The 52,035-nt window shown below is 43.6% G+C and carries 42 protein-coding genes, 1 pseudogene and 1 other annotated feature; of the genes and pseudogenes, 25 read left to right on the top strand and 18 right to left on the bottom strand.

Translation table 11 applies throughout. The features are described 5' to 3' along the window. Positions 1-203: 203 nt before the first annotated feature. Complete coding sequence (locus IQ211_RS03795; RefSeq protein ID WP_189758337.1) at positions 204-932, top strand: ATP-binding cassette domain-containing protein; 729 nt, start codon at positions 204-206, stop codon at positions 930-932. A gap of 75 nt (positions 933-1,007) precedes the next feature. Here IQ211_RS03795 and ettA read toward each other — a convergent pair whose 3' ends face one another. Then, the gene (gene ettA, locus IQ211_RS03790) at positions 1,008-2,675 is read right to left on the bottom strand and encodes an energy-dependent translational throttle protein EttA (protein ID WP_189758336.1); all 1,668 of its coding nucleotides are present in this window, start codon (positions 2,673-2,675) and stop codon (positions 1,008-1,010) included. Positions 2,676-2,925: 250 nt separating this feature from the next. Between ettA and IQ211_RS03785 the strand changes: the two genes are divergently transcribed. The 4 genes from IQ211_RS03785 to trpR all read left to right on the top strand — a co-directional run bounded on the left by IQ211_RS03785 (position 2,926) and on the right by trpR (position 6,331). Continuing rightward, positions 2,926-3,171 carry an AbrB/MazE/SpoVT family DNA-binding domain-containing protein gene (locus tag IQ211_RS03785; protein WP_189758335.1) on the top strand — a complete coding sequence of 82 codons (246 nt, stop codon included), beginning with the start codon at positions 2,926-2,928 and terminating at the stop codon, positions 3,169-3,171. Further along, complete coding sequence (locus tag IQ211_RS03780) at positions 3,171-3,521, top strand: type II toxin-antitoxin system PemK/MazF family toxin (RefSeq protein WP_189758334.1); 351 nt, start codon at positions 3,171-3,173, stop codon at positions 3,519-3,521. Before IQ211_RS03785 ends, IQ211_RS03780 begins: the two co-directional genes overlap by 1 nt. Before the next feature lie 512 nt (positions 3,522-4,033). Beyond that, a complete protein-coding gene (gene sltY, locus IQ211_RS03775; protein WP_189758333.1) occupies positions 4,034-5,953 on the top strand; it encodes a murein transglycosylase in 1,920 nt (639 codons plus the stop codon). Positions 5,954-6,007: 54 nt separating this feature from the next. After that, entirely contained in the window at positions 6,008-6,331 is a 324-nt protein-coding gene (gene trpR / locus IQ211_RS03770; protein ID WP_189758332.1) for a trp operon repressor, read from the top strand. 83 nt (positions 6,332-6,414) lie between these two features. On the opposite strand, the gene yjjX is transcribed toward trpR, so the two are convergent. Next, on the bottom strand, positions 6,415-6,942 hold the full coding sequence (yjjX, locus tag IQ211_RS03765) for an inosine/xanthosine triphosphatase (protein WP_189758331.1): 528 nt from the start codon (positions 6,940-6,942) through the stop codon (positions 6,415-6,417). Positions 6,943-6,996: 54 nt separating this feature from the next. On the opposite strand from yjjX, the gene gpmB reads away from it, so the two are divergent. After that, complete coding sequence (gene gpmB, locus IQ211_RS03760; RefSeq protein ID WP_189758330.1) at positions 6,997-7,644, top strand: 2,3-diphosphoglycerate-dependent phosphoglycerate mutase GpmB; 648 nt, start codon at positions 6,997-6,999, stop codon at positions 7,642-7,644. Here the strand turns inward: gpmB and robA are convergent. Next, complete coding sequence (robA, locus tag IQ211_RS03755; protein ID WP_189758329.1) at positions 7,641-8,522, bottom strand: MDR efflux pump AcrAB transcriptional activator RobA; 882 nt, start codon at positions 8,520-8,522, stop codon at positions 7,641-7,643. The genes gpmB and robA overlap by 4 nt on opposite strands. 630 nt (positions 8,523-9,152) lie before the next feature. On the opposite strand from robA, the gene creA reads away from it, so the two are divergent. Continuing rightward, entirely contained in the window at positions 9,153-9,629 is a 477-nt protein-coding gene (gene creA / locus IQ211_RS03750) for a protein CreA (protein WP_189758328.1), read from the top strand. Between the two features lie 174 nt (positions 9,630-9,803). On the opposite strand, the gene arcA is transcribed toward creA, so the two are convergent. Continuing rightward, entirely contained in the window at positions 9,804-10,520 is a 717-nt protein-coding gene (gene arcA / locus IQ211_RS03745; RefSeq protein WP_074022800.1) for a two-component system response regulator ArcA, read from the bottom strand. A 679-nt stretch (positions 10,521-11,199) separates the two neighbouring features. Beyond that, positions 11,200-11,319: a sequence feature (Thr leader region), on the top strand. A gap of 25 nt (positions 11,320-11,344) precedes the next feature. Between arcA and thrA the strand changes: the two genes are divergently transcribed. From thrA to thrC, 3 genes are read left to right on the top strand one after another with little or no spacing between them, the layout of a single operon-like run. Continuing rightward, entirely contained in the window at positions 11,345-13,819 is a 2,475-nt protein-coding gene (thrA, locus tag IQ211_RS03740) for a bifunctional aspartate kinase/homoserine dehydrogenase I (protein ID WP_189758327.1), read from the top strand. Further along, positions 13,801-14,751, top strand: a complete 951-nt coding sequence (thrB, locus tag IQ211_RS03735) for a homoserine kinase (protein WP_189758326.1) — start codon at positions 13,801-13,803, stop codon at positions 14,749-14,751. The genes thrA and thrB overlap by 19 nt, the downstream gene beginning before the upstream one ends. Positions 14,752-14,753: 2 nt before the next feature. Then, the gene (gene thrC, locus IQ211_RS03730; RefSeq protein ID WP_189758325.1) at positions 14,754-16,046 is read left to right on the top strand and encodes a threonine synthase; all 1,293 of its coding nucleotides are present in this window, start codon (positions 14,754-14,756) and stop codon (positions 16,044-16,046) included. A gap of 55 nt (positions 16,047-16,101) precedes the next feature. Here thrC and yaaA read toward each other — a convergent pair whose 3' ends face one another. Then, the gene (gene yaaA, locus IQ211_RS03725; RefSeq protein ID WP_189758324.1) at positions 16,102-16,878 is read right to left on the bottom strand and encodes a peroxide stress protein YaaA; all 777 of its coding nucleotides are present in this window, start codon (positions 16,876-16,878) and stop codon (positions 16,102-16,104) included. A 170-nt stretch (positions 16,879-17,048) separates the two neighbouring features. On the opposite strand from yaaA, the gene tal reads away from it, so the two are divergent. After that, positions 17,049-18,002, top strand: coding sequence for a transaldolase (tal, locus tag IQ211_RS03720; protein ID WP_189758323.1), 954 nt, complete (start codon positions 17,049-17,051; stop codon positions 18,000-18,002). Positions 18,003-18,125: 123 nt separating this feature from the next. Beyond that, positions 18,126-18,701: a molybdopterin adenylyltransferase gene (gene mog, locus IQ211_RS03715; RefSeq protein WP_189758322.1), complete on the top strand. Its 576-nt coding sequence runs from the start codon at positions 18,126-18,128 to the stop codon at positions 18,699-18,701. A gap of 58 nt (positions 18,702-18,759) precedes the next feature. On the opposite strand, the gene IQ211_RS03710 is transcribed toward mog, so the two are convergent. Together IQ211_RS03710 and IQ211_RS03705 are read right to left on the bottom strand one after the other, a co-directional pair. Next, complete coding sequence (locus tag IQ211_RS03710; protein ID WP_189758321.1) at positions 18,760-20,160, bottom strand: glycoside hydrolase family 1 protein; 1,401 nt, start codon at positions 20,158-20,160, stop codon at positions 18,760-18,762. 71 nt (positions 20,161-20,231) lie between these two features. Continuing rightward, positions 20,232-21,617: pseudogene (locus tag IQ211_RS03705) on the bottom strand (PTS transporter subunit EIIC); the annotation flags it as partial. Positions 21,618-21,844: 227 nt separating this feature from the next. Between IQ211_RS03705 and IQ211_RS03700 the strand changes: the two are divergent. Beyond that, the gene (locus IQ211_RS03700; protein WP_189758319.1) at positions 21,845-23,116 is read left to right on the top strand and encodes an MFS transporter; all 1,272 of its coding nucleotides are present in this window, start codon (positions 21,845-21,847) and stop codon (positions 23,114-23,116) included. A gap of 70 nt (positions 23,117-23,186) precedes the next feature. Here the strand turns inward: IQ211_RS03700 and satP are convergent, their stop codons facing one another. Next, the gene (gene satP, locus IQ211_RS03695; RefSeq protein ID WP_189758318.1) at positions 23,187-23,759 is read right to left on the bottom strand and encodes an acetate uptake transporter; all 573 of its coding nucleotides are present in this window, start codon (positions 23,757-23,759) and stop codon (positions 23,187-23,189) included. A 349-nt stretch (positions 23,760-24,108) separates the two neighbouring features. Between satP and dnaK the strand changes: the two genes are divergently transcribed. Further along, positions 24,109-26,019 (top strand): molecular chaperone DnaK, encoded by a 1,911-nt coding sequence (gene dnaK, locus IQ211_RS03690; RefSeq protein ID WP_189758317.1) that lies wholly within the window; start codon positions 24,109-24,111, stop codon positions 26,017-26,019. 104 nt (positions 26,020-26,123) lie between these two features. Further along, positions 26,124-27,257 carry a molecular chaperone DnaJ gene (gene dnaJ, locus IQ211_RS03685; RefSeq protein ID WP_189758316.1) on the top strand — a complete coding sequence of 378 codons (1,134 nt, stop codon included), beginning with the start codon at positions 26,124-26,126 and terminating at the stop codon, positions 27,255-27,257. A 91-nt stretch (positions 27,258-27,348) separates the two neighbouring features. On the opposite strand, the gene IQ211_RS03680 is transcribed toward dnaJ, so the two are convergent. Beyond that, positions 27,349-28,194: a DMT family transporter gene (locus IQ211_RS03680; protein ID WP_189758315.1), complete on the bottom strand. Its 846-nt coding sequence runs from the start codon at positions 28,192-28,194 to the stop codon at positions 27,349-27,351. A 207-nt stretch (positions 28,195-28,401) separates the two neighbouring features. Here IQ211_RS03680 and nhaA point away from each other — a divergent pair, with 207 nt between their 5' ends. Then, the gene (gene nhaA / locus IQ211_RS03675; RefSeq protein ID WP_189758314.1) at positions 28,402-29,571 is read left to right on the top strand and encodes a Na+/H+ antiporter NhaA; all 1,170 of its coding nucleotides are present in this window, start codon (positions 28,402-28,404) and stop codon (positions 29,569-29,571) included. A gap of 227 nt (positions 29,572-29,798) precedes the next feature. Then, positions 29,799-30,725 carry a transcriptional activator NhaR gene (nhaR, locus tag IQ211_RS03670; RefSeq protein WP_189758313.1) on the top strand — a complete coding sequence of 309 codons (927 nt, stop codon included), beginning with the start codon at positions 29,799-29,801 and terminating at the stop codon, positions 30,723-30,725. 61 nt (positions 30,726-30,786) lie between these two features. Here nhaR and rpsT read toward each other — a convergent pair whose 3' ends face one another. Beyond that, positions 30,787-31,047: a 30S ribosomal protein S20 gene (gene rpsT / locus IQ211_RS03665; RefSeq protein ID WP_038240544.1), complete on the bottom strand. Its 261-nt coding sequence runs from the start codon at positions 31,045-31,047 to the stop codon at positions 30,787-30,789. A gap of 349 nt (positions 31,048-31,396) precedes the next feature. Between rpsT and ribF the strand changes: the two genes are divergently transcribed. From ribF to ispH, 5 genes are all read left to right on the top strand, one after another. Then, a complete protein-coding gene (gene ribF / locus IQ211_RS03660) occupies positions 31,397-32,341 on the top strand; it encodes a bifunctional riboflavin kinase/FAD synthetase (RefSeq protein ID WP_189758312.1) in 945 nt (314 codons plus the stop codon). Positions 32,342-32,367: 26 nt separating this feature from the next. After that, positions 32,368-35,181 (top strand): isoleucine--tRNA ligase, encoded by a 2,814-nt coding sequence (gene ileS / locus IQ211_RS03655; protein WP_189758311.1) that lies wholly within the window; start codon positions 32,368-32,370, stop codon positions 35,179-35,181. Continuing rightward, positions 35,181-35,693, top strand: coding sequence for a signal peptidase II (gene lspA / locus IQ211_RS03650; protein ID WP_189758310.1), 513 nt, complete (start codon positions 35,181-35,183; stop codon positions 35,691-35,693). The genes ileS and lspA overlap by 1 nt, the downstream gene beginning before the upstream one ends. Positions 35,694-35,808: 115 nt before the next feature. Next, entirely contained in the window at positions 35,809-36,279 is a 471-nt protein-coding gene (gene fkpB, locus IQ211_RS03645; protein WP_189758309.1) for an FKBP-type peptidyl-prolyl cis-trans isomerase, read from the top strand. After that, a complete protein-coding gene (ispH, locus tag IQ211_RS03640; protein ID WP_189758308.1) occupies positions 36,260-37,213 on the top strand; it encodes a 4-hydroxy-3-methylbut-2-enyl diphosphate reductase in 954 nt (317 codons plus the stop codon). Before fkpB ends, ispH begins: the two co-directional genes overlap by 20 nt. 119 nt (positions 37,214-37,332) lie before the next feature. Here ispH and IQ211_RS03635 read toward each other — a convergent pair whose 3' ends face one another. Together IQ211_RS03635 and IQ211_RS03630 are read right to left on the bottom strand one after the other, a co-directional pair. Further along, on the bottom strand, positions 37,333-37,983 hold the full coding sequence (locus IQ211_RS03635) for a GNAT family N-acetyltransferase (RefSeq protein WP_193836328.1): 651 nt from the start codon (positions 37,981-37,983) through the stop codon (positions 37,333-37,335). Positions 37,984-38,114: 131 nt separating this feature from the next. Next, the gene (locus IQ211_RS03630; protein ID WP_189758306.1) at positions 38,115-38,792 is read right to left on the bottom strand and encodes a GNAT family N-acetyltransferase; all 678 of its coding nucleotides are present in this window, start codon (positions 38,790-38,792) and stop codon (positions 38,115-38,117) included. A 539-nt stretch (positions 38,793-39,331) separates the two neighbouring features. Between IQ211_RS03630 and dapB the strand changes: the two genes are divergently transcribed. From dapB to carB, 3 genes are all read left to right on the top strand, one after another. Then, positions 39,332-40,153: a 4-hydroxy-tetrahydrodipicolinate reductase gene (dapB, locus tag IQ211_RS03625; RefSeq protein ID WP_189758305.1), complete on the top strand. Its 822-nt coding sequence runs from the start codon at positions 39,332-39,334 to the stop codon at positions 40,151-40,153. Positions 40,154-40,591: 438 nt separating this feature from the next. After that, positions 40,592-41,752: a glutamine-hydrolyzing carbamoyl-phosphate synthase small subunit gene (carA, locus tag IQ211_RS03620; RefSeq protein WP_189758304.1), complete on the top strand. Its 1,161-nt coding sequence runs from the start codon at positions 40,592-40,594 to the stop codon at positions 41,750-41,752. 16 nt (positions 41,753-41,768) lie between these two features. Further along, on the top strand, positions 41,769-44,993 hold the full coding sequence (carB, locus tag IQ211_RS03615) for a carbamoyl-phosphate synthase large subunit (protein WP_189758303.1): 3,225 nt from the start codon (positions 41,769-41,771) through the stop codon (positions 44,991-44,993). 80 nt (positions 44,994-45,073) lie between these two features. Here carB and IQ211_RS03610 read toward each other — a convergent pair whose 3' ends face one another. The 6 genes from IQ211_RS03610 to IQ211_RS03585 all read right to left on the bottom strand — a co-directional run bounded on the left by IQ211_RS03610 (position 45,074) and on the right by IQ211_RS03585 (position 51,568). Beyond that, positions 45,074-45,337: a helix-turn-helix domain-containing protein gene (locus IQ211_RS03610; protein WP_317618135.1), complete on the bottom strand. Its 264-nt coding sequence runs from the start codon at positions 45,335-45,337 to the stop codon at positions 45,074-45,076. Positions 45,338-45,367: 30 nt separating this feature from the next. After that, positions 45,368-46,207 (bottom strand): MrpH family fimbial adhesin, encoded by an 840-nt coding sequence (locus IQ211_RS03605; RefSeq protein ID WP_189758302.1) that lies wholly within the window; start codon positions 46,205-46,207, stop codon positions 45,368-45,370. Between the two features lie 64 nt (positions 46,208-46,271). Continuing rightward, positions 46,272-46,835, bottom strand: coding sequence for a fimbrial protein (locus tag IQ211_RS03600; RefSeq protein WP_189758301.1), 564 nt, complete (start codon positions 46,833-46,835; stop codon positions 46,272-46,274). A 221-nt stretch (positions 46,836-47,056) separates the two neighbouring features. Further along, the gene (locus IQ211_RS03595; RefSeq protein WP_189758300.1) at positions 47,057-47,815 is read right to left on the bottom strand and encodes a fimbria/pilus periplasmic chaperone; all 759 of its coding nucleotides are present in this window, start codon (positions 47,813-47,815) and stop codon (positions 47,057-47,059) included. A 130-nt stretch (positions 47,816-47,945) separates the two neighbouring features. Beyond that, positions 47,946-50,606 carry an outer membrane usher protein gene (locus IQ211_RS03590; protein ID WP_223281569.1) on the bottom strand — a complete coding sequence of 887 codons (2,661 nt, stop codon included), beginning with the start codon at positions 50,604-50,606 and terminating at the stop codon, positions 47,946-47,948. 419 nt (positions 50,607-51,025) lie between these two features. Continuing rightward, positions 51,026-51,568 (bottom strand): fimbrial protein, encoded by a 543-nt coding sequence (locus tag IQ211_RS03585; RefSeq protein WP_189758298.1) that lies wholly within the window; start codon positions 51,566-51,568, stop codon positions 51,026-51,028. Between the last annotated feature and the right edge of the window lie 467 nt (positions 51,569-52,035).

Genomic DNA, 52,035 nt, shown 5'->3' with positions numbered 1-52,035 from the left:
GACTAAGAAACATCTCATTTATTAGATAGTCATTGTAAATAATAATTGACATAAGATGAATATATCCTTGATGAAGATGTTTCGCATATAGACTATTTTTATTCACATAATACCATAAGGATATCAGTGTTATTGCGAATGAATTTAGACAGCATATGTTTAAGGAAAAAGCTTTAATCTTTTAACCTAATTGTGTTGAGAATATGAACTTGAATCAATTTAAATCGATTGAGGTTATCAATATTTCATATGGTTTAACTGATGCAACAGTTAATCATGAAATGATTTCAAATATCACATTTTCTATTATACCAGGTGAAATTACTTTGATAACAGGGCCGAAGGCATCGACTAACCGCACGGTATTGTCGATTGCATCGGGTATGTTACAACCAGATCAAGGAGATGTATTAATTAATAATAACAAGTTGAAACTAATGAATGATGTGGAGTTAGGAAAGTTTCATCATGAAAATAGCGGGTTTATTTTCCAAGATTTCAACTTATTTAGTGAACTCACTCTCTTAGATAACTTGTTATTATCAACGTCTTATGGATTGTCACTTGCTCGCGAGCAAGCCGAAAAAATCGCACAAAAATCGCTGGATATTGTGAAATTAGGCGATAAAAGCCGTTATTATCCAGGGGAACTGTCTGAAAACGAGAAACAATTGGCAGCAATGGCGAAAGCCATAGTCAGAAGACCTGAGTATTTATTTGCAGATGACCCAACACGCAATTTAGATGATCAGGCATTTCAGACATTCATGAATATCTTTAAATTTATTGCCCATGAACAGAAAGGTACGGTTGTCATTGCCTCTCAGGACAGACGCCTGATAAAACACGCGGATAGCGTTATCACTTTAGCATATGGAAAGGCAACTAAGACTTATGAATCCATAATGGAACAACGCGTTTTAGTGTCGTAATCGCTCAGTAGTAACAATGGGTTAGTTACATGCAACAAAAAACGGCCTGCGAGCAGGCCGTTTTTTCTGGCAGACTTACTTACTGATCTTTTTATATTTAATGCGGTGAGGCTCCAGCGCTTCCGCCCCCATAGTCCGCTTCTTGTAATCTTCGTATTCGCTGAAGTTTCCTTCAAAGAAGGTGACTTTACCTTCATCCTGATAATCAATGATGTGTGTCGCGATACGGTCAAGGAACCAACGGTCATGGGAAATAACCATCGCACAGCCAGGGAACTCCAACAAGGCGTTTTCCAATGCACGCAAAGTTTCGACGTCTAAATCGTTAGTTGGTTCGTCAAGCAGTAACATGTTGCCGCCAACTTGCAGCAACTTAGCTAAATGCAGACGGCCACGCTCACCACCAGACAATTCACCAACACGCTTACCTTGATCTACGCCTTTGAAGTTAAAGCGCCCCACATAGGCACGGCTCGGAATTTCAAAGTTACCAATGCGCATAATGTCTTGACCGCCAGAAACTTCTTCCCAAACGGTTTTGCTATCATCCATGCTATCGCGGAACTGCTCAACAGAAGCCAATTTAACCGTTTCACCCAGTGTAATTGAGCCAGAATCTGGCTGCTCCTGACCGGACAACATACGGAACAGCGTTGATTTACCTGCACCGTTCGGGCCGATGATCCCAACAATCGCCCCTTTTGGCAAAGAGAAACTCAAGTTGTCGATCAGTACGCGATCACCATAAGACTTGGTTAGATTAGTGACTTCCAACACCTTGTCCCCCAAACGTGGGCCAGGCGGAATAAACAATTCGCTGGTTTCATTACGTTTCTGGTAGTCAACACTATTCAGTTCTTCAAAGCGCGCTAAACGTGCCTTGCCTTTTGCCTGACGTCCTTTCGGATTTTGGCGGATCCACTCAAGTTCTTTCTCAATGGATTTACGACGAGCCGCTTCTGACGCCGCTTCCTGTGCCAGACGTGCATCTTTTTGTTCCAGCCATGAAGAGTAGTTGCCTTCCCACGGAATACCTTCACCACGGTCAAGCTCCAAGATCCAACCAGCGACGTTATCCAGGAAGTAACGGTCGTGGGTGATCGCAACCACTGTGCCTTCATAATCGTGCAGGAAGCGCTCCAGCCATGCGACAGATTCAGCATCAAGGTGGTTAGTGGGTTCGTCAAGCAGCAGCATGTCTGGTTTTTCCAACAACAGCTGGCAAATTGCTACACGACGGCGTTCACCACCAGACAAGTGTTCAATCTTCGCATCCCATGCAGGCAGACGCAAAGCATCAGCCGCTCGCTCAAGCTGATTATCCAGATTGTGGCCGTCATGGGATTGGATAATCGCTTCCAGTTCACCTTGCTCTTTTGCCAGCTTATCGAAATCCGCATCTGGATCAGCATAAGCAGCATAAACTTCATCCAGGCGAGTCAACGCATTTTTAACTTCGCTAACAGCTTCTTCCACAGCTTCACGAACCGTATGTTCAAGATTAAGCTTAGGTTCTTGCGGCAGATAGCCGATTTTAATACCCGGTTGTGGACGTGCTTCTCCCTCAATATCTTTATCAATACCCGCCATGATGCGCAGTAACGTAGATTTACCAGCACCATTGAGGCCGAGAACACCAATTTTTGCTCCAGGGAAAAAACTCAGAGAAATATTTTTCAGAATATGCCTTTTAGGAGGAACAACTTTTCCTACCCGATGCATACTATAAACATATTGGGCCAATGTAGTTTACCTTTTGATTATCTGCTTAATGGATCTGGTATTGTACGACTTCTTTTTAACTTGCCAACTGAGGAAGTTGGATCTTTCTCACTGTAATCGCTGTTCTGCCTTTTTTATCACCTTGTCATTTTTGGCTGGGCGATGTATACCAGTGCCTGAAATTGATGTGTCAAATTTTGAACAAATCACTTTGTCATTCTCACAGATAGAAGTCATATGCTATGTATAAACACTCACTATGGAGGTTTGTATGTCTACTGCCATTAAAAAAGGGAGGAATAGTCAAGGAATTATTATGCCTACCCATATCCTCAATCAGGTTGGTCTGAAAACCGGTGAAGCGCTGGATATGCAGGTTGATTCTGGAAAAATTATTTTAACCCCAAAGAGAAAAAGGAAAATCTTCTCTGAGAGTGCGCTGCTTGCGGATATTAATGAGCATAATTCTCATGCGGATGAATTAGCAATCACGACCAGCACGGAGTTAGGTTCATAATGTCGCCTTACTTACCTAAAAGAAATGACATAATTTTCCTTGATTTTGAACCCGTTAAAGGAAAAGAGAACGGTAAGTACCGACCGGCACTTGTTCTTTCAAGTGAGGAATACAATAAAAAAACTGGGTTAGTCATTATATGTCCAATTAGTACAAGTATCCGTGGCGGAATGACTGAAGTGCCAGTAAATAATCTGGCAAAAACAAGCGTTGTTGCTGCAAGCTTGGTTCAAACATTGTCATGGAAAGACAGAAAATCTCAGTTTGTAACTGAAGCTGAATCTGATGTGATGGACGAGGTTTTGACTCGATTGATTTCATTGATTGGCGCAAATCATTTTTTCGAATAACCCAACCCGCCTCGTACGGATTTCTCTTTTCTAGTGCCGGCTTCATTGCGTCTCAATGTTAATATGCCGCAGTTCCTGCTGGGATTTCGCACACCTGGAGCAAATAAATTTTGTCTTTTGATTAAAAAATCGTTTGTATTTATCGAACCTGGATGGTGTATTTTATCTATCCACTTATAAAATAACACTTTTTTAGCGTTTTCCATTTGGTATGACAATTGTAATAACTCATATCAATAATATGATTATAATTATAAATAGGTTTTCATAATACTGAGCGTATCAGATGTGGGAGTTCCTTACCCCGCGCGGGGTAAGGAATATTCCTATCATTTTGAAACGCTATTTATATACGCATGAAACTTCAAGTTGCGCAATTTACAAGACCATATGAAACCTGATTTCCCCCCGCTTCGCGCGGAGAAATCACACGCATCTTGAAGTTAGATTGGTATAGCATCTTAACAATTCATTTGGACACTGAGAGTCGTTTTCCGAAGGGGTATGTGGCAATGAGTAAGTGGCAGCATTTCATTACGGCTGTGTGTATGGTTTCTGTTGTTACTGGAGTGGCACATGCCGATTCTCTGAATGCACAACGTCAACGATATCAAGCAATAAAGCAGGCATGGGATGACAAAAATAGCGCGGAAGTGGCGCGTCTGATGCCAACGTTGAAAAACTATCCCCTGTATCCCTATCTCGAATATCGTCAATTATCTCAGGATTTGGCAACGTCCACGCCTGAGCAAGTTCAGCACTTTATTAATACTCACCCTACCTTGCCACCAGCACGTTCGCTAACATCTCGATTTATCAATGTACTGGCAAACAATAGTGATTGGCGCGGCATCCTGACATTCAGCCCCAACCCGCCAACTACCGTTGCCGAACGCTGTGATTACTATTTTGCGCAATGGGCCACAGGACACCAACAAGTCGCTTGGCAAGGGGCTAAAGAAATTTGGCTCAGTGGCAACTCATTACCTGATAGTTGCGATAAGTTACTCACTGCCTGGGATCAAGCTGGATACCTGTCTGCAAAATTAATTTTACAGCGTATCGAATTGGCGATGAAAGCCAATAACACCACACTTGTTACCTATCTTGCCAAACGCTTGCCGTTGTCTTATCAAAGCTTGAGTACGAATTTACTGAAGCTGCAACAAGATCCAGCGTTAATTGAACAATTTGCTACAACTGCCACACCAACCGACTTCACCCGCTCGGTTATCATAACGACCTTTTCTCGATTTGCCCGCACAAATGCTGAACTTGCCAGAATAAGCATTCCTACACTTGTCCGCGCCCAAAAGATGCATAACGACGAACGACAGCAATTAAAAGATATCGTCGCATGGCAATTGATGGGAGACATTACACCAGAGCAGGCAAAATGGCGGGATGATACTATTCGCGCTTCACACTCTATCAAATTAATTGAGAGACGTGCTCGTTTAGCATTGAGGGATGGTGATCTTTCTGGGCTTGAAAGATGGATTTCGTTGCTGCCGCAAAAAACGTTGCAACAAGATGAGTGGCAATATTGGCGTGCTATTATTCTGATCAATCAAAGGAAAAACGCAGAAGGCCATGCGATATTATATAAACTGACCGGACATCGTGGTTTTTATCCCATGGTGGCAGCCCAGAAATTAGATATTTCTTATCCATTGACCATCAATAAATCAGAGAAACCCGATCGCTCCATTGCCAATATGCCGGCAATTAAGCGTATCCGAGAGTTGCTGTATTGGAATATGGATAATTTGGCTCGCTCAGAATGGCTCCTCCTGGTTTCTTCGCAAGATCGCGTGACACAAGAACAGTTAGCTCGTTATGCATTCGAGCAGCACTGGCCCGCATTCAGTGTACAAGCTACCATTGCGGGAAAAATGTGGGATCACCTTGAAGAGCGTTTCCCGATGGCATGGCAAAACGAATTTGCAAACTTCACGTCAGATAAAAATATTTCACAAAGTTATGCCATGGCAATTGCCCGTCAGGAAAGTGCCTGGAACCCACTGGCCCGTTCTTCCAAAGGAGCTAGCGGATTAATGCAGATCATGCCAAAAACTGCCGAACATACTGTGAAAAAAGAGAAAATTCAGGGTTATGTCAACAGCAATCAATTAATGGACCCGATTACGAATATTAGAATTGGCACTGCTTATCTGGAATCGGTCTATCAGCGTTTTGAAAATAACCGTATTCTTGCCAGTGCCGCTTATAATGCCGGCCCTGCAAATGTTGAACGTTGGTTAGCTAATACCGCCGGGAATATCGATCCCATCGCCTTTATAGAAAGCATTCCCTTTGCAGAAACGCGCGCTTATGTCAAAAATGTTCTGGCCTACGATATGTTCTACCATAATTTTATGGGGAAAATGTCAAATGTGCTGACAAATGCGGAATGGCAAAGACGTTATTAATTTAAGATAAATATGGTATGCTATTGTACTAGTTGAATAGTATGGTAGTGAATTATGGCACAAAATCATTTGATTGATCCGGCACTTTCCCCGGAAGATAGTGATGACTGGCTCGCTTTTGTTGAGTTGTTAAAAATAGCATTTGAACAAAATTTGCAACATTCTATTTTGCAGCTATTATTGACTCCCGATGAACGTACCGCTTTATCAACACGGGTTCGGATTATTCAGGAATTGATGCGTGGGAAAATGAATCAGCGCGAACTGAAAAATGAGCTGGGCGTTGGTATTGCGACAATTACACGTGGTTCCAATAGCTTAAAAAATGCACCGGCTCATGTTAAGAAATGGCTGGAAAATCAATTAATTACTGATTGACAATAACCACGATAAAATAACAAATTAAATAATGCAGCGGGGGCCGTCTAATCGCGCCCCCAAACAACGACATACCGTTAAGATTAGTTATTCGACTCTTTGTAAATTTCATGATGGATAGGCACAAGAGCCAGTATCAGAGCTTGATGATAAACGCTAGTACGCGTCAGAATACCATGGGTAAAAAAGCCAATCGCACCACCTTTCTGCTTGATATTATCGACGCCAGTAACATCCGCCATTTCATGGCCAAGTTCGCGTCCTTGACGAATGCCTTCCAGGACTTTTTCTGGCAACATCAAACTCGCAGAACGCGATTCTCCCCGAATTTGTTTATGTTCAACGACCATCCAGGCAAACGTCATGTCATCTTCAATTCCTGCTTCAACGCCAACCCAAAAATCAGCTTCTGGCCGAACCTGGCGAGCAGCCATAACCCGATGACGGGCACCTGTACGCGTTTCAGTATTACCAATAGGTTGCTGAGGTACACTACTGTCTACATTAACATCTTCTATGTGGTAGGTGCCTGGGCCAAAAACATCATCGAATGCAAGACTAATCGCTTTTATCTTCGCAGGGTTAGTTGTTGCTGCAATAACGTGGTACATATAAATAAATTATCCTTTGAATTATTTCATGATGCAGTATAACGGAAAATAACTATGTTACAGGTCTATCTTGTTCGTCATGGCGAAACCGAATGGAATGTGGCTCATCGTATTCAGGGGCAGTCTGACAGCCCTTTGACCGAAACTGGCCGGCGCCAAGCTCACTTGGTCGCGCAGAGAGTTAAATCAGAAAACATTACCCATGTTATCACCAGTGACCTTGGTCGGACACGCCAAACAGCAGAAATCATCGCGAGAGCCTGTGGCTGCGATATCATACTGGAACCACGCCTGCGAGAGTTAAATATGGGCGTTCTGGAAAATCGCGAACTAACTTCCCTTACACCAAAAGAAGAATCCTGGCGTAAAAGTCTTGTTGATGGTACACCAAATGGACGGATCCCAGAAGGTGAATCGATGGATGAAGTGTCTACCCGTATGCGGGCCGCACTGGAAAATTGCCTTAACCTGCCTGCGGGTAGTCGTCCACTGTTGGTCAGTCATGGAATAGCTCTCGTCAGTTTGATCTGCTCTATTCTGGGTCTTCCCGCTAACTCAGAACGCCGTCTACGATTGAGAAACTGTTCCATCTCACGGGTGGATTATCAAGATAGCCCGTGGCTGGCTCCAGGTTGGATAGTTGAAACAACGGGCGATATCACTCATCTGGATATGCCCGCCTTGGATGAATTACAAGGTTAACGTTCAATTGGGATGAGATACTCAAATTCCACAATATGATTTTGTGTCTCATCCCCAAGATTTTTCCATTCAAGATTGGTGAGGTAATATCGCTCGACATCGTATCCCTTTCTGCGAGTTATGTTTAGTGTAGGCAAACAGACGCCATAAACTGTAAAGAGAAACTCTTGTAACTGCTCTTTATCACCAAAATAACTGAATGAAATATAATCCCCACTTGGCAAGACGACTGGATGGCTATTTTTGCTATCAAAGGTCGCATATTCTGGTTCTACAGCTGTGGTATAGAATACGGTCTGTTCATCTTCACTCTCCACACAAGGGGTCGTATGGTGTAATCCATAAAGTCTCGGTGGTAATACTTCAACATTCTGTAGATAGTTAACCCAAAAATCATGACGCATATTCTTGCAATCTTCTGACCACTGCTCAAGTGTGTAACTGCAAGTGTGCTCAGTACCGATAAGTGATTTCTCTTCCAACGTGACAAATTTATGCTCTGGCAACGGTTTGTTATCCAGCAAGATAGGAGGATGTATTCCTTTTGCGCACCATTCTTCGCTGCGACGATAGGCTGCTGGCGTTCGGTCAAACTGTTTTTTAAAAGCTCTTGTGAAAGTTTGTTGAGAATCAAAACGATATTGCAAGGCAATGTCCAAGATTGGACGGCTGGTTAAACGTAATGCAACGGCAGCCCTGGATAATCTTCTCGCACGAATATAAGAACCTATTGCCTGGCCTGTTACGTCCTTAAACATGCGCTGCAAGTGCCATTTGGAGTAACCGGCTTTTGCTGCAACGTTATCAAGAGACAATGGACGATCCAGATTATTATCCACCCAATGCAGCAAGTCTCGAATGATGTTGGTTTGATCCATACATCTCCCTCAGTCATTAAGACAAAAAGAAAATCATATAAATGTAAAACAACTTATCAGTTTGAAAACTAAAAGTTTTTCCCTAAAAACAGATCTTATGTAGTTTGATCAATAATCAACACCTATACTTTTCCCAAAATAAACCTAGATTACAATTTCCCTGAGTGTTGTTGCAGTATCCACTATCCTAGTAATTGGTTACTAATATTTATTATAACTATTGGTTAGTTATTCTTTAGGTACAATATGCCAAGCTGGTTCCATTAGGCATATTGATTGTTACATTGATGTTACCAACACACTCTCAATAAATTAAACAAGCTTTTGCTTGGAATAAATTAATAGCAGAATTGGTAATATGTCAAGCATTGTCTTGATAAATAAGCCAGTGTTATGAATTGTAAGAGAAAATTATTTACTACCGAAGTGCTGGATGTTGACCTAACTCCAATGACATAACTTTTTAAAGATCAGGACTTACTCGTCTTGGATGCATATTCAGCTATAATGCCCAAGTTTTCCATCACAGATACATTCACATTAGAAATGATTTAATTAAATTTATTGCGTTACATTATATGTGAATGATAGATATTTTCACTGTATTTATTTAATTCAATTGGACTATATATGGCAACAATGAAGAAAATAGTGATAGCGGCGACCTTACTCTTTTCTCCTGCGGCTTTACATGCTGAAGAGATCGGTTCTGTTGACACCGTGTTCAAACTTTTTGGCCCTGATAACAAGATAGTGATAGAAGCTTTTGATGATCCTGACGTTAAAAATGTCACCTGTTATCTGAGCAGAGCTAAAACTGGCGGACTCAAGGGAGGATTAGGATTGGCAGAAGATACTTCTGATGCAGCCATATCCTGCCAGCAAGTTGGCCCGATTGAATTGGCAGATAAGATAAAAAAATCCCCTAAGAAAGGACAAGTCGTCTTCCAAAAACGCACTTCTTTGGTATTTAAAAAATTGCAGGTTGTACGCTTCTATGATCCAAAGCGTAATTCGCTAATTTATTTAACTTATTCTGACAAAGTGATCGATGGTTCTCCTAAAAATGCAATCAGTGCTGTACCGATTATGCCGTGGAAAGAGTGAATAACTCATCACTGAGACAAGAAAAGCCCTGATGCCATCGGACATACGGGGCTTTTTGACAGATACACTATGTAGAAGATATACCTATATACGCATTAGACTTCAAATTGCAATTTACAACACGCTATGAAATCACACGTATCTTGAAGTTAGATTGGTATAAAAAAGTATCAATTAGTCTTCTAAATCACCACAGAAACGGTAACCTTCACCGTGGATGGTAGCAATGATTTCTGGAGTATCTGGTGTCGATTCGAAGTGCTTACGAATGCGGCGAATAGTCACATCAACAGTACGATCGTGCGGTTTCAGTTCGCGGCCTGTCATTTTTTTCAACAATTCGGCACGGGTTTGGATTTTTCCTGGATTCTCACAGAAATGAAGCATCGCACGGAATTCGCTACGCGGCAATTTGTAATGATCGCCCATCGGACTAACCAAAGAGCGGCTATTAATATCCAGCTCCCATCCATTGAACTTATAACTTTCAACTTGGCGACGCTCTTCTCCTGGATGACTCAGGTTCATTGTCCGCGAAAGCAAATTACGTGCACGGATGGTTAATTCGCGTGGGTTAAATGGCTTAGTTATATAATCATCAGCACCGATTTCGAGACCAAGAATTTTGTCCACTTCATTATCACGGCCGGTTAGGAACATCAATGCAACATTTGCCTGCTCACGTAATTCACGGGCAAGCAGTAAGCCATTTTTACCTGGCAGATTGATATCCATAATGACTAAATTGATATCGTTATCTGACAGAATGTTGTGCATTTCTGAACCATCATTGGCTTCATAAACAACATACCCTTCAGCCTCAAAAATACTCTTAAGGGTATTGCGTGTGACAATTTCGTCTTCAACAATCAAAATGTGCGGGGTTTGCATGGTTGCTACCTAAAATCGCTAAAAAACAGAATCTGTATGGCACAAGCTGTTATTATTAAAAGAAAATATACTGATCTTGTTCTGAATGCCAGAAAACCAGCTTATGCCCGAAATAAACGTTTTGATATGTTTTACGCTAAAAGCTAGCGTCGCTTTCCTAGAGGGTACATACCCGATTTAAACGAGGCTTCTATATTAGTCTATTAACAGCAATATAACAGCTAGTAATGCATTTGCCTTCTAAAAAAACTAACTTTTGTTGATACATATCAAAATCAATTGTAGCACGTTAACATTAATTGTAATTGTTAATTTTAATTTGGGTCATTTGTTATTAACTTGAATAAATTATGTTAATGGATGTTAAAACGCCGTGAATCCTTGAAGAGATTCACTCGGCACTGAAATATCCAGATGACACGTTTTTATCATAAAGACAAAATAATTACAAAATATGTTTTTTGTAAAATTAAATGCTATTAAATAAGCTGACTAACCAAATAATGATTTGTCATTTGGGCTATATTTTGAATAATTTCGATACGGAAAATGACGGTTTTTTCTTCTTTCGCCATAAAAAATATTTGACATTGACCACAATTTAATTTAACCAATAGGGGGTCAACCGAATTAAAAAGACAGACAGGAAACTATGCTCCACATCAGCTCAAAAAAAATGGTTCTTGCAAACACCACTACAACCACGATTACCACCGGAACCATGAGTTGCGGTGCGGGCTGACGCATACACATAAAACAACAATAAGCCCGTATCCTACAAGATACGGGCTTTTTTTTGGACAGAAATCAGGAGAAAAACGTTAATGCGAGTATTGAAATTTGGCGGAACCTCAGTTGCGAATCACCAGCGGGTACTGAGTGTTGCAGATATCGCCGAAAATGAGTTATCCCTAGGGCAAGTTGCCTTAGTGCTTTCTGCACCAGCAAAAATCACAAACCATCTGGTGGCGATGATCGAAAAAACGGTTGCCGGGCAAGATATTGTTTCCAATATGAGTGATGCCAGCCAAATCTTTACTGATTTGCTGTCAGGATTGAAAGAACAACAACCCGGGTTTGATTATGAACGTCTGAAAGGACTAGTAGAACGTGAGTTAGCCAGCCTTAAACAGACTCTGCACGGCATTTCCTTGTTAAAACAATGCCCAGATAGCATTAATGCCTCCCTGATCTGTCGTGGCGAAAAATTGTCGATTGCCATCATGGAATCCGTACTACAGGCTCGTGGTCATAAAGTGACTGTCATTGATCCGGTCAAAAACCTTGTGGCACATGGGCATTGTCTCGAATCCACCGTCGATATCCATGAATCTACCAAACGCATTGCAGCACTCAACATTCCTGCTGACCACATTATCCTGATGGCGGGTTTCACTGCGGGCAATGAAAATGGCGAATTGGTCGTGTTGGGACGCAACGGTTCTGACTATTCAGCCGCAGTATTGGCGGCATGTCTGCGTGCGGATTGTTGTGAAATCTGGACGGATGTAGACGGTGTTTATACTTGTGATCCAAGGGCGGTGAAAGATGCACGCTTGCTGAAAAGCTTGTCATATCAGGAAGCGATGGAATTGTCTTATTTCGGTGCGAAAGTCCTTCATCCTCGCACCATCGCCCCGATTGCTCAGTTTCAAATTCCTTGCCTGATAAAAAATACTGCCAATCCCGATGCGCCAGGTACTTTTATTGGCGATGCACACATTAATGATGGGCAAAAAGAGCAGAATATGCCGATTAAAGGCATTACCAATCTGGATCACATGGCGATGTTCAACGTTTCCGGCCCGGGCATGAAAGGTATGGTCGGGATGGCGGCACGGATCTTTTCCGTCATGTCACGCAAGGGTATTTCCGTTGTATTAATCACGCAATCTTCGTCAGAGTACAGCATCAGCTTCTGTGTGCCACAAAAAGAATTGGCAAAAGCACAAAAGGCTCTGACAGAAGAATTTTATCTGGAGCTGAAAGATGGTGTGCTTGATCCCATCGACGTGATCGACAATCTTGCCATTATTTCTGTCGTTGGCGATGGTATGCGCACTCAGCCAGGAACGTCTGCCCGCTTTTTCTCCGCATTGACACGCGCCAATATCAACATCATTGCCATCGCGCAAGGCTCTTCTGAACGTTCCATTTCTGCCGTTATTGAAAACGATGCCGCGACCACGGCTGTTCGTCTTTGCCACCAAATGCTGTTTAACACCGCTCAGGTCGTCGAGGTTTTCGTTGTCGGTGTGGGGGGGGTAGGCAGTGCATTGATCGAGCAAATACGTCGTCAGCAAACCTGGCTCAAACAGAAACACATCGATCTGCGCGTCTGTGGTATTGCCAATTCCCGCGCTTTATTGACTGATGTGCAAGGCATCTGTCTGGATAACTGGCAGCAGGCACTCTCAGAAGCAACCGAACCTTTTAGCTTGAGTCGTCTGATCCGCCTCGAAAAAGAGTACCATCTCCTGAATCCTGTCATTGTCGACTGCACTTCCAATCAGTCGATTGCGGAACAGTATGCAAGTTTCCTCAGCGATGGCTTTAACGTTGTCACACCCAATAAAAAAGCCAATACCTTATCAATGGCTTATTATCGCCAAATCCGTCAGGCCGCCGAGAAATCGAAACGTAAGTTCTTGTATGACACTAACGTAGGGGCTGGATTACCGGTTATCGAAAACTTACAAAATCTGCTTAATGCCGGTGATGAATTAGTGCAATTCAGTGGCATCCTGTCGGGTTCTTTGTCCTATATTTTCGGTATGCTGGATGAAGGTATGACACTATCACAAGCGACCATGCTGGCCAAAGAAAAAGGCTTTACTGAACCCGATCCACGCGATGATCTCTCCGGCATGGATGTTGCTCGGAAGCTGCTGATTCTGGCACGTGAGGCAGGTTATGAACTGGAACTGGACGATATTCATGTCGACCCCGTTTTGCCTATATCGTTCGACGCCAGTGGCGATGTTGACAGTTTCCTGCAACGTTTACCACAACTGGATCAGGAATTTAGCCAACGTGCAAAACAAGCCGCAGAACAAGGAAAAGTATTACGTTATGTTGGCTTAATTGAGCAAGGCCGTTGTACAGTGAAAATTGTCTCTGTTGATGGCAACGATCCGCTTTATAAAGTCAAAAATGGCGAAAACGCTTTGGCTTTCTACACCCGTTATTATCAACCCATTCCGCTGGTATTACGTGGTTATGGTGCAGGAAATGATGTAACGGCAGCCGGCGTTTTTGCTGATATATTACGCACTCTGTCATGGAAATTGGGGGTTTAATGGTTATCAGGGTTTATGCGCCTGCCTCTATCGGGAACGTTGGCGTCGGATTTGATGTGCTTGGCGCAGCAGTTTCTCCCATTGATGGCTCATTACTTGGAGATTGTGTCTCTGTAAGTGAAGCTGATAGTTTCAGTTTGAATAATAAAGGACGATTTGTTGGCAAATTACCTGCCAATCCCAAACAGAATATCGTCTATCAATGCTGGCAGCTTTTTTGTCAACGACTGGGAAAAGACCTGCCCGTTACCATGACATTAGAGAAAAATATGCCGATCGGTTCGGGATTAGGCTCCAGTGCCTGCTCTGTCGTCGCTGGTTTAGTCGCATTGAATGAATATGCTGGCCGCCCATTTAACCAACACCAGTTGCTGGAGATGATGGGAGAATTAGAAGGACGTATTTCCGGTGGTGTTCATTATGATAATGTCGCTCCCTGCTATTTAGGCGGATTGCAATTGATATTATCTCAGGAAGATACCACCTGCCTGCCTGTTCCCACATTTGCGGATTGGCTATGGGTAATGGCTTATCCCGGCATCAAAGTATCAACAGCAGAAGCCCGTGCAATCCTGCCCAATCACTATCCCCGTGAGGACATCATTGAGCACGGACGTCACTTTGCTGGCTTTATCCATGCCTGCCATACCCAGCAATCAGGGTTAGCTGCCAAATTAATGCAAGACGTTGTGGCAGAACCTTATCGCACACAACTGTTACCCGGCTTTGCTCATGCACGTGATGCAGTCAAAACATTAGGGGCGCTGGCGTGCGGCATTTCCGGCTCCGGCCCGACACTGTTTGCAATTTGCCATGAAATGGCTGTAGCAGAAGAAGTTGCACAGTGGCTGCAACAACATTACGTACAGAATGATGAAGGCTTTGTACATATTTGCCGTCTGGATCTCGCAGGCGCACGACAGGTAAAGTAACCATGAAATTATATAACTTAAAAGATAACAGTGAGCAGGTCAGTTTTTCACAGGCGGTAAAACAAGGGTTAGGTAAACAGCAGGGCCTCTTTTTTCCGCAGGATTTGCCAGAATTCAGCCGTAATGAAATTGACGATTTATTGAAATTGGATTTTGTCAGCCGCAGCCAACGCATTCTCTCTGCTTTTATTGGCGATGAAATTCCCACAGAACAATTGGCAGGCCGCGTAAAAAACGCATTTGCCTTCCCTGCCCCTGTAGCAACTGTCGAAGATGACATCGCTTCACTGGAGCTTTATCACGGCCCGACACTGGCGTTCAAAGACTTTGGTGGCCGTTTTATGGCACAAATTCTTGCCCAAATTGCAGGAGAGCAGCCCGTCACGATTTTAACTGCAACATCCGGTGATACCGGCGCCGCAGTGGCCCATGCTTTCTATGGCTTGCATAACGTACAGGTGGTGATCCTTTATCCCGAAGGCAAGATCAGCCCATTGCAGGAAAAACTCTTTTGTACTCTGGGTGGCAATATTCATACAGTTGCTATCAAGGGGGATTTCGATGCTTGCCAGGCATTGGTCAAACAGGCTTTTGATGACGAAGAACTGAAACAGGCTTTACATCTCAACTCAGCTAATTCAATTAATATCAGCCGCCTACTGGCACAAATCTGTTATTACTTTGAAGCCGTTGCGCAGATCCCCGCAGAAAAACGTGAGCAATTGGTCATTTCCGTCCCAAGTGGTAATTTTGGTAATTTAACCGCCGGGTTGCTGGCAAAATCATTAGGACTACCGGTAAAACGTTTTATCGCGGCAACCAACGTCAATGATACCGTTCCTCGTTATTTAGCAGCAGGTAAGTGGCAGCCACATCAAACCATTCCGACGCTATCCAATGCTATGGATGTCAGCCAGCCCAATAACTGGCCACGTATTGAAGAATTGTTCAAACGCAAAGGCTGGGCACTGAGTGAACTGGCAAACGGGGTTGTAGATGACTCAACCACTCAAAGCACCATGCGCGAACTGGCGGCAAAAGGCTATATTTCCGAACCACATGCTGCCATCGCTTATCGTGTTTTGCGGGATCAATTACAAGACGGGGAATATGGCTTGTTCCTGGGCACTGCTCATCCAGCCAAATTTAAGGAAAGCGTCGAAGCCACTCTCGGCCAACCATTGTCCTTGCCACAAGCGTTATCTGAGCGCGCAGATCTGGACTTGTTATCCCACTTTATGCCCGCTGACTTCTCAACATTGCGTGAATTTTTGATGGAAAAAACATCGAAATAACATGGCAGTTATCACTCCGCCTATTTATAGGTGGAGTGATATCAGGTATTGAAAATTAATGCTGCTCAGAACGCTTAAATACCAACTCATCTCCTTTAGAGAGAGATTCATCAAAAGCGTATCCTTCCAGATCGAACGCCACCAGTTGTGCTGGATTGGTCAGTTGGTTCTGAATAATGAAACGGCTCATCAGGCCACGGGCTTTTTTAGCATAGAAACTAATGACCTTGTATTTGCCATTTTTTTCATCCAGAAAAACAGGCTTGATAACTCTGGCTGCCAGCTTTTTACTATTTACTGATTTAAAATACTCATCTGATGCCAGATTGACCAGAATCTCATCACCTTGCTGTTCCAGAGCCGCATTTAAATTTTCAGTAATGCGGTCGCCCCAAAACTGATACAGATCTTTACCACGTGGATTTTCCAGCTTAATACCCATTTCCAAACGATAAGGCTGCATCAAATCGAGAGGACGCAAAACGCCATACAGACCAGATAGAATTCTTAAATGTGTTTGAGCAAAATCAAAATCGTCAGCAGAAAAAGTTTCAGCCTGCATACCGGTATAAACATCACCTTTAAATGCCAAAATCGCCTGGCGAGCATTGTCTGGCGTGAAATGAGGCTGCCATTCACCAAAACGAGCAGCATTCAATCCTGCCAACTTATCACTAATCCTCATCAAACTGCCGATTTGCGCAGGCGTTAAAGTCCGGCAAATCTCGATCAATTGTTGGGCTTCCACCAATAACAGTGGTTGACTATATTTTTCTGTTGCGAGTGGGCTTGCATAATCAAGTGTTTTTGCCGGTGAAATGGTAATAAGCATTATTTTTTCCTAATAATCCAGACTTCCCTCACTTTAGCAAAAAAGACAAAAAGAGGAGAATCTTAGCGATAGAATTTTCCTACCTTACAGCCGCGCCTGACCATGTTATTATCACCAGATGGCGAGGCAATGTTGCCAAAGATTTTACGTATAACGATGAGATATTAAACATGACCGATAAACTGACTTCCCTGCGTAAACTGACAACAGTAGTAGCAGATACCGGGGATATCGCGGCGATGAAACTGTATCAGCCGCAAGATGCGACCACCAACCCTTCCCTGATTTTGAATGCAGCACAAATTCCAGAATATCGCCAACTGATCGATGAAGCTGTTGAATGGGCGCGTGGTCAAAGCGATTCCCGTGAACAACAACTTATTGATGCCAGCGATAAATTGGCTATCAACATTGGCCTGGAAATTCTGAAACTGATCCCTGGCCGTATCTCCACTGAAGTTGATGCACGCCTGTCTTATGACACCGAAGCAAGCGTAGCGAAAGCAAAACGTTTGATCAAGCTGTACAACGAAGCAGGTATCAGCAACGATCGCATTCTGATCAAACTGGCTTCCACCTGGCAAGGTATCCGTGCTGCGGAACAACTGGAAAAAGAAGGCATCAACTGTAACCTGACGCTGTTGTTCTCCTTTGCCCAGGCACGTGCTTGTGCTGAAGCGGGTGTCTACCTGATTTCTCCATTTGTTGGCCGTATCCTTGACTGGTATAAAGCAAATAGTGGTCAGAAAGAATTCGCACCGCATGAAGATCCAGGCGTGATTTCCGTTACTGAAATTTATCAGTACTACAAAGAACACGGTTACAACACAGTTGTTATGGGTGCAAGTTTCCGTAACGCGGGTGAAATTCTGGAACTGGCAGGCTGTGATCGCCTGACAATCTCTCCAGCACTGCTGAAAGAGCTGTCAGAAACAGCGGGTGAAGTTGAACGTAAATTGGGTTATGAAGGCGAAATCAAAGAGCGCCCAGCACCAATGACTGAAGCTGAGTTCTACTGGAACCACCACCAGGATGCAATGGCAACGGAAAAACTGGCAGAAGGTATCCGTAAGTTTGCAGTAGACCAAGGCAAACTTGAAAGCATGATCGCTGACTTGCTGTAATTTCAAGCGATACGCTATTTTTTCTTGCACAAAGGCGACAAAATAGGTCGCCTTTTGTTTATTTCACGTTACCGCCAATAAATTTTATTATTTTTCCTATTATTATAATTAATTGAGGTTTGTATGAATGTATTGCGCATTGGCCTCGTGTCTGTTTCCGATCGTGCTTCAAACGGCGTTTATCAGGATAAAGGGCTGCCCGCACTGGAAACATGGCTGAAAAAAGCGATTACCACACCTTTTAGCGTAGAAACCCGCCTTATTCCTGATGAGCAAATCCTGATTGAACAAACATTGTGTGAATTGGTCGATGAACTGGGCTGCCATTTGGTGCTCACCACGGGAGGAACAGGGCCTGCGCGTCGTGATGTCACGCCAGATGCAACGTTGGCAATTGCGGATCGTGAAATGCCAGGATTTGGGGAACAGATGCGTCAAATCAGCCTTCAATTTGTGCCAACCGCCATCCTGTCCCGACAAGTCGGCGTGATCCGCAATCAAGCGCTGATTCTCAACCTTCCCGGACAACCGAAAGCCATCGCAGAAACACTGGAAGGATTAAAAGACGAAAATGGCAAGGTGTTGGTAGCGGGAATTTTTGCCAGTGTTCCCTATTGCATCCAATTGCTGGATGGTCCCTATGTGGAAACGGATGAAAACGTTGTTGCCGCGTTCAGGCCGAAAAGTGCACGTCGTTAAAAGTCCATACCATAAAGGTTCTGAACAGGCTCAGAACCTTATGGATAAAAAAATAGAATTACTCACCCAAACTACTACCATTGGTTTCAATCACCCGCTTATACCAATAAAAACTCTTCTTACGACGCCGCTCCAATGAACCGGTTCCCTGTTCATTCTGGTCAACATAGATATAACCGTAGCGTTTGCTTATCTCACCTTTTGAAGCACTGACCAAATCAATAGGCCCCCAACTGGTATATCCCATAATATCCACACCATCTTCAATCGCTTCTCTGACCTGGATAAGATGATCGCTAAGGTATTGAATACGATAATCATCCCGAATACTGCTATCCGCTTCCGGTGTATCTTTCGCACCCAAGCCATTCTCAACGATAAACAAAGGTTTCTGATAGCGATCCCATAACAAATTCAATATCGTGCGTAACCCAAGGGGATCTATCTGCCAACCCCATTCTGAACTGGGTAAATAAGGATTAGCCACCATATGCAGAATATTACCCTGCTGTTTCTGGTATTCCGCTTCATCTGCGGTCATACAGCCGCTCATGTAATAACTAAATGAGATAAAATCGACCGTATTTTTCAGATCATGCTTATCTTGCTCTGTAATTGTCAGTTCAATGCCATTCTCGCGAAAATAACGCAACATATAGCCAGGATAATTCCCACGGCTTTGGACATCGCCAAAAAATAACCACTTTTGATTTTTCTGAAGCGTTGCCAATACATCTTCGGGTTTACAGGTTAATGGATACATCAAACCACCCAGCAACATATTACCAATCTGGGCATCAGGAATGATCTCTCGGCACAATTTCACTGCTCTGGCGCTGGCAACCAATTGATGGTGAATAGCTTGATAGATCTCTGATTGAGTGCTGTTTCTCGATAATCCAACACCTGTCAGCGGTTCATGCAGCGACATATTGATTTCATTAAATGTCAGCCATAACTTCACCTTACTCTGGTAGCGATTAAATACCGTGCGCGCATAGTGTTCAAAAAAGGCGATCAATCTGCGATCTCCCCACCCGCCATATTTTTTGACTAGCGTCCACGGCATTTCATAGTGAGATAATGTGATCAAAGGTTGGATGCCATATTTGGCCATTTCGTCGAACAACTGGTCATAAAATGCCAGGCCCGCTTCATTGGGTTGCTTTTCATCGCCATGAGGAAAAACCCGGCTCCAGGCAATCGAGGTACGTAAGCATTTAAATCCCATTTCTGCAAACAGGGCGATATCTTCGGGGTAACGGTGATAGAAATCGATAGCAATATCTTTGAGATATCGCGTTTCATCCGCAGGATCACGTTCAACAACGGGGCCAGTAATCCCTTGTGGCAAAACATCTGAAGTGGAAAAACCTTTTCCATCCGTCAAATAAGCACCTTCAACTTGATTGGCAGCAATCGCGCCTCCCCATAAAAAATGCGTTGGAAACTGTTTCATGCAAACCCTCCTCTCATGGATATTTAAGGCTTATGTAGGAATTCAGATTGGTTTTTATCGGTGTTGTTTTCTGTAGGTGAACTGGTAACAGCAGGCAGGCCAAATAACCACGTCAAAATGGTCGCGATAATAAACGCTAGCAATGTGCCAATTATTGCGCCCCATACGGTATTATCGATTCCTGATGGCGGGATCATTTGAGTAAAAGTAAAAATATTGCTTAGTCCTATTGAATAAACAGCACTTTGGTAATAACCAACCACAGAGCCACCAATCGCACCAGCAATACAACCAAAGATAAACGGCCGACGGTAAGGCAGGGTAACCCCATAAACCGCAGGCTCAGTGATACCAAAGATACCAGCGGTAACAGCAGAGCCAGACAACATTTTTAATTTAGCATCGCGGGTACGCAAGAAAACGCCCAATGCAGCCCCCGTTTGCCCTATTACGGCCGGTAACAACAAGGGGGTTAACGTATCATGCCCCAAAACCGTTAAGTTGTTGAACATGATTGGTACTAATCCCCAATGCAGCCCAAAAATGACACAAACTTGCCAGATTGCTCCCATAATTGCCCCTGCCAGAGCCGGTGCAAACTCATATACTGCCTGATAACCATAAGCCAATGAATAGCTTAGCGATGTCGCCACTGGCCCAATGACAATAAAGACGAGTGGAACAATCAATATCAGGCAGACAAGGGGAGTAATGAAGGTTTTAATGGTGACGGGCAGGCGTGAATCCAATTTTTTCTCTATTTTACAGCTTATCCAGGAGGCAAAAATAATTGGGATCACAGAAGAGCTATAATTCAAAAATGAGAGTGGGATACCCATAAAGTATTCAGTTGTGCTGCCAGCAACTATAGATGCCTCGAAAGCAGAGATAATCATGGGATGTACCAAGGCTCCGCCAATTCCCATTGTAATAAATGGATTGCCCCCAAACTTTTTACCTGCGGTATAGCCAAGTAATAAAGGGAAAAAATAAAACAGCGAGTCACTGGCAGCATACCAGATACGATAAGTACCGCTGTCAGGTGTTAGCCAATGAAATGCAATGGTAACGGCAAGCAAGCCTTTTAAGATCCCGGAAGCTGCCATTACCCCCAAAAATGGGGTAAAGATACCCGAAATAATATCGATAAAATGGTTAAATAAGTTATCGTGCTTGCCAGTTGGATTTGGCATTGCAGGTGTTTCATCAGAAGGTGCTAACACTTGTTGGATAACCTGATATACCTCTTTGACTTGATTACCAATCACAACCTGAAATTGTCCACCACTTTCGACAACCGTAATGATATCAGGATGGGCTTTTAGTTTATTGATATCGGCGAGTGAGCGATCCCATAGTTTAAAACGCAGCCGAGTCGCACAATGAACGAGACTGACAATATTTGCTTTACCACCAACACCCACAATGATTTCCTGGGCCAGTATCTGGTATTTCATGCCACTTCCCTCATTTTCCGCACTGCCTGTGCTTTAAAAAAGATAGTATGCGTGTGATTTTATTCGACATGGAAGTGACATAACATGTGGGTTGGATTCTTTTTAAAATTTGTAGAATAAATACCTTTTAATATAGCATAAGTTTTATTTTCATCTATTTTGAGTCTGGTCAGAACATTGAAAATAAACACCTCAGAACCCATTTTATAACTATAAATCGGTAACTTATGTCACAACATCACAATCGTCCATTAAATAAACAAGATTATAAAACGCTGTCCTTAGCGGCTTTAGGTGGCGCTCTGGAATTTTACGACTTCATTATCTTTATCTTTTTTGCTGTTGCACTTGGAGAACTCTTTTTCCCCGCTGATATACCTGAATGGCTCAGACAACTACAGACATTCGGTATTTTTGCGGCGGGTTATCTGGTTCGGCCTTTAGGTGGGATCATCATGGCCCATTTTGGTGATCTCATTGGGCGTAAGAAAATGTTTTCACTCAGCATATTGTTGATGGCTTTACCAACACTGGCTATCGGCATGTTACCCACCTATGACGTCATAGGCATGGCTGCCCCTGTCCTGCTGCTACTGATGCGGATTATGCAAGGAGCCGCAATTGGCGGAGAAGTGCCCGGAGCCTGGGTTTTTGTGGCAGAACATGTTCCCCATAAACGCATTGGATTTGCCTGTGGTGTTTTAACGGCAGGATTGAGTTTGGGGATTTTATTTGGTTCTCTCGTCGCAACCATTATTACTTCGATTTATTCCAGACAAGAAGTCCTGGATTGGGCATGGCGTCTGCCATTTTTCTTAGGCGGTATTTTCGGTTTATGCGCTATGTATCTGCGCCGCTGGCTGCATGAAACCCCTGTCTTCAAGGAAATGCAGGAACGCAAAGCGTTAGCAGAAGAGCTGCCACTAAAGACGGTTGTTTTTAATTACAAGCGCGCCACCTCTATTTCCATGCTGCTTACATGGCTCCTTTCTGCTGGCATTGTCGTTGTTATCTTGATGACACCAACCTATATGCAGACAGTATTTAATCTTGAACAATCACTGACTTTGAAAGCAAACAGTCTGGCGATTATCTCATTAGCGATTGGCTGTATCTTTGCCGGATACTTATGTGATAAATGGGGAGCCGGTATCGTGCTGATTATAGGTTGCATTCTATTGGCTGCCACAACATGGTTTTTCTACCACAATATCAGCCATGAACCGCTCAAACTATTTAGTACTTATTCCCTCACTGGTCTGACTGTCGGTGTGATTGGCGCTACTCCTTTTGTTATGGTGAAAAGCTATCCGCCAGAAGTCAGGTTTAGTGGCATTTCATTTGCGTATAATTTGGCTTATGCCATTTTTGGGGGACTGACACCAATCTTCGTCACCTTATTGCTGACATATACCGCGCTGGCACCTGCTTATTACATGATGACCTTATCGGTAGTTGGTCTTTTATTGGGGGTTTACTTGCGGAAAAAATCTAACTGAAAACAGGTGGGAAATTAAAGGATAATCAAATACAGGATGAGCATAACTCACTCATCCTGTCTAAAAACGGTTAAGCGTGTTTCACTTCACCAATTGGCAGAATAGTACGGCCATATTGTTCATTCAGAACTTCAGCCATTGCCAGATAGAAAGCACTCGCACCGCAGATAACACCTTCAAAACCTGCAAAGGTCAAAATGCTGGCATTGCCGGTGATATTGCCAATTGCCAGCAATGCAAACAGCAGCGTCAGGCTGGCAAATACAAATTGCAGGACACGGTTAGCTTTCAACGTACCAAAGAACATAAACAGGGTGAATATTCCCCACAAGGCGAGATAAACGCCAAGGAACTCATGACTGGTTGCTTCAGCCAGCCCCATCTTTGGCAGAAACAGCAAAGCGATCAGGCTCAGCCAGAACAAGCCGTAAGAGGTAAATGCGGTTGCCGCAAACGTATTTCCTTTTTTGTACTCAAAGATACCTGCCAGTACCTGAGCCAAACCACCGTAAAAAATTCCCATGCTCAAAATTGCTGATGCCAATGGGAAAAAACCTGCATTGTGCAGATTCAACAAAATGGTTGTCATGCCAAAACCCATTAAACCCAATGGGCCTGGGTTCGCTAACTGATTAGAATGCATATTTCCCCTAGAAAACACAAATAAAACAAAATATTGAAAAAGTTATCGTGGCACTTTCCTGCACCAAGAAACCATAAAAGGCGGCGAATCATAATGTGATGACATCAACTACACAATGGCCTGCGAAAAATTTTTTTATTAAATCTCAATTTTTTTTCAATTCTCCCCTTGATGATGAGATGAATGACCCCATCTAAGTCTCAACTACAGTTACTACTGAATATTTCGGCATTAGCTGGAAAATAAAATGAGGAATTTCTGGCGAACAGCGCCATTGAAAAGCAAACATTCGTCCTCATATAGCTTAGTAACTTGACCGAATATATGAATTCTTTGTGGAGGCGTTTAGATGGGTAAAATCATTGGTATCGACTTGGGAACTACCAACTCTTGTGTAGCAATTATGGACGGCACAACCACTCGTGTGCTTGAAAACAGCGAGGGTGACCGTACCACACCTTCTATCATCGCATATACTCAGGATGGTGAAACTCTGGTTGGTCAACCAGCTAAACGTCAGGCTGTTACTAACCCGCAAAACACGTTGTTCGCCATTAAGCGTTTGATTGGTCGTCGTTTCCAAGACGAAGAAGTGCAGCGTGACGTCTCTATCATGCCATACAAAATCATGGCAGCGGATAACGGCGATGCATGGCTGGAAGTAAAAGGCCAAAAAATGGCACCACCTCAGGTTTCTGCTGAAGTTCTGAAGAAGATGAAGAAAACAGCGGAAGACTATCTGGGTGAACCAGTAACAGAAGCTGTTATCACTGTTCCTGCATACTTCAACGATGCACAGCGTCAGGCAACTAAAGATGCTGGCCGTATCGCAGGTCTGGAAGTTAAGCGTATCATCAACGAACCAACCGCGGCTGCACTGGCTTACGGCCTGGATAAAGAAATCGGCAACCGCACCATCGCAGTTTATGACTTGGGTGGTGGTACTTTCGATATCTCTATCATCGAAATCGATGAAGTTGATGGCGAAAAAACGTATGAAGTTCTGGCAACCAATGGTGATACCCACTTGGGTGGTGAAGACTTCGACAGCCGCATGATCAACTATCTGGTTGACGAGTTTAAGAAAGAACAAGGCATCGACCTGCGTAATGACCCACTGGCAATGCAGCGTCTGAAAGAAGCGGCAGAAAAAGCGAAAATCGAACTTTCTTCTGCACAGCAGACTGATGTAAACCTGCCATACATCACAGCCGATGCGACCGGTCCTAAGCACATGAACATTAAAGTGACTCGTGCAAAACTGGAATCTCTGGTTGAAGACCTGGTTAAACGTTCAATCGAGCCTCTGAAAGTCGCACTGAATGACGCCGGTCTGTCTGTATCTGACGTCCACGATGTGATTCTGGTTGGTGGTCAGACTCGTATGCCAATGGTGCAGAAAGCCGTTGCAGATTTCTTCGGCAAAGAGCCACGTAAAGATGTGAACCCAGACGAAGCAGTAGCAATGGGTGCAGCGGTTCAGGGCGGTGTACTGGCTGGCGACGTGAAAGACGTTCTGCTGCTGGACGTCACACCACTGTCTCTGGGTATTGAAACCATGGGCGGCGTGATGACTTCCCTGATTTCCAAGAACACCACTATTCCAACTAAACATAGCCAGGTGTTCTCTACAGCGGAAGATAACCAATCTGCGGTAACGATCCACGTAATACAGGGTGAGCGTAAACGTGCCAGCGATAACAAATCTCTGGGCCAGTTCAACCTGGATGGCATTCAACCAGCAATGCGCGGTACTCCGCAGATTGAAGTGACTTTCGATATCGATGCTGACGGCATCCTGCATGTTTCTGCGAAAGATAAAAACACAGGTCGTGAGCAAAACATCACCATCAAAGCCTCTTCTGGTCTGAACGAAGAAGAAATCCAACAGATGGTACGTGACGCAGAAGCAAACGCAGAAGCTGACCGTAAGTTTGAAGAGCTGGTTCAGATCCGTAACCAAGCTGACCAACTGATCCACGGCACTCGTAAGCAAGTTGAAGAAGCGGGTGACAAACTGGCAGCAGACGATAAAGCAGCTATCGAGAAAGCAACTTCTGAGCTGGAGACTGCGGCAAAAGGCGAAGATAAAGCTGAAATTGAAGCGAAGATCCAAGCTCTGGTTGAAGCATCCCAGAAACTACTGGAAATTGCCCAACAGCAAGCCCAAGCTGGTGCTGCAGATGCAGGCGCAAATAACGCGAAGAAAGACGACGACGTTGTAGACGCTGAATTCGAAGAAGTTAAAGACAAAAAATAATAGCCCTTAGCGGGCAAAGTAACAGGGCGCCTGTTACTTGTTAACTGGCACGGGCGTTGAGGTAACTCCACGCCCGTGTGTGCGTGTTAAGGGTAAACAATACGATGGCAAAAAAAGATTATTACGAAGTTTTGGGTGTTTCCAAAACCGCAGATGAAAAAGAGATCAAAAAAGCCTATAAACGGCTGGCAATGAAATATCACCCTGACCGTAACCAAGGTGATAAAGAATCAGAAAGTAAATTCAAAGAAATTAAAGCAGCGTATGAGATCCTGACAGATCCTCAAAAACGTGCTGCTTATGACCAATATGGTCATGCTGCCTTTGAACAAGGTGGCATGGGCGGCGCAGGTGGTTTCGGTAATGGAGCTGACTTTAGCGATATCTTTGGTGACGTTTTCGGCGATATTTTCGGTGGTGGCCGTCGTCAGCAGCGTCCTAGCCGTGGATCAGACCTGCGTTACAGCATGGAATTAACCCTGGAAGAAGCTGTCCGTGGTGTGACCAAAGAGATCCGCATTCCAACTCTGGAATCTTGCGATACCTGCCATGGCAGTGGGGCCAAAGCGGGTACCAGCCCAGAAACGTGTCCAACCTGTCATGGGGCTGGTCAGGTACAAATGCGTCAAGGATTTTTCGCAGTTCAACAACCTTGTCCGCAGTGTCATGGCCGCGGAAAAATCATCAAAGAGCCTTGCGGTAAATGTCATGGGCATGGCCGCGTTGAAAAATACAAGACACTGTCCGTTAAAATTCCAGCGGGCGTCGATACCGGCGATCGCATTCGCTTGAGTGGTGAAGGTGAAGCAGGTGAACACGGCGCACCATCCGGCGATTTATACGTTCAGGTTCAAGTCAAGGCTCACCATATCTTCGAGCGTGATGGCAGCAACCTCTATTGTGAAGTGCCGATCAACTTCGCAACGGCAGCATTGGGTGGCGAAATTGAAGTTCCAACCCTTGATGGTCGTGTCAGCCTGAAAATTCCTGCGGAAACCCAGACTGGCAAGCTGTTCCGTATGAAAGGTAAAGGTGTTAAATCCGTCCGTGGCGGTGTCCAAGGCGACTTGCTGTGCCGTGTCGTAGTAGAAACACCGGTTAAGCTGAATGAAGAACAAAAAGAGCTGATGCGCAAATTAGGCGAATCTTTTGGCGGGAAAAGCGGTGAAACCAATAGTCCTCGCTCCAAAAGTTTCCTTGATGGCGTGAAGAAATTTTTTGATGATCTGACCAAGTAATTTAGATCTCTCATAAATCCCGCCTGACTATTTTTCTAATGTATTGGCGGGATTTCTAATTTATTAAGCCACCTTCAATTTTAACGGGAAGTTACCCCAGCTTCGTAACAATCACCCCAGCCACAATCACAATACAAGCCAATAAACGCATTTTGCTAAACGGCTCTCGCAAGATAACAACAGACAATAACATCGCAAATAACACGCTAGTTTCACGTAATGCCGCAACCAGCACGATGGGAGCATGACTCATCGCCCAAATCACGATGCCATAACTGAGTAATTGCATCAGCCCGCCCAATACCCCTTGTTTCCAATATTGATGAAGCTTCCTTCCGGCCGTATTCCAATACCTGAAATACATCATCACACCCATGATCCAACCATTAATAGCAAACAGCCATAAGATATAAGCCAAGGTATTATCGCCAGCTCTGGAGCCAGCGCCATCGGACAAAGTATAACCGGCGGTAAATGCTGATGTTGTGATTGCCGCAAGTAACGTTTTACGATCCAGATGAAGAGCATTTTTCCCATGTGGAAAAGCAATTAACATAATCCCCACGATAATAAGCGCCACTCCCAGCATGGCTAGAGGCGGTAACATTTCCTGCAAAATTATCCAACTCAATAACGCGGTAATGAGTGGTGCACAACCTCTGGCAATGGGATATACCTGCCCCAAATCTCCCGTCGCATAAGAGCGACTTAAAAACAGACAATAAGCCGTATGTAAAACAGCAGATAAGATTAACCACGGCACAGAAGGTAATGACGGTAATCCAACCCAAAACAGCCCTAATGTGGCAATAATTCCGGCAAAAAAGACAATAATTGAAATGCCCAGGAACCGATCAGCGCTAATCTTAACTAAGGCATTCCAACTGGCATGTAACAAAGCAGCGCCAAGAACAAACAGGAAAAGTAATGTTGTCATGGAGTATCTTACTCATCTCGTTATTACAAATAATGATTAAAATTTCTTCTTCTATACAGTGTAATTTATCAAAATTTTAAAAAATATTATTTCAATATGTTACAATTCGAATATCACGATCAATATTGCACAAATAATCTACTTTTTCCGATGTCATGACTATAATAACATGCGTAACCTTGAGTAATTTCATAGGTTAATTTATCCATGACTGCAATCATTCGCCAATTTTTGAAATTAGAGGCCGCAGGGGGGATCCTTCTCATTATCGCGGCCATCATTGCGCTGGTTATGGCGAATACGCCATTGCAGGGTATCTATCATCACTTTCTCAATCTTCCTGTTGCAGTACAATTTGCAGCGCTGGAAATCAACAAGCCATTATTACTATGGATAAATGATGGATTAATGGCGGTCTTTTTTCTCATTGTCGGGCTGGAAGTGAAACGAGAACTCATGGAAGGCTCACTTGCAGGCCGTGATAAAGCCATTTTCCCAGCCATTGCAGCATTAGGAGGAATGTTGGCGCCGGCATTGATCTATCTGCTGTTTAATGGCAGTGACGAGATCACCCAACAAGGTTGGGCAATTCCCTGCGCAACAGATATCGCTTTTGCATTAGGGGTCATGGCGTTGCTGGGGAAACGCGTTCCCACCGCATTGAAAGTATTTTTGCTTGCGTTGGCGATTATTGATGATTTAGGTGTAATCATCATTATCGCACTGTTCTATACCAAAACAGTCTCTCTGACTGCATTAGGCTTGGCTACCGCCATGATTGGACTACTGGCCTGGATGAATTGGAAAGGGATCGCTAAAACATCCGCTTATCTGATTGTTGGTGCTGTTTTATGGGTGTGTATCTTGAAATCAGGTATTCATGCTACATTGGCTGGCGTTATTGTCGGGTTTCTGATCCCCCTTCGAAATAAAAAAGGCGAGTCACCTTCTGAAACTTTGGAGCATGAACTGCATTCATGGGTTGCTTATTTCATTCTGCCACTGTTTGCTTTTGCCAATGCCGGCGTTTCATTACAAGGCGTCACATTAGGTGGCTTAACCAGTATATTGCCTATAGGCATTGCCCTTGGCCTGTTTATTGGCAAGCCATTAGGTATTTTCCTGTTTAGCTGGATTGCGGTAAAACTGGGAATTGCTAAATTGCCGGAAAAAATTGGCATGAGACAAATCTTCGCTGTTTCCGTACTGTGTGGGATCGGTTTTACCATGTCTATTTTTATCTCAGGTCTGGCATTTGAAGGTCTCAATGACACTTTCAGCACATATTCCCGCTTAAGTATATTGATAGGTTCTACCACCGCAGCGGTTGTTGGTTATGGATTACTAGCCATACTGTTACCGAAGAAAAAGACGTAGTCAAAAACAGATGAATAGACTAATTTAAGCACAGATATAGAAAGAATTTCCGAGGTAACACATTCTCTTAATATTCGCGGCAAAGCGTTTATAACTGTGATGCCGCGAATATTTTTATTGTCATAGAAAATAGCAATAGAAAAATAGGAAAACGCCATAATCTGGCGACCTGAAATGTATGGTCACGGCTGTTATACAGATGTGAGGCAATACACAAGGATAAATATATGCGGGTTTCACATTTAAATTTTAACCACCTCTATTATTTTTGGCATGTTTGCAAGGAAGGCTCGGTTGTAGGGGCGGCAGAAGCGCTATACCTGACACCACAAACCATTACAGGGCAGATAAAAGCGTTGGAGGAGCGTCTGGGTGGGAAGTTATTCAAGCGCCAGGGAAGAGGATTAGTCCCCTCAGAGTTGGGGCAATTAATTTTTCGCTATGCGGATAAGATGTTTACACTCAGCCAGGAAATGATGGACATCGTGACTTACAGCCGAGAATCAAATCTGCTGTTTGATGTGGGTGTCGCTGATGCGCTGTCCAAACGTTTAGTCAGTAAAGTGCTGGAAACAACCGTTGTGGAGCACGAAAAGATCCACTTGCGTTGCTTTGAATCGACACATGAAATGCTACTTGAACAGCTCAGCCAGCATAAACTGGATATGATCCTATCCGATTGCCCTGTGGATTCTTCTCAGCAGGAAGGATTGTTCTCAGTGAAATTGGGCGAATGCAATATCAGTTTTTACTGCCGCCAGCCGATCCCAGAAAAGCCCTTTCCAGCCTGTTTGGAAGAGCGCCGTTTATTAATCCCAGGCCGCCGCTCGATGTTAGGCAGAAAGCTCCTGACATGGATACGCAATAAAAATCTCGAAGTTGAAGTGCTGGGCGAATTTGATGATGCCGCTTTGATGAAAGCGTTTGGTCTGTATCACAACGCCATTTTCATTGCGCCTTCTTTCTACGCCAATGATATTTTCGCTGACAGTGATATTGTTGAGATAGGTCGATTGGATACGGTGCAGGAAGAATATTACGTTATCTTTGCCGAGCGTATGATTCAGCATCCGGCTGTCCAGCGCGTGTGTAACAAAGATTTTTCTGCTTTGTTTAGCTCGCCACCCAAAAGTCGTCCTGAAAAATTATATTAAAATCAGCAGAGACAAAAAAACCGGCTTTAAGCCGGTTTTTTTAGGTCATCAAAATCAATGATTACATTGCTTTGATTTGTGCTGCCAGAGCAGATTTATGACGTGCTGCTTTGTTTTTGTGGATCAGACCTTTGCAGGCGTGACGATCAACAATTGGTTGCATGTCATTGAATGCTTTCTGTGCAGCTTCTTTGTCGCCAGCAGCGATAGCCGCGTAGACTTTCTTGATAAAAGTGCGCACCATAGAACGACGGCTCGCATTGTGCTGACGGCGTTTCTCAGACTGTACGGCGCGTTTCTTAGCTGATTTGATATTAGCCAAGGTCCAACTCCCAAATATATTCTATCGAGGACAATTCAAAGGCCGAGGAATATGCCTGTTCAGCCTTCTTTTGTCAATGGATTTGTGCAAATAAGCGTCGTTGTACAGCGACGCTGGTTACGTTGTGATGGGGCGGGATTTTATCAGCTTACTCAGAGGGAATACAGTCTTTCGCAATAAAAAAACTGAATGAATCACAGAGAAATGCGATAAATTAAATATTTTTCGGGCATCTAGCCTATTTTTATTGTATGAATCAGGTTATTAATTAAAACCCTTTGTGATCGTGGGTTAACCTTGCGCTTTGTACAAGGTATAATCCGGCAATTTCCACGGTATTGAGCCAGCTATGGAGCTAATTCGCGGTATACACAATATCCGGGCGCGTCACCATGGTTGCGTGCTGACGATTGGTAATTTTGATGGTGTCCATCGCGGGCATCAGGCTTTATTAAAACACTTGAAGCAAGAAGGGCAGCGTCTCGGATTACCGACGATGGTCATGATTTTCGAACCGCAGCCTCTGGAAGTTTTTGTGGCAGATAAAGCGCCTGCTCGCCTGACAAGGCTGAGAGATAAAATAAAGTATCTAGCCCAAAATGGCGTTGATTATCTGTTATGTGTGAAATTTGACAAACATTTTGCAGCCAACTCACCTGAAGCCTTTGTTTCACAGTTGCTCGTTGAAAAACTGGGTGTTAAGTTTTTGGCAATAGGAGATGACTTCCGTTTTGGCAAAAATCGCCGCGGAGATTTCCACTATTTGCAGCAAGCAGGTAAACAATACCGTTTTGATGTCGCCAGCACAGCCAGCTTTTGTGACAGTGGTCTTAGGATCAGCAGTACAATCATTCGTCAGGCACTGCAAAATGATGACCTGACTTTGGCCGAAATATTACTGGGGCATCCTTACAGTATAAGTGGCAGAGTTGTTCACGGTAAGCAATTGGGACGCACCATCGGTTTTCCCACTGCCAATTTACCGTTGAAACGTCTCGTGGCGCCTGTTAAGGGCGTTTATGCTGTAGAAGTCCATGGATTAGGTGATAACCCCCTACCGGGTGTTGCAAATATAGGCAATCGCCCTACGGTTGCGGGCCTGGGCCTGCAACTTGAAGTGCATTTGATTGATACCCAAATGGATCTGTATGGGCGTCATATCGATGTAGTATTACGTAAAAAATTGCGTAATGAGCAGCGATTTGCTTCGCTTGATGCGCTTAAACAGCAAATCGCAAATGATGTGGTTGCAGCGAGAGACTATCTCTTGCAGCGATCCAAGTCATGTATCTAGCGGAAAATTGGAACTGAGAATCTATAATGAGTGACTATAAAGACACCCTGAATTTACCGGAAACAGGGTTCCCTATGCGCGGGGATTTAGCGAAGCGCGAACCAGATATGTTAAAACGTTGGTACAAAGAAGGTTTGTATCAGGCAATTAGAAAAGCAAAATCTGGCAAGAAAACGTTTATTTTGCATGATGGCCCTCCATATGCAAACGGCGATATTCATATTGGTCACTCAGTTAATAAAATTCTCAAAGATATTGTTATTAAGTCCAAAGGGCTGTCAGGCTTCGACTCGCCTTATATTCCAGGTTGGGACTGCCACGGTTTGCCTATTGAGCTCAAGGTTGAGCAGATTATCGGCAAGCCTGGGGAAAAATTTTCCGCCGCTGAATTTCGTGCTGAGTGCCGTAAATATGCCATGACTCAGGTCGAAGCACAGAAAGCGGACTTCAAACGTCTGGGTGTTCTGGGTGATTGGGATAAACCTTACCTGACCATGGACTTCAAAACTGAAGCTGACATCATTCGTGCGCTAGGCCGTATTATCAAGAATGGACACTTACTGAAAGGGGTAAAACCCGTTCACTGGTGTACTGACTGTGGTTCCTCCCTCGCCGAAGCGGAAGTGGAATACTACGATAAAACCTCCCCTTCCATCGACGTGCGCTTCACGGCTGTTGATGCTGATGCCGTGTACGCCAAATTTGATGTACAACCACAAGGCCTGCCTGTTTCTTTAATTATCTGGACCACCACCCCGTGGACATTGCCAGCAAACCGTGCGATTGCTTTGGGTGCAGAAATCACCTACCAATTGGTCAAAATCAATGATGAATGCATCATTCTGGCGGCTGAGCTTGTCGAGAGCGTTATGCAGCGCGCGGGTATCACTGCATGGGAAGTTTTAAGCGATTGCACGGGTGAGGCTCTGGAACTATTGCGCTTTAACCATCCATTCATGAGCTACGATGTGCCTGCTATCCTCGGTGATCACGTCACGCTTGAAGCAGGTACAGGTGCAGTCCATACCGCGGGTGGTCACGGTCCAGACGATTACGCTATCAGCTTAAAATATGGCCTTGAAATCGCCAACCCGGTTGGGCCGAATGGCTGCTATCTCTCTGGTACTTATCCTTCTCTGGATGGACAATTTGTCTTTAAAGCTAACGACATCATTGTTGAATTACTGAAAGAGAAAGGCGCATTGCTGAATCTGGCAAAAATCCAACACAGCTACCCGTGCTGCTGGCGTCACAAAAAACCCATTATCTTCCGTGCAACACCACAATGGTTCATCAGCATGGACAAAAATGGTTTGCGTGAACAATCTCTGAAAGAGATCAAAGATGTCCAGTGGATCCCAGGCTGGGGACAAGCACGTATCGAATCAATGGTAGAAAACCGTCCAGACTGGTGTATCTCTCGCCAGCGTACATGGGGCGTACCAATGTCTCTGTTCATTCATAAAGAGACACAAGAACCACATCCTCGTACCGTTGAATTGATCGAAGAAGTCGCCAAGCGCGTTGAAGCCAATGGCATTCAAGCCTGGTGGGATCTGGACGCAGCAGACCTGCTGGGTGATGAGGCCGCAGATTACACCAAAGCGCCAGATACACTGGATGTTTGGTTTGATTCAGGCAGTACCCACTCTTCGGTTGTGGATGCCCGTCCAGAATTCAACGGTCATTCAGCCGATCTGTATCTGGAAGGTTCTGACCAGCACCGTGGCTGGTTCATGTCTTCTCTGATGTTGTCCACTGCGATCAAAGGCAAAGCCCCTTATCGCCAGGTTCTGACTCATGGTTTCACCGTTGATGAACAAGGGCGTAAAATGTCCAAATCCATCGGCAATACCGTCAGCCCGCAAGATGTGATGAACAAACTGGGTGCAGATATTCTGCGTTTATGGGTGGCAGCCACTGATTATACTGGCGAAATCGCTGTTTCTGACGAGATCTTGAAACGTTCGGCTGATGCTTACCGTCGTATCCGCAATACCGCTCGTTTCCTGCTGGCAAACCTGAATGGTTTCAACCCAGAAGAGCACATGGTAAAAGCAGAAGATATGGTGGTTCTGGATCGCTGGGCTGTAGGTCGTGCTCAGGCAGCACAAGCTGATATCCTTAAATACTACGAAGAGTATGATTTCCACTCTGTTGTTCAACGCTTGATGCAATTCTGTTCCGTGGAAATGGGTTCGTTCTATCTGGATATCATCAAAGATCGCCAATATACCGCGAAAAGTGATGGCCTTGCTCGTCGTAGCTGCCAGACTGCCTTGTTCCATATTGCAGAAGCCCTGGTTCGCTGGATGATGCCGATTCTGTCGTTCACTGCTGATGAAATTTGGCATGAATTGCCAGGCAAACGTGCTCAATACGTCTTTACCGAAGAGTGGTATGACGGATTATTTGGTCTGGCAGATGGCGAAGATATGAACGATACTTTCTGGGCTGATCTGCTGACAGTACGTAGCGAAGTGAACAAAGTTCTGGAACAGGCGCGTAATGACAAACATATCCGTAGTTCACTGGAAGCGGCTGTCACACTCTATGCCGATGCAGCACTGGCAGAAAAACTCAACAAACTGTCTGACGAACTGCGCTTTGTCCTGCTAACCTCTCAGGTTGAAGTTGCTGCTTATGCAGCCGCCGATGAGAATGCACAGCAAAGCGAAATTGCAGGCTTGAAAGTCGCCTTGCGCAAAGCAGACGGAGAAAAATGTCCACGTTGCTGGCATTATGCTAAAAACGTGGGCCAGGTGGCGGAACATGCAGAACTTTGCGGCCGCTGTGTGACTAACGTTGCCGGTAACGGTGAAGAGCGTAAATTTGCCTGATGAGTAAACCCATTTGTTCCACCGGACTTCGCTGGCTTTGGCTGGTTGTTGTGGTATTAATACTGGATTTGGGAAGCAAGCATTTAGTGTTGCAGCATTTTACGCTGTACGAATCCATGCCATTGATACCTTATTTCAATCTGACTTACGCCCAGAATTTAGGGGCAGCCTTTAGTTTTCTGGCCGATAAGGGCGGCTGGCAGCGTTGGTTCTTTGCATTGGTCGCCGTTGTCATCACGGTTGTACTGCTGGTAATGATGTATCGTTCCCATGCCAGGCAAAAACTGAGCAATATTGCCTACGCTTTAGTGATTGGTGGCGCTTTGGGAAATTTGTTCGATAGGCTGGTGCATGGCTTTGTTGTCGATTTTATCGACTTTTATGTCGGAGAATGGCACTGGCCTACCTTTAATATTGCTGATTCTGCAATTTGCATCGGGGCTGCTCTCATTATTATTGAGAGCTTTATCAGCCCTGATGACAAGGACAAACAAGCAGTCTCGAAAACTTAGTCATTGAAAGAATGATAATAAACCATCTCCGGCTTAGTTAACCGGGGATGGTAACTTCGTCTATACCCAATAGCGGTATATTTGCAATCATTTTTAAGTAAAAGGCTTGAGCAACATGTCAATGCAGGTGCAAACGCACAGTGCAGTTTTATTACATTTCACCTTAAAGCTGGATGATGGCTCTACAGCGGACTCGACTTACGACCAAGGTAAACCCGCATTGTTCCACCTCGGTAATGGTAGTCTCTCAGCCCCACTGGAAGAGCAGCTTCTTGGTTTGAAAGTCGGTGATAAACATCAATTTACTCTGGCTGGAGAAACCATTTTTGGCAAACACAATCCTGATTTAATCCAATATTTCACTCCTCGTGATTTTTCCGATGCCGGTGTGCCAGAAGTGGGAACCATCATGTTATTTACCGCCATGAACGGCAGTGAAATGCCTGGATTTATCAAAGAAGTGGCTGAAGGTTCCATTACTGTTGATTTTAACCATCCACTGGCTGAACAAAACATCACTTTTGAGATTGAAGTGTTGGAAATTGACCCTCAGTTGGAGGAAACCCATGCAAATATTGCTGGCTAACCCTCGTGGTTTCTGTGCGGGTGTTGATCGTGCTATCAGCATCGTAGAGCGTGCACTGGAATTGTACGGTGCTCCCATCTATGTTCGCCATGAAGTGGTACATAACCGTTATGTGGTTGACAACCTGAGAAAGCGTGGCGCCATTTTTATTGAAGAAATTTCAGAAGTGCCTGATGGCGCTATTTTGATCTTCTCTGCCCATGGTGTTTCCCAAGCCATTCGTGCAGAAGCCCGCTCCCGTAATTTAACTATGCTGTTTGACGCGACCTGCCCGCTGGTCACCAAAGTTCATATGGAAGTCGCCAGGGCAAGTCGCAAAGGCAAAGAGGCGATTTTAATCGGGCATGCTGGTCATCCCGAAGTTGAAGGCACCATGGGGCAATACAATAACCCCAATGGTGGCATGTATCTGGTGGAATCACCGGAAGACGTATGGAAACTGCAGGTTAAGGATGAAAATAACCTCTGCTTTATGACCCAAACGACACTTTCTGTTGATGACACCTCAGAAGTGATTGATGCGCTTAATGCAAAGTTCCCCAATATTATCGGTCCACGCAAAGACGATATCTGCTATGCCACAACTAACCGTCAGGAAGCGGTACGTGATTTGGCATTAGGGGCTGATGTTGTGTTGGTGGTTGGTTCTAAAAACTCATCAAATTCAAATCGCCTGGCCGAACTGGCACAGCGCGTAGGCAAGCCTGCTTATTTAATTGATTCTGCTGAGGATATTCAGGAAGAGTGGATCAGCGGTGTAAGCGCAGTAGGGGTCACGGCAGGAGCATCCGCGCCTGATATTTTGGTACAACAAGTGATTGAACGCTTGAAAACTTTCGGTGCAGAAACGGTTAACGAGCTGCATGGCCGCGAAGAAAATATTGTTTTTGAAGTACCAAAAGAGTTACGGGTTGAAGTGAAAGAGGTTAATTAACTCAGATAAGCTTTTTTAAGTTATAAAGATGGGTTGGGAAGGATAAGAAATAAATCCCGACCCGATCTCCCACAAAAAATCCGAATACATGACGATGTCTTGAGTGCTCTGATTGAAATTTAGATAAACTTATATCGATAAGTATTAGTTATCCCATCATATTTCCATTTGTCATTGCACTCAATCGGGTGTAATTCCATGTAAGATTCTGTCACAACAAATCCCATCTTCATATATGCCGGTACAGCGTCAATTACTGCTCGAAGTTTTAGATTACCGTTCTTCCCCAATTGTTGCGATTTATTTACTGCCTGTTCAATCAGTAAAACCCCACAATCTCGAATACCGCAATGAGTCGCTAAATAATTAACTTTAGGAAAATCAGTGGAGGTATTATCACTTGAAGACATCTGTAATCCCCCTATGGGAGTCCCCCTAAAATAAGCAACAAAAAATGATGAATTCTCTCCTGGTATAGGTTGTCCTGCATTTATTCCTATGCCACCCAATATACTATGTGCTTTAGCAAACCGACTATTCCATTTTTTCTGCTCACTATCACCATTACCACATTTCCAACCATTACTCGCCATTTCTTCTCTTATCTGACGCACTGCAGCTAACGCTTCTTGTGGATTAACCTCCTTAATAACGATGGATGCTCTTACATTGACTGAGCTTGGCCATTTCTCTGAAAAGGATTGTGTTCGGGTTAAAGAGCCAGATGCTAAAGGTTGATGAGTATTAAAAGATTTTGATCTAAACATCATTTTCTCCTAATAATTCCGTATGCACTTGATAAACTTCAAGTTGCAATTTACAACATTATATGAAACCTGATTTTTCCCCCGCTTCGCGGAGAGAAATTACACGCATCTTGAAGTTAGATTGGTATATTAAGTCAACATGTTATATATCTATAGCCCTTATTTCTAAGGTTAAAACGCCATTTATGACTGTTAGCAGGATCTAACACCCAGTATCCTAAATCACCACGAGAAAATCCCATGTTAATGTATGCCGGCGTAGCTTCACTTAATGGAAAAAGTTTTATCTTACCATTGTTTCCTAATTGCTGTGATTTATTCACTGCATGTTCCATTAGTAAAACACCACAATTTCTAATACCACAATGTGTTGCCAAATACTCAACCGTAGGCAGCTCAGAAGTTATGTCATTTGCAGGAGTAAATGCTAAAATTCCAACAGGAACACCTTTAAAATAGGCAGCAAAAAATAATGAATCCATTCTTGATAATTTTTTTCTCCTAATAAAACGCTCGATGTTGTTATGTACAAGCTCAAACATAGAATATGCAGAATCATATCTCATGTTCCATTTTTCTTGTTCATTATCACCAGGCAAGTATTCGGAGCTACTACATTTCCATTCAGTGTTCATGGTGGTTGTCATTATTATATTAGTTACATTTAATGCTTCATGTGGGCTAACTTCCCTGATTGTTATAAAAATGCTGACATCAATCACTGCTGAGGAGATATCTGAAACAGACTTAGCATGAGTTAAGGAATCCAATGTTGCAGGCCGAAGAATATTAAAAGATTTTGATCTGAACATGATGCTATCCTATGCAATAATTTAATTAATTGGATTTTTATTATTCCAATATCATGATATACAACCAACTCTACTTTATTAAAAAAACTTATGGCTCATATTAACATAAAAATAAATTAACTTTGTCAGGCCATGGTATAAGACGGAATAACTTACTGTTTTTATAAAATACCACCAAGATATTTTATTGTAAAAAAACATATAAGCTCGTCAGAATATCAATTAAATTTAAACATAAACTAAAAGTGTTTATTATAATAAGTGAATCACAGTGGAAATACTACATTATATACCAATATAACTTCAATATGCGTCTTATATCTCCTCCAGCCTCAACATACGTATTTGGTTAATCAGTATAATATGGTTTTTCATTAGACGCTGACGAACCCTGAATAGATAAATTTTATAATTTCCAACCTGATCCCTGTTTTTCTTATGATCAGGCTATAAATCTGGCGCTGCCAGTCCTTGCCAGTTAAGCTGTAGAACAGTTTTCTTTGTCACCTCAATTAAAAACGATTTACAGAGAGGGCCTTATGGCTGATACAGATATTCGCGTTGCTATCGTGGGCGCTGGCGGACGTATGGGACGCAATCTTATTCAGGCCGTCCAGCTGTTGGATGGTGTTACACTGGGCGCAGCATTAGAGCGTTCCGGCTCTTCATTGGTGGGAGCCGATGCGGGAGAACTGGCAGGGATAGGTAAAAATGGTGTGATGATTAATGATGATCTGCATCAAGTCATTGAACAATTTGATGTTTTAGTCGATTTTACGCGTCCTGAAGGCACATTAGCCTACCTCTCCATTTGTCGGCAGCATCACAAATCAATGGTCATCGGCACTACCGGTTTTGATGATGCCGGTAAACTAGCGATTACAGAAGCCTCCCGTGAGATCCCTATTGTTTTTGCCGCAAATTTTAGTGTTGGCGTCAATCTGGTACTCAAACTGCTGGAAAAAGCCGCCACAGTAATGGGGGAATATACCGACATCGAGATTATCGAAGCCCACCATCGCCACAAAGTGGATGCGCCATCAGGAACAGCGCTGGCAATGGGAGAGTCTATCGCCAATGCATTAGGCCGTGATCTCAAAACCAGCGCCGTTTATGCCCGCGAAGGCTATACCGGAGAACGCGATCCTAAAAGCATTGGATTTGCCACCATCCGGGCGGGCGATATTGTTGGAGAACATACAGCAATCTTTGCCGATATCGGTGAACGTGTAGAGATAAGCCACAAGGCTTCAAGCCGAATGACCTTTGCTAATGGCGCAATTAAGGCAGCAATGTGGTTAACAGGCAAAAACAGTGGTCTTTATAATATGAAAGATGTGTTAAATCTTGACAGGATTTAATATTTAAAAATTGTAACTTTATGTAATTACGCAATTATTTTTAAAATAGTTGCGTAATAATGACATATATAAATATCATTATAAAATATCTAAATTAATCACGGTTTTTATAAGAATAGTTAGCTTTTTTGTTGCCTTTTTCCTATAAACACGAAAAAAGCCCTATATTTTTTCTGTTCTTAAGTTTTCTCTCACCAGAATCGTTTATCTACTCCCACTTTCCTTATATTTTTCAGCTACATTTACTCAAAACAAGAGCGAGAGTTGTAAAAAAGCCAATAAAAATGCCATTTTTTGTAGACAACCCCCACTCTCATCATTAGAATGCGCGCAATTTGCCAAAATTTTGACAAAAATCATGATTGGCATTGATTTTAAGGACTAATTCTGAATTAATATGCATTGGATGCGACTGATTATTCATTTTTGGAGGGCGTTTTGATTAAGTCAGCTATATTGGTTCTGGAAGATGGAACCCAATTTCACGGTCGCGCCATTGGTGCAGAGGGTGTGGCTGTTGGGGAAGTGGTCTTCAATACTTCAATAACCGGATATCAAGAAATACTTACCGACCCTTCCTATTCCCGCCAAATTGTTACTCTTACTTATCCCCATATTGGTAATGTCGGCATCAATGCCGCTGATGAAGAATCCCCCGCCATTCAAGCCCAAGGCTTAGTTATTCGTGATTTACCCTTAGTGACCAGTAACTTCCGCAGTGAAGAAAACCTGTCTGATTACCTAAAACGTCATAATATCGTCGCCATCGCGGATATCGATACACGCAAACTGACCCGTCTGTTAAGAGAAAAAGGGGCGCAAAACGGCTGTATCATTGCCGGTAATGCGGCCGATGCCCAAGTTGCACTGGCAAAAGCAAAAGCATTCCCTGGCTTGAAAGGTATGGATTTAGCAAAAGAAGTTACGACAGCACAATCTTACCAATGGGTACAAGGAAGTTGGACATTAGCAGATGAGCTACCCGAAGCTCGCGAAGCGCAAGAATTGCCTTACCACATTGTGGCCTATGACTTTGGGGTGAAGCGCAACATCCTGCGTATGCTGGTCGATCGCGGCTGCCGCGTTACCGTTGTACCGGCAAAAACTTCCGCCGATGAAGTGCTGAAGATGGCACCAGATGGCATTTTTCTGTCCAATGGACCTGGTGATCCAGAACCGTGTGACTATGCTATCGAAGCGATTAAAACCTTCCTGGAGACTGAAATCCCTGTATTCGGCATCTGCTTAGGACACCAGTTGCTGGCACTGGCCAGTGGTGCAAAAACCATAAAAATGAAGTTTGGTCACCATGGTGGCAACCATCCCGTTAAAGATCTGGATCGCAATGTTGTCATGATCACGGCACAGAACCACGGTTTTGCTGTTGATGAAAGCTCACTACCAGCCAATTTGCGTGTAACGCATAAGTCACTCTTTGATGGCACCTTGCAAGGCATTCATCGTACTGACAAGCCAGCATTCAGTTTTCAGGGACACCCTGAAGCCAGCCCTGGTCCACATGAAGCCGCTTCACTGTTCGATCATTTTATCGAGTTAATTGAGCAATATCGCCAGGCAAACGTTCAGAACACTAAATAATCAGGAGAAGAAAAAAATGGCAAAACGTACTGATATTAAAAGTATCCTGATCTTAGGTGCTGGCCCCATTGTTATCGGCCAGGCTTGTGAATTTGACTACTCTGGTGCGCAGGCTTGTAAGGCGCTACGAGAAGAAGGTTATCGTGTCATTCTGGTAAACTCAAACCCAGCAACGATAATGACCGACCCTGAGATGGCTGATGCGACTTATATCGAGCCGATCCATTGGGAAGTGGTACGCAAAATCATTGAAAAAGAACGCCCAGATGCCATCCTGCCAACAATGGGTGGACAAACGGCATTAAACTGTGCACTAGAACTGGAGCGCCAAGGTGTACTGACAGAATTTGGCGTCACCATGATTGGTGCAACCGCTGATGCCATTGATAAAGCAGAAGATCGCCAGCGTTTTGACAAGGCAATGAAGAAAATTGGCCTGGATACCGCGCGTTCTGGCATTGCGCACACGATGGAAGAAGCGCTGGCGGTAGCCGAAGATGTGGGTTTCCCTTGCATTATTCGTCCCTCTTTTACCATGGGCGGAACCGGCGGTGGTATTGCTTACAACCGTGAAGAGTTCGAAGAAATCTGCGAACGCGGCTTAGACCTCTCTCCAACCAATGAATTGCTGATCGATGAATCTTTGATTGGCTGGAAAGAGTATGAGATGGAAGTGGTGCGGGATAAAAACGATAACTGTATTATCGTCTGCTCCATTGAAAACTTCGATCCAATGGGTATCCATACTGGTGACTCCATCACCGTAGCGCCAGCACAGACACTGACCGATAAAGAATACCAAATCATGCGTAACGCTTCGATGGCGGTATTGCGTGAAATCGGCGTAGAAACCGGTGGTTCTAACGTTCAGTTCGCAGTGAACCCGAAAAATGGCCGCCTGATCGTCATTGAAATGAACCCACGTGTCTCCCGTTCCTCAGCACTGGCGTCTAAGGCAACAGGTTTCCCCATCGCCAAAATCGCCGCAAAACTGGCAGTCGGTTATACCCTTGATGAATTGATGAACGACATCACGGGCGGACGTACCCCTGCGTCTTTCGAGCCTTCCATCGATTATGTTGTGACGAAAATTCCTCGCTTCAACTTTGAGAAATTTGCCGGCAGTAATGACCGCCTAACCACCCAGATGAAATCTGTTGGTGAAGTGATGGCGATTGGCCGTACTTTCCAGGAATCCATGCAGAAAGCCCTGCGCGGTCTGGAAGTTGGTGCAACCGGATTTGATCCTAAAGTCAATCTGGATGATCCACAATCCCTGACCAAAATCCGTAGTGAATTGAAAGATGCCGGCGCCGAGCGTATTTGGTATATCGCTGATGCTTTCCGCGCTGGCATGTCTGTTGATGGGCTTTTCAACTTGACCAATATCGACCGCTGGTTCCTGGTGCAAATTGAAGAATTGATCCGTATGGAAGAACAAATTGCCGAACAAGGTGTTAACAGCCTGACCCCTGATTTCTTGCGTCATCTGAAACGCAAAGGTTTTGCTGATGAGCGCCTGGCAAAACTGGTAGGTGTCTCTGGTAAAGAGATCCGTAAGCTACGCCATGACTACAACTTATATCCAGTTTATAAGCGAGTTGACACCTGTGCGGCAGAATTTTCTACCGATACTGCGTACATGTACTCCACATACGAAGACGAATGTGAAGCCAATCCGAACAATGACAAACCGAAAATTATGGTATTGGGTGGTGGCCCTAACCGTATCGGGCAAGGCATTGAGTTCGATTACTGCTGCGTACATGCTGCACTGGCTCTGCGTGAAGACGGTTTTGAAACCATCATGGTGAACTGTAACCCCGAAACGGTTTCTACTGATTACGACACGTCGGATCGCCTGTACTTTGAACCTGTCACACTGGAAGACGTACTGGAAATCGTGCGTGTTGAACAACCAAAAGGCGTTATTGTTCAATATGGCGGCCAGACACCACTGAAACTGGCTCGTGAACTGGAAGCAGCCGGTGTCCCTATTATCGGCACCAGCCCTGATGCGATTGATCGTGCAGAAGACCGTGAACGTTTTCAGCAAGCCGTTAATCGTCTTGGCCTGAAACAACCAGCCAATGCCACAGTATCCACTATCGAGCAAGCGGTTGAAAAAGGTAATGAGATTGGTTATCCGTTAGTCGTTCGTCCGTCGTATGTATTGGGTGGGCGTGCAATGGAAATCGTATACGACGAGTCAGACTTGCGCCGTTACTTCCAGACTGCGGTTAGCGTATCCAATGATGCCCCCGTCCTGCTGGATCGCTTCCTTGATGATGCTGTTGAAGTTGATGTGGATGCTATCTGTGATGGTGAACGCGTCTTGATTGGCGGCATCATGGAACATATCGAGCAAGCAGGTGTTCACTCTGGTGATTCCGCCTGTTCTTTGCCGGCTTATACCTTGAGCAAAGAAATTCAGGATGTGATGCGTCAGCAAGTTGAAAAACTGGCCTTTGAACTGCGTGTCCGCGGCCTGATGAACGTCCAGTTTGCGGTGAAAGACAACGAAGTTTATCTGATTGAAGTGAACCCACGCGCAGCACGTACCGTGCCATTTGTTTCCAAAGCAACGGGTATGCCACTGGCAAAAATAGCAGCACGTGTGATGGCCGGCCAGTCTCTGCTTGAGCAAGGGACAATTGAAGAGATTATTCCACCTTACTACTCCGTGAAAGAAGTGGTATTGCCATTCAATAAATTCCCAGGCGTTGACCCCATTCTGGGGCCAGAAATGCGTTCTACCGGTGAAGTAATGGGGGTTGGCCGGACCTTTGCCGAAGCTTTTTCAAAAGCAATGTTAGGCAGTAATTCCACTATGCGTAAGAAAGGTCGGGCGCTACTGTCTGTACGCGAAGGTGATAAGGAGCGTGTTGTCGATTTGGCGGCAAAATTACTTAAACACGGCTTTGAACTGGACGCAACGCACGGTACAGCAATTGTACTGGGTGAAGCAGGGATCAATCCGCGTTTGGTGAATAAAGTTCATGAAGGGCGTCCACATATTCAGGACAGAATCAAAAACGGTGAATATGACTACATCGTTAATACCACCGCAGGTCGCCAGGCGATTGAAGATTCAAAACTGCTGCGTCGCAGCGCACTACAATATAAAGTGCACTATGACACAACCCTGAATGGCGGCTTTGCAACCACGATGGCTCTGAGCGCAGATCCAACTGAGCAGGTTATTTCTGTACAAGAAATGCATGCTAAGATTGCTAAATAAAATAAGATACCGCCATTTTTGGCGGTAAAAAAATCAAGCCATTCCTGAATTGGAATGGCTATTATCAATATAAGCTTGTGTTATAAACCCAGGATTGTTTCTGCTACACAAGTATATTGATTATTCATATGAACCTTAGGGGGAGTAAAACAATCCTCTAAAAACCAGTTTGCGGGCGTTTCCAGGGCAATAGAAATAGCGACCAAATGCTCCAGACTGATTTTATTGGTTCCGCGTTCATAACGTGACAATTGCTGATGACTCACTCCAATTTTGTCTGCCAGCTCTGCTGCTGTCACTCCAATTTCTTTTCTTTTCATTTGGATTCTTTTTCCTACCAGCATACTGACTTGCATAATATTTTTACTCTCAATTTATAAATAAGTTAAATAAACTATTGCGGTACCTTCATATTTTCCGGCTTTCGGTGGCGTTAATGTGTGTAATACTGATGTCAGTTTGAAATTCTTGCCAATATTCTTCCCGTCAGTAGTGACTCTCACCCCATCTGCCGCATTTTTGTAATTAATCTGCAACGTCGAATATATTTGCTTATCGGAATCAAGATAAACTTTTTCTTCATTATTGGTTGATCTGGCATGCAACATAATTCCGTCGCTACCAACAGCACATTTAAATGTACCGTCAATGGTGCGAGTGGCATTATTCACTTCTGCTGCGGTTAATTCCCCATAAGCAATTTCAGAAGGTAAATGGATTTCACAACGTTGATTTAGAGGAGGCATTTTGTTGCAAATGGAATTAGGAAATTGTTGAGCATCACCGTATCCCGGATCTATCTTTGATGTATAAAACAAACCGATACAATCCGCCTCTGTGGTCATGATGGTAAATGTTACCTGTTTAGGAATACCAAATTTATGTTTATAGGCTCGCATAACGTCGGCAGTTGTCGGGTATTTATGTGCATCATTTAAACATACTTTTGCCTCTTCACAGGAACCCTGCATTCCCGGCCATAGCTCATTCCTATACTTTACATCTGGGCCAACATAGCATATGGCATTTCCATAACAAGGATTCGGTATCCCTTCTTCCTCTGTCCAGGCAACGATTTCCATAGTTGTAATAGCCTGGTTACCTGACGGAAATGTATTCACCGGCATAACATAAGCACCGCCATAAACATACGTGGTACTGACCAAAAACAACAAGGCTGCTAGCTTCAACAACGATTTCTTAATATGGTGCATAACTTATTTTCCAATAACATCAGACTCTGACTAAAGATCGTGGATGAAAAACCAGTCAGCATGACTAGTCGTAATTAACTTCAAAAGTCGCGATAGCAGTAAATGGACCAAAACCAATTTTTTTCTCTTGAATAGCACGGGGAGCTGCTTGTATATATGCCTGGAATGGAATCGCATTCTCTTTTTTATTCGCTAATAACGGGAATTCATGGGTTTTATTAAACGGCATCGGCGTACCATCAATTTTTTCCATACCAATGGCAACACCGTGAAGGCGGCCGTTAGATCTCATTGCCAATAACCCCGGTAACTCTTCGCTTGCCTCTCCCAAGAATTTGATTTTTAACCGCTTTATCATCTGGGGATCACAGTCGTTTAAGTACAGATAAAATAGTTCGCCCTCTGTACGATGTTTCAGATAAAGATCGCTGTTAAGAATATTTCCAAAATCCACTTCTATGTTTTTATCTGCTGTCTTAATCGAACAGGTAGGAGCGAGGACAGTTAGCGTAATTCTGACATCCTGACGCAGATTATCTTGTGCATAGGCACGTTGCTGACTACCCATGCCGAAAAGAAACAGCATTGGCAATACATATCTGGATAATCTGATACTTAACGGATTCATTATTATTTACCCTACATTTATCCAACTAATTACCGAAAAAACGCATCGTATTTCGACTAATTCTGTGTTGATGCTCCGTCAATATCTTGATTGATGGAAAATCATCTATACGCATTAAACTTCAAGTTGCAATTTACAACACGCTATGAGACCTGATCTCTCCCCGCTTCGCGGGGAGAGATCACACGCATCTTGAAGTGAGATTGCTATATACAACTTAATCAGTTTCCATCAGTAACGGCTTTTATTACTGCGCAGGTATTGCCACTACAGCTAAATGTTAACTGTGGACGTCCACCATAATCATTGACATAAGTCAGTACTGGTGTATTGCCTAATGAATTAGCGCTTCCTCTCAGTTTTTCACTGCTTTTGGGTGCCAACATAAGAGGCTCAAACCCCTCGATACTTTTACCGTTCACCTTATTCGATGCTTCTGAAATAGTGATGTAATAAGGTGTTGGGTTATTCACCACATATTGATTACCTTCACGGGTTAAGGTGAGTTTTTCCTGCCAGGGATTATCAAGATCGATACGGCGTGCAATCACAGCTTCAGGGCGATAGAACAGCTTGACGCGTGTTTGCAAGGCGATTTGCAGTACGTTTGGTTTCTCACTACGTGGTGGAATTTCACGTAAGTTGAAATAGAACAAGCTTTCCCGATCTTGTGGTAATTGGGCTATTGTTGGCAGTGTTTGAATTTTGACCTGGCTCTTCGCTCCAGCTTCAACACGCTGTACTGGCGGAACAACTACAATCGGGCCATTGATCTTATTTCCCTTATCATCTTCAATCCACGCCTGTGCCAGATAAGGCAAATCAAGATGCTGATTTTCAATGTTCAGGCTGACAGATTTTGTATTGCCATTAAAAATCACACGTGTGCGATCTAGCGCTATCGCTGCCGTTGCCTGGTGCATTGGCATCAAGCAACTTACCGTCATAGCGGTTATCATTAGAATATTTTTCAGTTTCATAGTGTCATTTGCTCAAGCTCAAAAGAAACTCATGTTTATATTTGCTGCACTAGCTCATCGCCGCATTTTTCAAATCAAGCAAACATAATAATCTATTAAATAATGTTTTTTCAGATCGTTTCATTACAATTTACTTACCATCACCTGTTAAAAACCGGCAAGGTAGCAAAAGTGAAGTTAAAGACTCTGGCGTCATTTGATCCGGTACTGTAATCTCGCACTGAGCTTGTCCATCCCAATGCACTTGCAGTTTTTCACCCTGATTTATTCCGCTCAGATATGCATATCCATCATCACTGACAATCCCGATTTCACGCTGGGCAGAATTCAAGACAGATGCACCAAAAGGTGGGAATGAACCATCGTGTAACCGAATAATTGTCATCGCTTTAATGCCAGATATCACTTGGAATTTACGATAACCAATTGCACCTTCCGTTAATGTTGCCTGCTGAACAGAACGTAGTGCTTCTACATCATCCGGTAAGTTATCTAAGTCAATATTTGCCTTGTTGCGATAGTAGCTATTCACATCGGCCAGCACAGCTTTACCAAAGTAGTTGGTATACACCGCTGAACCAAATCCCCGAATAGGTACATTGCTAACCCCTTCTGTATCGACCATCAAGCGCGTCGCACCAGGCATATTAGTACGGTGCAGTGCAGCCCCTTTTGCCGTTACAGTCACCCCACCTTGCAGGCCAAGAGCTGCCGTAGTATTGCCACCATCCCGATAACTGGCACTGGCAGTGAGCAACGTCTGGTCACCATAATGGTTGTAATAACCGTCAACGGATGCCCTGCCCTCGATACTCGTCCCCATTGAAACTCGATAGTTATTGCGATCATCAATACGATCAAAATAACCCACTGTATGAGCATTGCCCTGACGATTAACCAACCCGTTGTAACTGACCGTGCCACTTTCTCCCCACGGAATGGAAAGATTCAGATACATGCCGTCATCTTTTTTATTGTCAAAATTGTTACGGTAGGCTGACAGATTGACGCTGATATTTTTATAACGCCCAATATCAAAATATTTGGATAAGGAAATGTTATAGCGATCGTTTGTTGGCCGATTCCAGTAAGTTTGATGGCTATAGTTAAGGTAGGCACTTAAGCCAATATCTATAAATTGTTTGCTGAAGGTAATGGTATACATCTCTTTACCGCTATTGGAAGAAATGTTGCGATAGCGGCGATCGATATATTGCCCCATGTTCATGAAATTACGCTCAGAGAAACGATAACCGGCAAACGTCACCTGACTGTTATATTGATCAAAACGTTTCGAATAACTGAAACGATAAGATCCTCCGGTTAGCGTTTTGTTTTCTCTCGGTAATCTTGCCCTTGATTCCGTCACATCAAACGACAGTGCACCAAACATCAGCAAATCGCGGCCGATCCCCAGTGACAGAGAATTATAATCTCCCGCGGCTAAAAGACCGCCATACAGCGACCAACCGTTGTTAATTCCCCATGAGAATTCACCCAAACCAAACGCAGGCCCTTCACGACGGTGCTTATCATTCGTGGATTGACCACCAACAAATTTGTACTGGACTCGCCCGGGACGAGTCAGATAGGGGATCGTCGCAGTATTAACCTGAAATTCTTGCACTCCACCGTCTTGTTCTTCGACTCTGACATCCAGCGCTCCTACCACCGCATCACTCAGATCCTGAATACGGAATGGGCCAGAAGCGACCTGCGTTTCATACAGCACTCTCCCCTGTTGTTTAATCGTTACCTTGGCATTAGTCCGTGCTACACCTGTGACTTCAGGCGCATATCCACGTAAATTCGGCGGCAACATATTTTCATCAGTCACTAAACTGACACCCGTATAGCGGAAGCTGTCGAAAATGCTGGAATTGAGGTAATCCTCACCTAATGTCAATTTTGCTTCCAGACGCGGGATCGCACGATACATGTAGTAACGGCTCCAATCCCAATCACGTTCTCTTCCACCAGACGAATCTAATTTATCACCACTCTGGTTTTTGAAACGGTTATATCTGGCCTGCCAATCAGCCCGAAAACGCCACTCCCCTAGATTCATGCCCGCTGTCCCGATCGCACTTATTTGTTGGTTACTACTACCGTGAGCAGGTTTAGAGGTTTGTGCGTTAACGTTATAATCAAACAGCAATCCGGCTATCCCATTATCCCAACGGGCAGGAGGGTCCCAGTCTGGTAAGTCATATTCCAGGTAAACTTTAGGGATGATTAAATAAAGCGTATAAGTAGCGAGATCACCTCTGGCTGACATACCGGGCAACGTATTGAGATCAAGACATTGACCTTCATTCTGCCAACCTAATTTTTCTACCCACTGCTGTTTCAGTGCGATTTGTTTCACTAATTCAGGGGATATACAGGCTTCACTACCTGTTGGATCATCAGGTGGTGCAATAAAATCGATAGAATAGGTATCTGGCAGTTCATGCTGATTTATCCGAGCATTCATCATATAGTTACCCGGCATGATGTAACCTGCACGGGCAAATTTATCCAAGTCAATATTGTCACGTTCATTGACATCCAGTGCACCAATATTGAATTCTATTGATGACTTAGAATGAGTGACCTGAATGCCAGACAAGGCAAACAGTATAAGAGCAAAAAGAGGATTAATTCCGAATAGTAGGTGCTCTGTTTTTATTTTATTCGCTATTCTTTTTTGATTAATCACTTTATTTCTATTAAAGATATTTTTTCTATTACTGTTTGTCTTTTTATTACTGATTATTTCTCTATTATCAGATAAAAAATCATGATTCATAGAATCTGAAAACAAAGCCATAGCATCCTCTGAACAATGAATCGTTAATCATCCAGTTTGAATTTAGCCGCTACCTGACGCGACCAAGTCTGTAAGCGCACAGGAGTTCTGGCGTCATTAAAGTTCATCGATCTACATTGAGGACCCTGACCGATACTAGGGTTAGTTAAATAAAAAAGGGTATTTCAATTTACCGCTATAGGGATCATTTTGTTAATGACACAATCTGCTTACTCAATCATGAATAATATTGATTTACATCAATAAAACAGATCTTGTTAGAGAATATTGTAGTCATACCTTACTGACACGTTATATCCCAGAAATACCCTAAATATATTATCAGGAAAGTCAAGGTTAACAATTAAAGTGAATTTCCTGATATTCAAGCATTAAAAAATATCAGATAGCTTACAATATTATTGGTAGTTTAAAGTAAAGTTTGCGATCGCAGTGAAGTCACCTGGTACAACTTTCACAGGAGTTGCACCTTCTTCTCCAGACTGACCTGTCAAACCTTTCAGATGTGCTGCGAAATTCAGATCGTTATTACCGTCATGCAGAGACATTGCATCTGATTCTGAACCTAAAGGAATGACTTTGTTACCGTGGTTAGTGATTGCGATTGCTGCACCTTGTGCCGTACCTTCGATAGCCAACAAACCTTTCTCACTCGCTTCTGGGCCAGTGAAGGTGGTTTTCACACTCTTTTTAGTCTCAGTATTACAACCTTCTAACTCAATTTTGAAAGGCTTAGACTCTGAACGACCACCTTTGTCCAGAAGCTGACTAGAAACAGCACCCATATCAACTTCAACATTGGTGTTTTTGATTGAGCAAGGCGCATCAATGATAGAGCCTCTGAATTTAACTGTACCACTACCTTGGTTAGTTGCACTTGCAGCGCCAGCAGCTAAAGCTACACCAAAACCTAAAACCATTGCCAATTTGTTAAGTTTCATAATTTAACTTATTCCTTTAATCAAAAAGTAGATATTCATAACCAAAGGGAAGCCGAAGCCCAGAAATTAATTTCTGACACTTAGGCAAATGATTATTTAGTTTTTTGACAGAAATCATACCCAGTCAAAATAAACCAAACCGGCAATATCATTGTACATAATAAATCTTAAGTCAAATTTCAGCCGATAAATCTACTTATGATCCTTAACATCATATGAAATATGAATTTTTGCCAAAAAGTACGGATAACGAGTAGTATATTTTACTAATTATTTATCAATTTTGGGTTATTCCCCTGAGTTATATCGAACAATGTTTAGTAATTTAGTATCTTAATTGGTGTTGTTTTATTGTTCTGTTTTATCTTCCTGAAAGACATGTGCATTTTATTATCCCGTTATCACCATAACATTTAGTTTTTATTGTCATGATTATCGGGAACGTCAATATAAAATCATGATATTTA

Origin of the sequence: Xenorhabdus griffiniae, from assembly GCF_015163655.1 — a bacterium.
In the GTDB taxonomy this organism is placed as follows: domain Bacteria; phylum Pseudomonadota; class Gammaproteobacteria; order Enterobacterales; family Enterobacteriaceae; genus Xenorhabdus; species Xenorhabdus griffiniae.
The sequence above is the reverse complement of the archived record's forward strand: the minus strand, read 5'-3'. Positions and strand labels throughout refer to the sequence as shown.

Coding starts and splice junctions, on each gene's coding strand:
- IQ211_RS03795 (WP_189758337.1), top strand. CDS start 204: ATGAACTTGAATCAATTTAAATCGATTGAGGTTATCAATATTTCATAT.
- IQ211_RS03785 (WP_189758335.1), top strand. CDS start 2,926: ATGTCTACTGCCATTAAAAAAGGGAGGAATAGTCAAGGAATTATTATG.
- IQ211_RS03780 (WP_189758334.1), top strand. CDS start 3,171: ATGTCGCCTTACTTACCTAAAAGAAATGACATAATTTTCCTTGATTTT.
- sltY (WP_189758333.1), top strand. CDS start 4,034: ATGAGTAAGTGGCAGCATTTCATTACGGCTGTGTGTATGGTTTCTGTT.
- trpR (WP_189758332.1), top strand. CDS start 6,008: ATGGCACAAAATCATTTGATTGATCCGGCACTTTCCCCGGAAGATAGT.
- yjjX (WP_189758331.1), bottom strand. CDS start 6,942: ATGTACCACGTTATTGCAGCAACAACTAACCCTGCGAAGATAAAAGCG.
- gpmB (WP_189758330.1), top strand. CDS start 6,997: ATGTTACAGGTCTATCTTGTTCGTCATGGCGAAACCGAATGGAATGTG.
- robA (WP_189758329.1), bottom strand. CDS start 8,522: ATGGATCAAACCAACATCATTCGAGACTTGCTGCATTGGGTGGATAAT.
- creA (WP_189758328.1), top strand. CDS start 9,153: ATGGCAACAATGAAGAAAATAGTGATAGCGGCGACCTTACTCTTTTCT.
- arcA (WP_074022800.1), bottom strand. CDS start 10,520: ATGCAAACCCCGCACATTTTGATTGTTGAAGACGAAATTGTCACACGC.
- thrA (WP_189758327.1), top strand. CDS start 11,345: ATGCGAGTATTGAAATTTGGCGGAACCTCAGTTGCGAATCACCAGCGG.
- thrB (WP_189758326.1), top strand. CDS start 13,801: ATGGAAATTGGGGGTTTAATGGTTATCAGGGTTTATGCGCCTGCCTCT.
- thrC (WP_189758325.1), top strand. CDS start 14,754: ATGAAATTATATAACTTAAAAGATAACAGTGAGCAGGTCAGTTTTTCA.
- yaaA (WP_189758324.1), bottom strand. CDS start 16,878: ATGCTTATTACCATTTCACCGGCAAAAACACTTGATTATGCAAGCCCA.
- tal (WP_189758323.1), top strand. CDS start 17,049: ATGACCGATAAACTGACTTCCCTGCGTAAACTGACAACAGTAGTAGCA.
- mog (WP_189758322.1), top strand. CDS start 18,126: ATGAATGTATTGCGCATTGGCCTCGTGTCTGTTTCCGATCGTGCTTCA.
- IQ211_RS03710 (WP_189758321.1), bottom strand. CDS start 20,160: ATGAAACAGTTTCCAACGCATTTTTTATGGGGAGGCGCGATTGCTGCC.
- IQ211_RS03700 (WP_189758319.1), top strand. CDS start 21,845: ATGTCACAACATCACAATCGTCCATTAAATAAACAAGATTATAAAACG.
- satP (WP_189758318.1), bottom strand. CDS start 23,759: ATGCATTCTAATCAGTTAGCGAACCCAGGCCCATTGGGTTTAATGGGT.
- dnaK (WP_189758317.1), top strand. CDS start 24,109: ATGGGTAAAATCATTGGTATCGACTTGGGAACTACCAACTCTTGTGTA.
- dnaJ (WP_189758316.1), top strand. CDS start 26,124: ATGGCAAAAAAAGATTATTACGAAGTTTTGGGTGTTTCCAAAACCGCA.
- IQ211_RS03680 (WP_189758315.1), bottom strand. CDS start 28,194: ATGACAACATTACTTTTCCTGTTTGTTCTTGGCGCTGCTTTGTTACAT.
- nhaA (WP_189758314.1), top strand. CDS start 28,402: ATGACTGCAATCATTCGCCAATTTTTGAAATTAGAGGCCGCAGGGGGG.
- nhaR (WP_189758313.1), top strand. CDS start 29,799: ATGCGGGTTTCACATTTAAATTTTAACCACCTCTATTATTTTTGGCAT.
- ribF (WP_189758312.1), top strand. CDS start 31,397: ATGGAGCTAATTCGCGGTATACACAATATCCGGGCGCGTCACCATGGT.
- ileS (WP_189758311.1), top strand. CDS start 32,368: ATGAGTGACTATAAAGACACCCTGAATTTACCGGAAACAGGGTTCCCT.
- lspA (WP_189758310.1), top strand. CDS start 35,181: ATGAGTAAACCCATTTGTTCCACCGGACTTCGCTGGCTTTGGCTGGTT.
- fkpB (WP_189758309.1), top strand. CDS start 35,809: ATGTCAATGCAGGTGCAAACGCACAGTGCAGTTTTATTACATTTCACC.
- ispH (WP_189758308.1), top strand. CDS start 36,260: ATGCAAATATTGCTGGCTAACCCTCGTGGTTTCTGTGCGGGTGTTGAT.
- IQ211_RS03635 (WP_193836328.1), bottom strand. CDS start 37,983: ATGATGTTTAGATCAAAATCTTTTAATACTCATCAACCTTTAGCATCT.
- IQ211_RS03630 (WP_189758306.1), bottom strand. CDS start 38,792: ATGTTCAGATCAAAATCTTTTAATATTCTTCGGCCTGCAACATTGGAT.
- dapB (WP_189758305.1), top strand. CDS start 39,332: ATGGCTGATACAGATATTCGCGTTGCTATCGTGGGCGCTGGCGGACGT.
- carB (WP_189758303.1), top strand. CDS start 41,769: ATGGCAAAACGTACTGATATTAAAAGTATCCTGATCTTAGGTGCTGGC.
- IQ211_RS03610 (WP_317618135.1), bottom strand. CDS start 45,337: ATGCTGGTAGGAAAAAGAATCCAAATGAAAAGAAAAGAAATTGGAGTG.
- IQ211_RS03605 (WP_189758302.1), bottom strand. CDS start 46,207: ATGCACCATATTAAGAAATCGTTGTTGAAGCTAGCAGCCTTGTTGTTT.
- IQ211_RS03600 (WP_189758301.1), bottom strand. CDS start 46,835: ATGAATCCGTTAAGTATCAGATTATCCAGATATGTATTGCCAATGCTG.
- IQ211_RS03595 (WP_189758300.1), bottom strand. CDS start 47,815: ATGAAACTGAAAAATATTCTAATGATAACCGCTATGACGGTAAGTTGC.
- IQ211_RS03590 (WP_223281569.1), bottom strand. CDS start 50,606: ATGAATCATGATTTTTTATCTGATAATAGAGAAATAATCAGTAATAAA.
- IQ211_RS03585 (WP_189758298.1), bottom strand. CDS start 51,568: ATGAAACTTAACAAATTGGCAATGGTTTTAGGTTTTGGTGTAGCTTTA.